General features: G+C 69.2%; 50 protein-coding genes and 1 tRNA gene (1 of these 51 cut by a window edge). 23 read left to right on the forward strand and 28 right to left on the reverse strand.

Annotation, left to right across the window (positions count from 1 at the left end; genetic code table 11):
* The 3 genes from ACFQ4H_RS23920 to ACFQ4H_RS23930 form a co-directional block, all read right to left on the reverse strand.
* Positions 1–2,197: hypothetical protein (locus ACFQ4H_RS23920; RefSeq protein WP_377574274.1), on the reverse strand; the 2,197-nt coding region annotated here is incomplete at its 3' end.
* A complete protein-coding gene (locus ACFQ4H_RS23925; RefSeq protein WP_377574277.1) occupies positions 2,194–4,341 on the reverse strand; it encodes a hypothetical protein in 2,148 nt (715 codons plus the stop codon). The genes ACFQ4H_RS23920 and ACFQ4H_RS23925, both read right to left, overlap by 4 nt.
* A gap of 681 nt (positions 4,342–5,022) precedes the next feature.
* On the reverse strand, positions 5,023–5,916 hold the full coding sequence (locus tag ACFQ4H_RS23930) for a PhzF family phenazine biosynthesis protein (protein WP_377574279.1): 894 nt from the start codon (positions 5,914–5,916) through the stop codon (positions 5,023–5,025).
* 145 nt (positions 5,917–6,061) lie between these two features.
* Between ACFQ4H_RS23930 and ACFQ4H_RS23935 the strand changes: the two genes are divergently transcribed.
* Both ACFQ4H_RS23935 and ACFQ4H_RS23940 read left to right on the forward strand, forming a co-directional pair.
* Positions 6,062–6,124 (forward strand) — tRNA-OTHER (locus tag ACFQ4H_RS23935).
* 682 nt (positions 6,125–6,806) lie between these two features.
* Entirely contained in the window at positions 6,807–8,357 is a 1,551-nt protein-coding gene (locus ACFQ4H_RS23940; RefSeq protein WP_377574282.1) for a TROVE domain-containing protein, read from the forward strand.
* 68 nt (positions 8,358–8,425) lie between these two features.
* On the opposite strand, the gene ACFQ4H_RS23945 is transcribed toward ACFQ4H_RS23940, so the two are convergent.
* Entirely contained in the window at positions 8,426–10,042 is a 1,617-nt protein-coding gene (locus tag ACFQ4H_RS23945; RefSeq protein ID WP_377574285.1) for an ADP-ribosyltransferase domain-containing protein, read from the reverse strand.
* Between the two features lie 317 nt (positions 10,043–10,359).
* On the opposite strand from ACFQ4H_RS23945, the gene ACFQ4H_RS23950 reads away from it, so the two are divergent.
* Positions 10,360–11,028, forward strand: a complete 669-nt coding sequence (locus ACFQ4H_RS23950; RefSeq protein WP_377574288.1) for a macro domain-containing protein — start codon at positions 10,360–10,362, stop codon at positions 11,026–11,028.
* 23 nt (positions 11,029–11,051) lie between these two features.
* Positions 11,052–11,249, forward strand: a complete 198-nt coding sequence (locus tag ACFQ4H_RS23955; RefSeq protein WP_377574291.1) for a hypothetical protein — start codon at positions 11,052–11,054, stop codon at positions 11,247–11,249.
* A gap of 79 nt (positions 11,250–11,328) precedes the next feature.
* Here ACFQ4H_RS23955 and ACFQ4H_RS23960 read toward each other — a convergent pair whose 3' ends face one another.
* Together ACFQ4H_RS23960 and ACFQ4H_RS23965 are read right to left on the reverse strand one after the other, a co-directional pair.
* A complete protein-coding gene (locus ACFQ4H_RS23960) occupies positions 11,329–14,640 on the reverse strand; it encodes a type 2 lanthipeptide synthetase LanM family protein (RefSeq protein WP_377574294.1) in 3,312 nt (1,103 codons plus the stop codon).
* The gene (locus ACFQ4H_RS23965) at positions 14,630–14,842 is read right to left on the reverse strand and encodes a mersacidin/lichenicidin family type 2 lantibiotic (protein WP_377574297.1); all 213 of its coding nucleotides are present in this window, start codon (positions 14,840–14,842) and stop codon (positions 14,630–14,632) included. Before ACFQ4H_RS23965 ends, ACFQ4H_RS23960 begins: the two co-directional genes overlap by 11 nt.
* A gap of 276 nt (positions 14,843–15,118) precedes the next feature.
* On the opposite strand from ACFQ4H_RS23965, the gene ACFQ4H_RS23970 reads away from it, so the two are divergent.
* Positions 15,119–15,985 carry an SDR family oxidoreductase gene (locus ACFQ4H_RS23970; RefSeq protein WP_377574300.1) on the forward strand — a complete coding sequence of 289 codons (867 nt, stop codon included), beginning with the start codon at positions 15,119–15,121 and terminating at the stop codon, positions 15,983–15,985.
* A 40-nt stretch (positions 15,986–16,025) separates the two neighbouring features.
* On the opposite strand, the gene ACFQ4H_RS23975 is transcribed toward ACFQ4H_RS23970, so the two are convergent.
* Positions 16,026–16,436, reverse strand: a complete 411-nt coding sequence (locus ACFQ4H_RS23975; RefSeq protein ID WP_377574302.1) for a LuxR C-terminal-related transcriptional regulator — start codon at positions 16,434–16,436, stop codon at positions 16,026–16,028.
* Here ACFQ4H_RS23975 and ACFQ4H_RS23980 point away from each other — a divergent pair.
* The 5 genes from ACFQ4H_RS23980 (at position 16,423) to ACFQ4H_RS24000 (ending at position 19,020) form a co-directional block, all read left to right on the forward strand.
* On the forward strand, positions 16,423–16,680 hold the full coding sequence (locus ACFQ4H_RS23980) for a putative manganese transporter (protein WP_377574305.1): 258 nt from the start codon (positions 16,423–16,425) through the stop codon (positions 16,678–16,680). The genes ACFQ4H_RS23975 and ACFQ4H_RS23980 overlap by 14 nt on opposite strands.
* Before the next feature lie 252 nt (positions 16,681–16,932).
* A complete protein-coding gene (locus ACFQ4H_RS23985; protein ID WP_377574308.1) occupies positions 16,933–17,499 on the forward strand; it encodes a hypothetical protein in 567 nt (188 codons plus the stop codon).
* Positions 17,496–17,972, forward strand: a complete 477-nt coding sequence (locus tag ACFQ4H_RS23990; RefSeq protein ID WP_377574311.1) for a phage holin family protein — start codon at positions 17,496–17,498, stop codon at positions 17,970–17,972. The genes ACFQ4H_RS23985 and ACFQ4H_RS23990 overlap by 4 nt, the downstream gene beginning before the upstream one ends.
* Complete coding sequence (locus ACFQ4H_RS23995; protein ID WP_377574313.1) at positions 17,969–18,634, forward strand: DUF3618 domain-containing protein; 666 nt, start codon at positions 17,969–17,971, stop codon at positions 18,632–18,634. Before ACFQ4H_RS23990 ends, ACFQ4H_RS23995 begins: the two co-directional genes overlap by 4 nt.
* Positions 18,635–18,744: 110 nt before the next feature.
* Positions 18,745–19,020 carry a CDGSH iron-sulfur domain-containing protein gene (locus ACFQ4H_RS24000; RefSeq protein WP_377574316.1) on the forward strand — a complete coding sequence of 92 codons (276 nt, stop codon included), beginning with the start codon at positions 18,745–18,747 and terminating at the stop codon, positions 19,018–19,020.
* A 54-nt stretch (positions 19,021–19,074) separates the two neighbouring features.
* Here the strand turns inward: ACFQ4H_RS24000 and ACFQ4H_RS24005 are convergent, their stop codons facing one another.
* Positions 19,075–20,100 carry a glycosyltransferase family 2 protein gene (locus ACFQ4H_RS24005; protein WP_377574319.1) on the reverse strand — a complete coding sequence of 342 codons (1,026 nt, stop codon included), beginning with the start codon at positions 20,098–20,100 and terminating at the stop codon, positions 19,075–19,077.
* Complete coding sequence (locus tag ACFQ4H_RS24010; RefSeq protein WP_377574322.1) at positions 20,097–21,125, reverse strand: iron-containing redox enzyme family protein; 1,029 nt, start codon at positions 21,123–21,125, stop codon at positions 20,097–20,099. Before ACFQ4H_RS24010 ends, ACFQ4H_RS24005 begins: the two co-directional genes overlap by 4 nt.
* Before the next feature lie 182 nt (positions 21,126–21,307).
* Between ACFQ4H_RS24010 and ACFQ4H_RS24015 the strand changes: the two genes are divergently transcribed.
* Entirely contained in the window at positions 21,308–21,748 is a 441-nt protein-coding gene (locus ACFQ4H_RS24015) for a DUF6766 family protein (protein WP_377574325.1), read from the forward strand.
* A 12-nt stretch (positions 21,749–21,760) separates the two neighbouring features.
* On the opposite strand, the gene ACFQ4H_RS24020 is transcribed toward ACFQ4H_RS24015, so the two are convergent.
* Positions 21,761–22,933 (reverse strand): zinc-dependent alcohol dehydrogenase, encoded by a 1,173-nt coding sequence (locus ACFQ4H_RS24020; RefSeq protein WP_377574328.1) that lies wholly within the window; start codon positions 22,931–22,933, stop codon positions 21,761–21,763.
* The gene (locus ACFQ4H_RS24025; RefSeq protein WP_377574331.1) at positions 22,930–23,562 is read right to left on the reverse strand and encodes a cyclase; all 633 of its coding nucleotides are present in this window, start codon (positions 23,560–23,562) and stop codon (positions 22,930–22,932) included. The genes ACFQ4H_RS24020 and ACFQ4H_RS24025 overlap by 4 nt, the downstream gene beginning before the upstream one ends.
* Positions 23,563–23,714: 152 nt before the next feature.
* Between ACFQ4H_RS24025 and ACFQ4H_RS24030 the strand changes: the two genes are divergently transcribed.
* A complete protein-coding gene (locus ACFQ4H_RS24030; RefSeq protein ID WP_377574333.1) occupies positions 23,715–24,284 on the forward strand; it encodes a hemerythrin domain-containing protein in 570 nt (189 codons plus the stop codon).
* 16 nt (positions 24,285–24,300) lie between these two features.
* Positions 24,301–25,014, forward strand: a complete 714-nt coding sequence (locus ACFQ4H_RS24035; RefSeq protein ID WP_377574335.1) for a YqjF family protein — start codon at positions 24,301–24,303, stop codon at positions 25,012–25,014.
* 118 nt (positions 25,015–25,132) lie between these two features.
* On the opposite strand, the gene katG is transcribed toward ACFQ4H_RS24035, so the two are convergent.
* Both katG and ACFQ4H_RS24045 read right to left on the reverse strand, forming a co-directional pair.
* Complete coding sequence (gene katG, locus ACFQ4H_RS24040; protein WP_377574338.1) at positions 25,133–27,361, reverse strand: catalase/peroxidase HPI; 2,229 nt, start codon at positions 27,359–27,361, stop codon at positions 25,133–25,135.
* Between the two features lie 34 nt (positions 27,362–27,395).
* Positions 27,396–27,800, reverse strand: a complete 405-nt coding sequence (locus ACFQ4H_RS24045) for a Fur family transcriptional regulator (protein WP_377574424.1) — start codon at positions 27,798–27,800, stop codon at positions 27,396–27,398.
* Positions 27,801–28,105: 305 nt separating this feature from the next.
* On the opposite strand from ACFQ4H_RS24045, the gene ACFQ4H_RS24050 reads away from it, so the two are divergent.
* Complete coding sequence (locus ACFQ4H_RS24050) at positions 28,106–30,010, forward strand: heavy metal translocating P-type ATPase (protein ID WP_377574341.1); 1,905 nt, start codon at positions 28,106–28,108, stop codon at positions 30,008–30,010.
* Between the two features lie 26 nt (positions 30,011–30,036).
* Here the strand turns inward: ACFQ4H_RS24050 and ACFQ4H_RS24055 are convergent, their stop codons facing one another.
* Positions 30,037–30,681, reverse strand: a complete 645-nt coding sequence (locus ACFQ4H_RS24055) for a M23 family metallopeptidase (RefSeq protein WP_377574343.1) — start codon at positions 30,679–30,681, stop codon at positions 30,037–30,039.
* Between the two features lie 81 nt (positions 30,682–30,762).
* Here ACFQ4H_RS24055 and ACFQ4H_RS24060 point away from each other — a divergent pair, with 81 nt between their 5' ends.
* Positions 30,763–31,500 carry a hypothetical protein gene (locus ACFQ4H_RS24060; protein ID WP_377574346.1) on the forward strand — a complete coding sequence of 246 codons (738 nt, stop codon included), beginning with the start codon at positions 30,763–30,765 and terminating at the stop codon, positions 31,498–31,500.
* 103 nt (positions 31,501–31,603) lie between these two features.
* Here ACFQ4H_RS24060 and ACFQ4H_RS24065 read toward each other — a convergent pair whose 3' ends face one another.
* A complete protein-coding gene (locus ACFQ4H_RS24065) occupies positions 31,604–32,551 on the reverse strand; it encodes a helix-turn-helix transcriptional regulator (RefSeq protein ID WP_377574349.1) in 948 nt (315 codons plus the stop codon).
* A gap of 61 nt (positions 32,552–32,612) precedes the next feature.
* Between ACFQ4H_RS24065 and ACFQ4H_RS24070 the strand changes: the two genes are divergently transcribed.
* On the forward strand, positions 32,613–34,844 hold the full coding sequence (locus tag ACFQ4H_RS24070; protein WP_377574352.1) for an ATP-binding cassette domain-containing protein: 2,232 nt from the start codon (positions 32,613–32,615) through the stop codon (positions 34,842–34,844).
* Positions 34,845–34,879: 35 nt separating this feature from the next.
* Here the strand turns inward: ACFQ4H_RS24070 and ACFQ4H_RS24075 are convergent, their stop codons facing one another.
* A complete protein-coding gene (locus ACFQ4H_RS24075) occupies positions 34,880–35,602 on the reverse strand; it encodes a hypothetical protein (protein ID WP_377574355.1) in 723 nt (240 codons plus the stop codon).
* 240 nt (positions 35,603–35,842) lie between these two features.
* On the opposite strand from ACFQ4H_RS24075, the gene ACFQ4H_RS24080 reads away from it, so the two are divergent.
* Positions 35,843–37,057: an RNA ligase RtcB family protein gene (locus ACFQ4H_RS24080; RefSeq protein ID WP_377574358.1), complete on the forward strand. Its 1,215-nt coding sequence runs from the start codon at positions 35,843–35,845 to the stop codon at positions 37,055–37,057.
* Between the two features lie 11 nt (positions 37,058–37,068).
* Positions 37,069–37,683, forward strand: a complete 615-nt coding sequence (prfH, locus tag ACFQ4H_RS24085; protein ID WP_377574426.1) for a peptide chain release factor H — start codon at positions 37,069–37,071, stop codon at positions 37,681–37,683.
* A 33-nt stretch (positions 37,684–37,716) separates the two neighbouring features.
* On the opposite strand, the gene ACFQ4H_RS24090 is transcribed toward prfH, so the two are convergent.
* Entirely contained in the window at positions 37,717–39,081 is a 1,365-nt protein-coding gene (locus tag ACFQ4H_RS24090) for a hypothetical protein (RefSeq protein WP_377574361.1), read from the reverse strand.
* Between the two features lie 145 nt (positions 39,082–39,226).
* On the opposite strand from ACFQ4H_RS24090, the gene ACFQ4H_RS24095 reads away from it, so the two are divergent.
* The gene (locus ACFQ4H_RS24095; RefSeq protein ID WP_377574364.1) at positions 39,227–39,718 is read left to right on the forward strand and encodes a MaoC family dehydratase; all 492 of its coding nucleotides are present in this window, start codon (positions 39,227–39,229) and stop codon (positions 39,716–39,718) included.
* Position 39,719: 1 nt separating this feature from the next.
* On the opposite strand, the gene ACFQ4H_RS24100 is transcribed toward ACFQ4H_RS24095, so the two are convergent.
* The 6 genes from ACFQ4H_RS24100 to ACFQ4H_RS24125 form a co-directional block, all read right to left on the reverse strand.
* A complete protein-coding gene (locus ACFQ4H_RS24100; protein WP_377574429.1) occupies positions 39,720–40,673 on the reverse strand; it encodes an ornithine cyclodeaminase family protein in 954 nt (317 codons plus the stop codon).
* A 5-nt stretch (positions 40,674–40,678) separates the two neighbouring features.
* Positions 40,679–41,536 carry an HpcH/HpaI aldolase/citrate lyase family protein gene (locus ACFQ4H_RS24105; protein ID WP_377574366.1) on the reverse strand — a complete coding sequence of 286 codons (858 nt, stop codon included), beginning with the start codon at positions 41,534–41,536 and terminating at the stop codon, positions 40,679–40,681.
* A gap of 70 nt (positions 41,537–41,606) precedes the next feature.
* Positions 41,607–42,860, reverse strand: coding sequence for an 8-amino-7-oxononanoate synthase family protein (locus ACFQ4H_RS24110; protein ID WP_377574368.1), 1,254 nt, complete (start codon positions 42,858–42,860; stop codon positions 41,607–41,609).
* Positions 42,860–43,666: a cupin-like domain-containing protein gene (locus ACFQ4H_RS24115; protein ID WP_377574371.1), complete on the reverse strand. Its 807-nt coding sequence runs from the start codon at positions 43,664–43,666 to the stop codon at positions 42,860–42,862. The genes ACFQ4H_RS24110 and ACFQ4H_RS24115 overlap by 1 nt, the downstream gene beginning before the upstream one ends.
* 74 nt (positions 43,667–43,740) lie before the next feature.
* Positions 43,741–44,772 carry a 4-hydroxy-2-oxovalerate aldolase gene (dmpG, locus tag ACFQ4H_RS24120; RefSeq protein WP_377574373.1) on the reverse strand — a complete coding sequence of 344 codons (1,032 nt, stop codon included), beginning with the start codon at positions 44,770–44,772 and terminating at the stop codon, positions 43,741–43,743.
* Positions 44,769–45,797 carry an acetaldehyde dehydrogenase (acetylating) gene (locus ACFQ4H_RS24125; RefSeq protein ID WP_377574375.1) on the reverse strand — a complete coding sequence of 343 codons (1,029 nt, stop codon included), beginning with the start codon at positions 45,795–45,797 and terminating at the stop codon, positions 44,769–44,771. Before ACFQ4H_RS24125 ends, dmpG begins: the two co-directional genes overlap by 4 nt.
* A gap of 1,024 nt (positions 45,798–46,821) precedes the next feature.
* Here ACFQ4H_RS24125 and ACFQ4H_RS24130 point away from each other — a divergent pair.
* Both ACFQ4H_RS24130 and ACFQ4H_RS24135 read left to right on the forward strand, forming a co-directional pair.
* On the forward strand, positions 46,822–48,120 hold the full coding sequence (locus ACFQ4H_RS24130) for an MFS transporter (RefSeq protein ID WP_377574377.1): 1,299 nt from the start codon (positions 46,822–46,824) through the stop codon (positions 48,118–48,120).
* A 4-nt stretch (positions 48,121–48,124) separates the two neighbouring features.
* The gene (locus ACFQ4H_RS24135; RefSeq protein WP_377574380.1) at positions 48,125–49,510 is read left to right on the forward strand and encodes a hypothetical protein; all 1,386 of its coding nucleotides are present in this window, start codon (positions 48,125–48,127) and stop codon (positions 49,508–49,510) included.
* A 74-nt stretch (positions 49,511–49,584) separates the two neighbouring features.
* Here ACFQ4H_RS24135 and ACFQ4H_RS24140 read toward each other — a convergent pair whose 3' ends face one another.
* Together ACFQ4H_RS24140 and ACFQ4H_RS24145 are read right to left on the reverse strand one after the other, a co-directional pair.
* Positions 49,585–51,093, reverse strand: a complete 1,509-nt coding sequence (locus tag ACFQ4H_RS24140; RefSeq protein WP_377574382.1) for an aminopeptidase P family protein — start codon at positions 51,091–51,093, stop codon at positions 49,585–49,587.
* Positions 51,094–51,205: 112 nt separating this feature from the next.
* Positions 51,206–51,496 carry a DUF1349 domain-containing protein gene (locus ACFQ4H_RS24145; RefSeq protein ID WP_377574385.1) on the reverse strand — a complete coding sequence of 97 codons (291 nt, stop codon included), beginning with the start codon at positions 51,494–51,496 and terminating at the stop codon, positions 51,206–51,208.
* Positions 51,497–51,814: 318 nt separating this feature from the next.
* Between ACFQ4H_RS24145 and ACFQ4H_RS24150 the strand changes: the two genes are divergently transcribed.
* Together ACFQ4H_RS24150 and fmdA are read left to right on the forward strand one after the other, a co-directional pair.
* A complete protein-coding gene (locus ACFQ4H_RS24150) occupies positions 51,815–52,099 on the forward strand; it encodes an FmdB family zinc ribbon protein (RefSeq protein WP_377574388.1) in 285 nt (94 codons plus the stop codon).
* Positions 52,100–52,193: 94 nt separating this feature from the next.
* Positions 52,194–53,450, forward strand: coding sequence for a formamidase (gene fmdA / locus ACFQ4H_RS24155; RefSeq protein WP_377574391.1), 1,257 nt, complete (start codon positions 52,194–52,196; stop codon positions 53,448–53,450).
* A 129-nt stretch (positions 53,451–53,579) separates the two neighbouring features.
* Here fmdA and ACFQ4H_RS24160 read toward each other — a convergent pair whose 3' ends face one another.
* From ACFQ4H_RS24160 to ACFQ4H_RS24170, 3 genes are all read right to left on the reverse strand, one after another.
* Positions 53,580–54,515 carry a golvesin C-terminal-like domain-containing protein gene (locus ACFQ4H_RS24160; RefSeq protein WP_377574394.1) on the reverse strand — a complete coding sequence of 312 codons (936 nt, stop codon included), beginning with the start codon at positions 54,513–54,515 and terminating at the stop codon, positions 53,580–53,582.
* Between the two features lie 108 nt (positions 54,516–54,623).
* Positions 54,624–56,387 (reverse strand): cytochrome bc1 complex cytochrome b subunit, encoded by a 1,764-nt coding sequence (gene qcrB, locus ACFQ4H_RS24165; RefSeq protein ID WP_377574397.1) that lies wholly within the window; start codon positions 56,385–56,387, stop codon positions 54,624–54,626.
* A protein-coding gene (locus ACFQ4H_RS24170) for a QcrA and Rieske domain-containing protein (protein WP_377574400.1) crosses the window boundary here: on the reverse strand, positions 56,384–56,680 show its 3' portion. The gene runs 558 nt beyond the window's last position; only the last 297 of its 855 coding nucleotides appear in the window; its start codon lies off the right edge, out of view — the gene reads right to left on this strand; the stop codon is at positions 56,384–56,386. The genes qcrB and ACFQ4H_RS24170 overlap by 4 nt, the downstream gene beginning before the upstream one ends.

Here is a 56,680-nt window from a genome sequence, read left to right on the forward strand (position 1 = left end):
TGGTGTCCGGGCCGGCGACGCCGACGAGGGCCAGCAGGTCGCGGGCTGCCGGGCCGCCCCAGGAGTACGCGACGCGGGACACCAGTGCGCGCAGTGCCGCCCACAGCGTGCCGACGGGGATGCCCAGGCCCAGGTCGGGCCGGGTCGGGTCGATCGGTCCGGCGGTGGGCAGCCGTAGGTCCCCGAGGGGGTACGAGGTTTCGTCGACGACGACGGTCAGCCCCCGTACGGTCGCCGTGGCGGTGATCGGGGTGCCCAGTGTCCAGCCGACGTCGACCCGTACCCCGTCGGTGTGGACGGTCACCCCGCCGACGGCCGGTGCGACGGCGGCGAACGCGGCGGCGACGGCCGCCGACCCGAGCCAGGTCGCGGGCCCGCCGTCGGGGGCGAGTGGAACACTGACCAGGGTCAGCCGAGCGTCGGCCCGCCACGGCTGGGCAGGGTCGAGGGCCGACCCGGCGGCGAGGCCGAGGCCGAGGGTGAACACCGGTGCGCCCGGGGTGCCGGAGTCCCACAGCGACAGTCGGACGGCCAGCGCCGTACCGGCGAATACCGGCAGGTCGACCGGCCAGGGCGCGGCGGGGGGGCCGGCCCCGACGACGGTCGGGGTGTCGACACCGGCCAGCCGGGCGAGGTCGGCCAGCAGCGGCGCCCAGCCCGGCGAGGTGGTACGCAGCGCCCGGTAGTAGGCGCTGACGGCGGCGGCCGGTGCGGTGGTCGGCAGTGCGGGGTCAACGCCGGGTGTCGTACCGAGGCCGACGAGCCGGCGGAGCGCGGCGACCGGCCCGGCGGCGGCGCCCAGGCCGGCGTCGATGGCCTCGGTGAGCAGCGACTGCGCGGCAGCGGTCAGGGAACGGGCGTCGGTGAGGTCCACCAGCGGCAGTTCGGTCGGGGTGCCGTCGAGGTCGAGGTGTACGTCACGCAGTTCCAGCAGTGGTCGGACGGCCCGATCGGCGGCGCTGTACCGGACTCCGGCGCGAAGCCGGCCGACCTGGAACGCCCCGACGGCCTCGCCGTCGGCCGGGTACAGCCGACCACCGGTGGCGGGGGCGGTGACCACGAGGTCGAGCCGCTCGAAGAGGGTGACCGGGGTGGCGTCGCCGAGTGGCATGACCAGCAGGACGGCGTCGCCGTCGACCCGGGCGTCCACACCGGTCCCGGCGTAGCCGATCCGGGCACCCCACACCAGGGCCGTGCCCCCGGTCGCCGGGTCGGTACGCACACCGATGGTCAGCGCGACGGCGGGGTCGTCGACCAGTTGGAAGACGATCGGATCGGCTTCGGTGGGCAGCTCGGTACGGCCCGAGACGGGTCGGCCGAGCAGTTGGCCGACCGAGTCGAGCCAGGCCACCAGGCCTGGAACACCGGTGTCGGTACGGGACGTGGCCAGCCTGGCCAGCCAGTCACGGAAGGCGGCCGGGCCTTCGGCCAGGCGGTCCAACGGTAGTGGTGCCAGTCCTGGCATCAGCCCGAGCAGGCCGGGCAGGTGCTCGGCGACCAGCCGTACCGGCTCGGGCACCGTGTCGGACAGTTCGGCGAGGACCAGCCGCAGCAGGGTGGTGACCAGGGTGGCGGCGCCCGCGCTGCCGGCCCCCGGGTCGAGTACCAGGGGCGTGGACATGCCGGGCAGGCCGGTGATGGTGACGATGAGCCGGGTCTGCGCCTCGTGTGGTGGGGCGACCAGCAGGACGCTGGCTTCGGCGGTCGCCCCGGTGTCACCGAGTGGGGTGCGTACCCGCAGCCGCACCGGGTGTTCCGGGGTGGCGGCGACCGGTTGCAGGCCGTCGCCGTCGGCGACGAGCAGGTCGAGCTGTGCGGTGACGCCGGGCCCACCGGCCATCGGTCCGCCCTCGGCGGCCAGGCCGAGGGTCAGCCGCCCCTCCCCCTCCTCGCGGACGATCAGGAAGAGTTGCCCCTTGCCGTCCTGGGCCAGCAGCGGCACGTGCCGGGTGCGTACGCCGAGCGGGTCCCGGCCGATGGTCGGGAAGCGCGGGTCGTCCTGCGGCAGCAGCGCGACAATGGCCCGGACCAGGGCCGCGCGCTGGATGTCGTCGCTGACGAGCTTTCCGATGCGTCCCCACGGGTCGGTGAAGAACGCCTCGTCCAGCCGCAGCTTTCCGCCCGTGCCTGGGACGAGCAGGCCCAGCGCGGTGCCGAGGTCGGTGAGGTCGGCGTCGAGTCCGTCCACGTTGATCATGCGCCCACCCATCCGTGGAAGCTGCCCGGTGCGCCGTCGAGGCCGGTCAGCTCGGTGTCGTTCTTGAACCGGTCCTGCAGGAGCAGGAGATAGTGGTCCCGGATCTGCTTGTCGTAGATGTCCCGCTCGATGAGGTAGTTCAGCTGAAACAGCCGCAGCCAGGCCGGCCGTAGCGGGGCGGTGGCCGGCTCTGGGTCGAACGGCCGTAGTTCGTGCTGCGTCGCCGGGTCGAGCCGGGCGATGGCCCGTTCCGTACGGGTGATGGCGGCGTCGATCGCCGGCGGCACCTTCGCCGGCTTGTTGATGTGCTGGTCGAGGGCCACCGCCGCCAGGAATTCGGAGCTGATGAAGTCGCGGATGCGGAACTGTCGGCCGCGCACCTTCAACGCCGCGCCGGCAAGCGGCTGTCGGGCCAACCGTTCGAACCGCCAGATGCCGGTCCAGATCTGGGTGACCTTGTATTCGGTGGAGCACAGCGAGGCTATCCGGACGCGGGCGCACCAGTGCGGTGCAATGTGGTACTTGTTGCCGGTCTTGGTGACGCCGAAGAACGCCTGCCGGGGCTTGACCGCGTTCTGTGCCCCGGTCGGTGCCGGGAGCCGCCGCCGGGGCTGGCCCGGCGGTACTTCGAACAGCGTCGCATAGACCGGCGCGAAGTCCTTGCCCGCCTTCGGTGTCCCGTCGGCGTTGTATGCCTCGGGGTTGGCAGCCTGTACCTTGACCGGGTCGGGCGTTTCGGCGACGGCCTCCACGCCGGCGGATTTCCACCACAGCTCGACCTGCAGGCCCCACATGCCGAAGTAGAGGTCGTACAGGTCCGGGGCGGCGTTCTTGTAGCGGGCCAGCAGCACGGTGAGTTCCTCGTTGACGTGCGCCGACCATTGCTGGATGCCGGTGGAGAGCAGGCCGGCGTCCGCACTGCGGGAGGCGTCGAGCATGCCCTCCTTCGGGGAGATCAGCCGTACGACCCGCAGCCGGGCCCGTTCAGCGTCGCTGGTCAGCCCGATCAATGCCTCGTTGGCCTCGATGAAGCTGGCGGGTTCGAGACGGCCGCCGTAGGCCGGGCCGTACCAGGTCTTGGTGTTCTCGGTGGTCTGCTGACCGAGGTGCAGGTCACGTCCGTGGATCATGTACCGGATGCCGCCGGCCTTCTCCTGCGTGGGCGCGTCGGTGGCGTTGACCGCGGTGAGGGGTGCGGTGGCGGCGACGGGTGGCAGCGGCAGTTCGTCCGGTACGACGCGGGGGCCCACCAGCTCCGGTGGCTGCCAGACGCCCGCCTCGGTACGGGTGAGCCCGAGAGCGGTGCCCAGCGCTGTCACCGCAGCGGTCGCCTCCGCGCCGGTGGCACGGCTGGCCAGGGTGAACAGGCGGCGCAGCAGGGCGTGCCCGGAGGTGACGCCGGCCAGCAGCTCCAACTCCCAGGCGGCCACCCTTGCGGTGATCTTCACCGCGAGGGTGGCGGCGTCGGCCGGGTTGGTGGTCTCGACCTGGCGCAGGATCTCCACGATCCGGAAGACCGCCTCGAACGGGTTGCCCACGATCCGGCGCTCCACGAACGCGGCCATGTCGTCCAGGCTCAGGCCGGTACGCCAGGTCGCGACGACCTGGCGCAGCAGGTTCGGCTCCGGCAGGCGCAGTGACGCGGCGGGCAACTCCAGCACCGTGGCGGCGATCTCCGGGTGGGCGAGGCCCAACAGCCGCACCGCCTCCCAGTCGGTGTTCCACGAGTCACCGGCCTCGGTGACTTCCACCGGCAGCGGAAACCACAGGCCGGCCCGCCACGGTTCGCTGCTGTGCCAGGTGAGGTAGCTCTGGTTCCACGCCCACAGTCCACGGGCGATCTGGAGCCGGCCCTCGTCGGTGGGGGCGGTCATTCCGGCGGGCCAGAGGCGCTTGGTAATCCAGTGGGCAAGTCCGTGCACCGTGGCACCTGGACCGAGGAAGACCGACAGCGTGGGCCGTTGGTCTCCGGTGCGCCGGCCACCAGCCGTGTTGGTCAGCGGCCAGTCGACGACCGTCGGTGTCAGGGGCCCGGGCAGCGGCACCGGGTTGCGCAGTAGGGCGTTGTACGTCGACGGGGGCACGGCGCCGGGTTGGGCGGCGGCCAGGGTCGCGGTAGCGAGCGTCTGGGCCAGGGTGTTCACGTGGTTCTCTCCAGGTAGGACGGCCGCAGCGGCGCGCGGACGGTCAGCGGGACGGACTGGTCAGCGGGCTTTGATCTCCGCTTTCTCCGCGCGGAGCACCCGCGGGCGGGGGCGAGTCGTGCCGCCACGTCACTCCTCCTCGTCCATGCGCGGCGCGCCGATCAGGCTCTCCGGGTCGTCGCCGTCGGCGGCGACCACGGCGTACCCGACGCTGCCGTGGTCGGTGTCCATGGGTGTTCCTCTCCGGCCGTGGACCCGCGGGCAGGCGGATCCCGGCCACTGCGACAGGGATCGCGACGGGCCCGGACCTGCATGCGGCGGCCGGGACGGGCGAACCCGTCCGGCCAATGTGGACAGTCAGGTCGCGCTTCCGTCGCTGCACACACGATGAGGGTGGGACGGGGGGTTCCGGAAGGAAGAGTCGTGTTCCTGGCAGGAACCCTGCCGCTGCGGTTGGCGGGTGACGCCGATCGGCTGGGCACGGCAGCAGGAGTGCCGATGGTTGGCAAACACAACGACAGAAGATGGATGACGCTCGGGTGATCGGTTCGACCCTCGGGTGCGCGCCGACTCCGTCGGACGGGCGGCAGGGCCCGACAGCGTCCCGACCACCGGATCCTCGACCGTCAGCGACGACGATCCGGCCGGACCGCAGCTGCCCGGACCGCCTGTTACCGGTGGCTACCGGTTCCAGTCCAGCCGGCGGGTGTGGCTGATCGCCGCGTGCCCGCCGACATGAACCACCAGCCCGGTTGGCCGGGACTCCGCCACCGCAGTGATGGTGGATGGGGCACCGAGGGAGTCGCCCATGTCGACGGCGATGTCGGTCCTGCCCCGGCCGGCGAATTGGGCGGCGAGGCAGGCGGCGCTGTTGGCGTTGGCGATGTCCTCGGGCACCCCGATGGACGGCGCGAACATCCGGGCCGCGATTCGACCACCCGTCGGCATGGTGTGGACGCAGCAGCCCAGTAGGCCGAGGCGGTCGCAGACCTCACGGAGCCGAACGAGGTCCGGGGCGAGGTTGGTAAGGGCGTCCCCGGCCGCCACCGGCACCAGCAGCCGCGCTCGCCCCAACGAGGCGACACGGGGATCCGACGCGAGCGTATCCGGGGCGAGGCCGAGGGGCGCAAGGACGAGGTCGAGTTCGGCGCCGGTGGCGTCACGCAGGTCGACGCCTCCGGTTCGGAAGACGGCCCGGATCTGCTGGCCGTCCCGGACGGCCCGGCCGGTGAAGGTACGACCGGACGTACTCAGGGTGGCCTCGTACTCCCGACCTGCGGTACGCGCGGCGAGATGGGCCAGCGCGGCAACCGTCCCGTGGCCACAGGCGGGCAACTCCCCTCCGCTGGTGAAGAAGCGCAGCGAGGCCAGCACGCGCCCCTCCCCCGCGCCACTCGGTACGTCTTCGCCGACGGAGACGAAGACCGCATGCGAGGTCCCCATGAGGCGGGGCACACTCGCCCGCTGCTCGTCAGTCAGGGGCAGGTCGTCGAGGACGGCGGTCGGGCTGCCGCCATCTCCCTCGCGCAGGCACGCATTTACGATCGTAACGAGCGGGCTGCCACCACTGTTCATGAATCCGACCGCTCGTCGAGTGAAGGCATGTGAGGAACGTACCGGCAGGCGGGCAGAGGGGCAGAGGATGACCTGCCTCGTACGGACCGTACGGATTCGGCTTGCTGGCATGCGTCCGGTCGCATATCGTGCGTTGGCACCTCCCGGTGCGCAGGCAACGGCTACTTCCGCTTCCAACGGGGAGACGCGGGTTCGAATCCTGCCGCCGCCTCGGCGGTGTCGACCAGCGGCCGAGGTCACCTTGGCCCGCAAGGGCCGGTCGCCGTCGCCGCTCCGGTCTCGGGAGGTGTGTTCACGCCGCATACCCGGTGCGAAGGCGACGGTTCCTTCCTCCGGCAGATCAAGCCCGTCGCCACCGTTTGCCCTCGGGGAGCGTTCAAGCCGCATGCCCGGTGCGCAGACAACGGATACTTCTAATCTATGGGTCGGGGGTTCGAGTCCCCTCCAGCCTGACGGCCGGTAGCTCAGATGGCAGAGCAATAGGCACTTCCGTTCCGTTGTCGTCCCTCGATCTCGGGTATGCGGCTTGTTCTCCCTCGTCCGTCTCCACGGGGCAGCAAAACCCTTTGCCCGGCTGACGTTGCCACAGCTAGCCTCGTGCACGCACTTCCCGGTGCGAAGGCAACGGTTACATCTTGGCGGGCCCATGGCACGCTGCAAAGTACGTCCGTCGCCAACTTCCGATCTCGGGAGGCGCCGCTACACCGCATACCCGGTGCGCAGGCAACGGTTACTTCATCGGATCCGCAGGTTGAGGGTTCGAATCCCTCGAACACCTTCGGGTTGATAGCTCAATCGGACAGAGCAGCGGACGCAGTCCGTTGCCGACTTCCGGTCTCGGGTGTGTGGTGTGGTGACGTCTCCCTATCCCGCAGGCATAGGGGAACAGGATGGCCAAGTTCAACGTCAAGCTGCGCCAGAACAACCACGGGGCGGACCTCGGGGCCGACAGGATCGTGACCGCCGAGGGCGCACCGGGTTTCGCCCGCGATCCGCGTACCGCCCTCTTCCTACTGGGTGTGTCGAACATGGTCGGTGAGGACACCTTCTACGAGGGTGCCGCTGGCCGGGATACCCGGTTCCGGGAACTGGTCGCCGACGTTGCGGTCACCGACCCCGAGTGGTTCGCACGTTTCGTGCCGTGGCTGCGTACCGGCGCGATGCTGCGTTCGGCGTCGGTGGTGGCGGCCCTTGAGGGGGCGCGTGCACAGGTCACGGCGGGCATTCCCGGCTCGCGGGCGATCGTCGACGCCGCGTTGCAGCGGGCCGACGAGCCGGGCGAGGCGCTGGCCTACTGGCTGGGGCGATACGGCCGGGCGGTGCCGAAGCCGGTCAAGCGGGGCATCGCGGATGCGGCCGTACGGCTGTACCACGAGCGCAGCCTTCTCAAGTACGACTCCGACAGCAGCGCGGTGCGGTTCGGTGACGTCGTCGACCTGACCCATCCGACGGCGAAGAACGGGCGACAGGGTGATCTGTTCCGGCATGCTCTGGATCGGCGTCACCAGCGCGACAACCCGATTCCGGCTTCGTTGGAGCTGCTGACGGCCCGGGCGGAGCTGATGGCGTTGCCGGTGGAGCAGCGTCGGGAGATCACCGATCCGGCGGTGCTCGGCGCGGCTGGTATGACCTGGGAGGCGCTCGCCGGATGGCGACAGACCGCGATGGACGCGACCGCGTGGGAGGCGATCATCCCGAGCATGGGCTACCTGGCGCTGTTGCGTAACCTTCGCAACTTCGACCAGGCCGGTGTGAGCGACGCGGTGGCGGAGTCGGTAGCCGCCAGGCTGGCCGATCCGACGCAGGTGACAGCGTCGCGCGTGCTGCCGATGCGGTTCCTGTCGGCGTACAACGCGGCACCGAGCCTGCGGTGGGCGTACCCGCTCGAAAGGGCGTTGCAGCACGCGCTGGCGAACGTGCCCGCTCTGGACGGCCGGACCCTGGTCCTGATCGACACGTCAGGGTCGATGAACAGCGGGTTCAGTAAGGACGGCACGCTGCGCTGCTGGGACGCGGCAACCGTGTTCGGACTCGCACTGGCGGCTCGCGCCCGGGATGCGACGGTGGTCTCGTTCTCCAACGCCACCCGGGTGTTTCCAGCGGTGGCGGGTGAGTCGGTGCTGGCGGCGGTACGACGGTTCAAGGACGGCGGCTACTTCTACGGCGGCGGGACCGAGACCGAGAAGGCCGTCCGGGCACACTACGACCGCCACGACCGGGTGGTCATCCTCACCGACGAGCAGGCGCACTGGCACGGCTCGACGGATGTGGCGGCGGCGGTGCCGGAGCAGGTTCCGGTGTACACCTGGAACCTGGCCGGCTACCGGGTCGGGCACACGCCGACCACCGGAAACCGGCACACCTTCGGCGGCCTGTCCGACGCCGCGTTCCGGATGATCCCACTCATCGAGGCGGGGTCCCGCGAGCAGTGGCCGTTCTGACGTAGATCTCTCGGGCGCCGGCCGGGCGCACCACCGCGATCGCGGTGGTGCGCCCGGATTCGGGCTGCCTAAGCCACCATGCGCTGCTCGGCCAGTTCGGTCAGGCGGACGGTACAGAGTCCACCACGTTCGGCCTTCACCTCGGTCACCTTGAGCTGGGTACCGGGAGCGAGGATGAACTCCTCCTCACCGGTGAAAGCGGAGAAACTGCGGATGCCGACGGCCCGGGCGGGCGACACCTCGAAGAGGGTCCGCTTGCCGCGGTGGCCGAGGAACGCCTGGGCCACGCTGAGCTTCGAGGTACACGAGGAAACCCCCCACCACGTCACGGTCTGGCCGAGCGGGTACTGCGCCCGCAGGTCCAGCGCCACCCCGCGCCACAGCAGCTCCCTGCGGACCGGCAGCCGTGACACGGCCGAGAACAGAAGGCGGAGGTACGGCAGGTACGGCAGGATCTGCGTACGGTCCGGGTTGCGCAGGGTGGCGTTGATCTGCCGGTAGAACGCCGACTCGCAGGTGTAGAGGTAGACAGCGGCGACCTCGTCGGCGGACAGGCCGTCGGCTCCGCCGTCCACCTGTCGCATACCGAACTGGTGTGACTGCTCCACGTGCCAGTCGAGACCGGACAGCCGTTTGGCGACCGGTGCGACAGCCTCGCGGAAGTCCATGAGCGGGGTGTCGAACACGCCGGTGATCTCGGGCAGCGCCAGCCCCTCGTCCTTGACGCTGGCAAGCCGCTCGAGGTAGAGCTTGTGCAGCTCCATGGTGGAGGCGATGAACGCACCCATCCGGTCGGCGGTGTCCGCGTCCGTACCACCGCCCTGCGCCGTGACCGCGTTCCACCCCTTGCTGGGCAGCCAGTCGATCTCGTCGGCCCCGAGTGTCCTGAGCGCCGCGTTCACCGCACCGAAGTGGTCTCCGTCACAGAAGATGTCGCCCTGTGCCGCGGGGTTGGGATGGTCGATGTGCCGGACCTCCACCCCGGGGTACTTCTGCTGGAGCCGGAGTACGACGTTCTTCAGGCTCCGGGCATGAGCCCCCCACCACGCGAACACCACACCCCGGTCCTCCTCGTCGGCATCCTGCTTGGCCCGCAGGATCTCCTCGACGAGCTTCTCGACGACCGGTCGCCAGAACGTGGTGTGCTGATCGGTGGCCATCGCGCCGTCGCTGCTGGCGGTGAGGGCCGCGTTCAACAGCAGCACGCCCTGCGTCAGCATCGCCTGGAACCACTCCGGCGGCTGTACGGTGTCTTGCTTCTTCAGGAGTGCGCGGATGTCGGCGATCGGGGTCTTCTTGGGTATGCCGTGTTTCCACATCGCCGCCGCCTTGATGATGCAGCGGATGCTGACGACCCGACCGAACTGGCTGTCCGCCCAGTCGTGGAAGGTGTTGTCGAACATGGCGATGCCGGTGGCGCTCTCCGGCCGCGGATACGGGTTCTGTCCGAAGACGACCACCTTCCACTTCTGCGGCGGGTTCGGCTTCAGCGCCTGGAAGGTCAGTTCCCGGACCGGCACAACCTGCGGGCTGCGGCCCGGGCCGATGAAGGTGGCTGCGCCCGGCCGCGCCTCGATGACCGGCTTCAGCAGCGGCAGCCACGGCTCGCCACCGCCGGAGAAGAGTTCGGCGAGGCCCAGCGGGTCATCCGGGGTGGACGGCGTCGGGGCGTTGCTGTCGCTCATCGTGGGCTCCCGGAATGGCGAGCCGTACCGGTGACGGCACGGGCGGTCGAAGTGGGAAGTTGCGCCACGCGGACCCCGGATGCGGCATCACAGAACCAGCTAACCCGCTCTCTGGTACGGGTGAGCTTGGCTTTTCTGTCGTGGACGGCCGCGTATCGGGGCTTGGCCGGCGCAAGGCGTACGGCAGATTAGCACCGGGCCGGCGCGTCCGTCATCGCGGAGATCGGCTACCGGTCTCCGCCGGAATCCTGTTTGTCAGTGGGTTCCGCTACCTTTCGTCGCGCTGGAAACAACCCCTCCCACGACCGGAGTGAGCCATGACCGTCGACCACGTGAAGCCCCGACTCAGGGTGGTGCTGAGGGATGTCAACGCCAAGGTGGTGCAGGCATGGCGCTCGGCGTTCGCCGACACCCCCGAGGTCGAAATCGCCAAGGGGTCGATCATCAACCAGCACGTCGACGCCTGGGTCAGCCCGACCAACTCGCGCGGACGGATGGACGGCGGGGTCGACGCGGTCATCAAACGGCACCTCGGGGCGGGGATCCAGCTACGTGTCCAGCGTGCGATCCGTGACCAGTTCGGCGGGTCGCTACCGATCGGAAGTGCCGTGTGTGTACCGTCCGGGGCGACCAGTCCGAAGTTCCTGATCTCGACGCCGACGATGACGGAGTCGGCGGAGAACGTACGCGAGACGCTGAACGTCGCTCTGGCCTGCGCCGCCGCGTTCCAGGCCATCCATATGCAGAACGAGCGGGAGCCGGGCAGTATCGGGTCGGTTGCGCTGGTCGGCATGGGCGCGGCAACGGGTCGGGTGCCGGCGCAGGTCTGCGCCAACCTGATGTGGGCCGGCTACACCCTGTTCAACGACTACTCCTTCCGGGACTACGACGACCTGCGAGAGACGGTCTGTGAACAGCTCGCCGACATCGAGGCCCGTCCCGAGCAGGAGCGGGTCCGGATCACTGCCCCGGCCTCCCGGCGCTGACCAACCCGTGGAGGTGCCCCCCAGTGGGCGATCGTTCGTTCATGCTCGCCACCCGGATGCCGATGTCGCGCGACGGGTTCCACGAATGGCTCCGTACTCCCCTGCCCGGCCTCGACATCATCGACAATCCGGCGGCGATGTGGACCGGCTGGGATCCATCCGGTGTGCTGGGCCCTGCCGTACGGGAGCATGTCGCCGATACGAACTCTGCACCCCGCTGACGTGGGAACGTGCCGGGACGGCAGATTCTCGGTCCGTTCCCACGTCAGCACGCTTCGGAACGGATGCCGGCAGCGATGGTCAGAGCCGGGGCGGTTCCTGCGCCGTTACCGACGGAAACCGCTCCGGGTCGGCGGCGCGTAGCAGGCCGTACCCGACACCGGCGATCCCGGAGAAGAACCCGGCAATCTCGACGTTTCGCGGTAGGCCGCAGAGCCAGCCCCGCTCGTCGATGGCGTCCATGATGCCGCTGGCATGCCGCTGGGCCGTCTCGGCGAGTACGGAGTCGTCGAGCTGCCGTGCGGCCAGGAGCAACAGTTCCAGGCTGCCGAAGTCACCGTGGCACATGGACAGTCCGTACCCGAATCCCCGGTCGACCGTGGTGCGGATCGCGACGTCCAGTTCCGTCCGCGCCGTCGGGTCGTCCAGCACCGGCATGGTCAGCAGCTTGGCGATACCGATCCCGGGTGCACCGTGACACCACGCCACCCGGTCGGTCGTCACGTCGCGCTCCGACTCGATCCGTACCGCAGCGGTGGGCTCGACCGCGTGCCGGACATCCCGCCAGTTACCGGTGGCCGGCTCGAACAACTCCCGTTCGTAGCCGACCGCCCGCGCTGCGGCATCCCGGTACCGCTCGTCCCCGAGTACTCGGGTGGCGGTCACCAGGGCGGCGGAGATCCCCGCTGTGCCGTGGGCGAAGCCAGCCAGGGGTTGGCTGGCCAGACCGTTCTCCGCCATCAGCCGGGGCAGCCAACTGGCGCCCGCGCCGTACGGCTGCTGGTGGGCGACCAGGTGGTCGGCGGCCGACCGGATCAGGTCCAGGGTGCTGCCGGCACCGTCCACCTGATGGAGCCCGGCCAGGGCGAGCAGCGAACCGGCCGCCCCGTCGGCCACCGCGAACTCGGTGTCCTGCCCGAGGGTCCGGCCGATCCGGGCCGCCAGTGCGTGCGCCTCGGCAAGCAGTTCCCGATCCGCCCACAGCGTGCCCAGGTGGGTGAGCGCGTACACCATGCCACCGAGGCCGCACAGGCCGCCGAAGTCGGCATTCGCAGTGGGGTGTACCCGGCGAAGCGCCCGACGGCGGATCTGCCGAACGGCCGCAGCCGCAGCCTCCCTGGCGAGCCCGCGTAGTTGTCGGTCGCCACTGACCTCGGCGTAGTAACCGAGGAAGAACGCGATGCTGAGCACGCCGTCGTACATGCTCGGGCTGAGCGCCCCCACCGACCAGGTGCGCGGACGGGTACGGTGCGGACCCAGCCACAACGCCTCGCCGTCGGCACGAACCGCGATCTCGGCCAGCCGATGCGCCACGTCGGCCGCGCCCGCCAGGAACCGCTCCGGACCGGTCGGCCGATCGGCGGGGCGGAAGTCGTAGTACGTGTAGATCTGTGTCTCGCCACGCTGGAGCGCGTTGGTGGCGATGCAGGAGCGGACCAGCCACAGCTGCCGGGCCAGGTCGGTCTCGCTCAACTCGGCCAGCGTGGCCAACGCGCGGTCGAGCCCGGGTTCCAACGGTACGTCGGGCAGCGGGGCACCGGTACTGTCGTACAGCACCGCACCGCCCGGGGTCGCCGCGAACATCGGGACGTCGTTACGCCACAGGTCACGCCGCTCGGCCTCGATGACACCGGCCAGCCCGGGACGGTACACCGCGTCCCGCCAGAGCCAGTCGAAGTGTCGTTCCCGGTCCAGGCCACGCCGAAGCACGTCCGGGTGGAACGACGTGTCGAGCAGCATCGCGTACGTCACCGTGTCCCGGATCAGCACCCGGATCTCGTCGTCGGCGAACGCGCGCAGCAGCCCGGCCACCTCGTCGCGGTGCCGCAGCAGGGCGCGGTACACCTGCGCGAAGCCGGCCGAGACGTCGTCGCTGTAGTCCAACAGGCGCAGTTCCTCGTCACCGGCCACCGGCCGGTGCGCGGGCGCGCCAAGGTCCTGCCGTTCGATCCGCATCCGCATCGCGTCGGTGCCCTCGGCGTGTACGTAGGGCAGCCGGATCGGCGAACGCTGGCCCGGACTCCACCCCAGGCCGCTCAGGTCCACGTTGCCCTGTGCGGTCTGCCAGGTACCGGTGGGCAGCAGCCCGGCCTGCAACACCGAACCACTGGTCAACTCGGCGATCGCCCGTTCGGCGCCGGACTCGCCGACCATGACCAGGGTCGAGAGGCCGGGCTCGAACAGCGTCTCCAGGTCCACCAACACGGGCTGGTCACCGTCGGCGATGATGTTCTCGCCGTGGAAGTCGGCGGCCCGCACCAGGTAGAGCAGCGCCAGGAGACCGCCCTGACGACGGTAGAAGCGGTGGAGTTCGACGGTGTCCCGGCACGGGCGGGCGGTGACGAACTCGACCCAGCCGTAGGCACCACGGTCCAGACAGTGCAGGGTCCGCAGGGCCATCCCCTCGGTGCGGTCGTTGACCCATTCGAGTAGGCGCTGGAAGTGCCGGTCCACACCGACCGGGCGCGGCTTGTAGACCACCCGCAGGCCACCGGTGAAGTGCACCGTGGCCACCGACTGCCCATCCCGGTGGTTGTCGCCGAGGCCGGTGGCCACCTCCGTCACCCGGCCCGGGTCGGCCCCGTCCGCGAACTGCTCGGACAGGGCGGGCAGGTCTGCCGCCAGCCGGTCGAGCAACCGGGCCGTCTGAGCCAGCCAGGCCTGACTGACCTGTACGAGCTGCCGGGCCAGCACCGGGTAGCGGCACAGCAGGGACCAGCGTCGTGCGGGGGTACGCAGCTGGTTCAGGAAATCGTGCAGCCGTTCGGTGGGCGTGGCACCGGACAGCTGGCCGGTGACCCGGGCCACGCCGAGTTCCAGCAGGGTGGTGCGGCACAGCATCGCGTTGAGCCGGGGCAGCAGCCCGCCGGCCAGCAGGGCACCCGGCAGACCGGCGGGATCGTGGAACATCGTCTCCCGTCCGGCCAGGTGTTCGCCGAGCTGGCGGAGCATCACCATGGCGATCGGCTCGGCGACGGCCAGGAACGGGAAGTCGTCCGTACGCCACGGCGGAACGTCCGCCGGTTCGTTACGCGGGTCCGCGTACCAGCCGACCAGTTCCCGCACCCACGGCAGGGCCGTCCCCCCGGCATCCGGATCATCGGCGGTCGCGCCGGCCGCCGGTTCTGGCGCTGAGGTCCCCTCCGCCGCGAGTAGCAGGGTCAACGTGGGCTCGTCCAGCCCGGCTGCGGCCAGCCGGCTGGCCCACAGCCGCCCGGCTCCGGCGGATTCCGCTCCGGTCTGCTCGAAGGAGACCGCCGAGCGCCAGTCCCGTAGCCGCTGCCCTGCCCCGGCGAGTTCGTCCCGGCCGGTGTGCACCGGCCGGCTCAGCCACTCGGGCAGTGTCTGTGCCCTGGCGGAGGGGAAGCCCGTCAGCAGGAGGTCAACAGGCACAGCACGCGGGACCGGTGCTGGCCGGGCCGGTGTTGCAGGGGGTCATGTAGGTACTGCATGCCTCGTACATCTCCACCAGTTCGGCCAGTTCGGCGTTCAGGTCCCCGGCAGGGTGTGCCGGTAGCTGCGCGAGCTGCTCCGCGCTGAGGGTCGCGCGGTAGTCCGTGTCGGTCCAGGCCCGGACCGCATCCATCGTGGGCATCGTCGTCCTCTCGGTCGGTGGATCGGTGTCCCGCGCCGGGCGGAGCACACTTCGACGGACGTGATTGTCTCATCATCGTCGGAACGACGCCTTTCGATCATTCGCGAATGATGAAAGAAAAGCGCCGAGGACGGTCTCGGCCCGGCCGGATTCCGACGCCGAGCGGCGCCGGAACCAGAGCCGCCACCGTCGCCAGTCGGGTCCGTCCGACGCGCGAGGACGGCCGACAAGGTCGGCTTTGGGGATTATCGGCCAAGCTTTGGGTATCGGAGTGAGATGACCTCTTTTGACGATCTGCCTGCCCCGAGCCCTCAGGAACAGCCCTATCCCGGCGAATCAGCCGGCATGGACCCGCGCCCCCGTGACCAGATGACCGGGTACGTCGGCCGTGACCTGTTACATGGACGTCGAGCACTGGTGACCGGCGGCGACTCCGGCATCGGTCGCGCGGTTGCGATCGCCTTCGCCAAGGAGGGCGCGGACGTCGCCGTGGCCTATCTGAACGAGGACGAGGACGCCCGCAAGACGGCCGAGTTGGTCGAGGCGAGCGGCCGTCGATGCGTACTACTGCCCGGCGACCTGGCCGACGCCCAGCACTGTGCCGATGTGGTGTCCCGCAGCGCACAGGAACTCGGCGGCCTGGATCTCCTGGTCAACAACGTCGCCTATCAACAGAACGCCGACTCGCTGACAGAGATCTCCGAGGAACAGTGGCAGCACACCTTCGCCACCAACATCCACAGTTACTACCGGGTGACCAGGGCCGCGTTGGACCACCTGCCCGAGAACTCCGCGATCATCAACACCGCTTCGATCAACGGCCTCAAGGGCAACGGCCACCTGATCGACTACTCGGCCACGAAGGGTGCCATCATCGCGCTCACCTATTCCCTCGCCCAGTCGCTGATCAAGAAGCGGATCCGGGTCAACTGCGTCGCACCCGGGCCGGTCTGGACGCCCCTGATCCCGGCCACGTTCCCCGCCGACAAGGTGCAGGAGTTCGGCCACCAGGTGCCGATGGGACGGGCCGCCCAACCCGACGAGATCGCTCCGTCGTACGTCTTCTTCGCCAGCAACGAGCTGTCGTCCTACTACACCGGTGAGGTGCTGGCTCCGATCGGCGGCGTCACCCTGCCCGGATGACACCGCGGACTCCTCGAACCGGCAGCAGACCGCACGGGGCCTAAAGCAGGCCGGCATTGCCGGCCACGGCGGCGGCCTCCGTCCGGCTCGACACCCGGAGTTTGCGCAGCAACGATGCGGTCAGCCGCTTCACCGTACGTTCAGACAGGCGCAGTTCCTCGGCGATCTCCACCGTCCGACAGCCCTTGGCGATGAGCTGCAGGAGCCGCCGTTCCTCGTCGTCGAGCACGGCCGTCACGGGTGGGCCGTTGTGCGCCGGCCGGACCAGGGCTGCCAGCAGTTCGGCGGGTAGCACCGCCCACCCGCCCAAAAGTGCCAGGCGGGGCGGCATCAGTTCCTCGGGTTCGCTGCTCTTCGGTAGGTAGCCCTCCGCGCCGGCCCGCAGGGCCTGCACCATGAGGTCGGTCTCGTCGAGACCGGAGATCGCGACGACCCTGGTGGCCAACGCCATCAGCCAGGACGGTGACGCGCTGATCCTGCTGGCGGCCCTGCGCCGCCGGGCCGCAGCGACGGCCACGGTAATCGCCACGATTCCGGTGATTCTGGTCGGACTGGCGCTCCTGGCGTTCATGGGAGGAGAGGGCATCATGCGAATTCAGCCGCCGACCGAAACAGCCGCCCCCTTTCCAGCCAGACGCGCGATTTCCTCGCACTACACCGGGTACGGGGGAAACTCGCCGCACTCGCCGCCCTGAGCACCGTGACAGTTTCCATCGGCGGGTCGCCCTGGCTGTCCGTCGGCCTGCTGGCCGCAACCGCCCTGGTTCCGATCGCTCTGGTCGGCTATGGCGGATGGCCGGCACTGTTCGCCCTGCTCCCAGACAGGCGGACACCTCAGCTGATGGATCCAGCCCGGTATCCGGGCCCGGACGGGAATGACCCACATCCCAACGGGTATCCGGCGCACCAGCCGACGGATGCTCCCCGGCGGACAGAAAGGCAACCAGATGAGTCAGCAGCAGAGCGTGGACCGGTCCACCGGGCAACACAAGCTCCAGACCGCCCGGGACGAGACCTCACAGGTCGCCCAGCACACGACGCAGGCCGGGCGGCAGGTCGCCCAGACCGCAGCGGGTCAGGGCCGGGAGACGGTCGACGAAGCCCGTCGGCAGGCCCACAACCTGATGGAGCGGACCTCCGCGCAGCTGATGGAGCAGGCTGACGTGCAGCAGAAGCGGGCTGCGGCACGTCTGCGTACGCTCGGTGACGAACTCGCGTCGATGTCGAGCCGGGACGAGCAGCACGGAATGGCCGGTGACCTCGCCCAACAGGCCGCAGACCAGGCCCACCGCGCCGCCGACTGGCTCGACCAACGCCAACCGGGCGCGCTACTGGCGGAGGTACGCGAGTTCGCCCGTCGCAGCCCCGGTGTCTTCCTCGCCGGGGCGGTGGTGGCCGGCCTGGTCGCTGGTCGACTCACCAGGAACCTCGCCAGCGACGGCGCAGGCCCCACCGGCGGCGCGCACATGGCCAATCCGCCCGGGTCGGAGCCGAAGCGTGAGGCGCAGCAGTGAGCGCCGGTTCTCGTGGCAGGGTGGTGGCGGACGACAAGTCACACCAGTCGATCGGCGACCTGCTCGGCGACGTAACCCGCGACATGTCGATGCTGGTCCGCCAGGAGGTACAGCTCGCCAAGGCGGAGGTACGCCAGGAGGCAAAGACCGCGGGCAAGGCCGCCGGCATGTTCGCCGGAGCGGCTCTGGCCGGTGTCATGGTGCTGCTCTTCCTGTCGTACGCCGCTTGGTGGGGCCTGGCGAACGTCATCGACGAGGGCTGGGCCGCCCTCGCCGTCGCCATCGTGTGGGCGGTGGCCGCGGCGGTGCTGTTCGTCGTGGCACGATCCCGGCTACGTCAGGTCCGGCCAGGTGTACCACGCACCGTCGAGACCGCCCGACAGATCCCCGGCGCCGCCCTGGGCCGCCCAACCGGTGCCGATCATCGGACCGACGGCGATGGCCGCCGGCCGGAGAGCAAGGAGTGGCGATGACCGACCCGGACGAGATCCGACGTGACATCGAGCGCACCCGCGACGAACTGAGTGGGGATGTGAACGCCCTCACCCACAAGGTGGCGCCCCGGCGCGTGGCAGGGGAGACGATGTCACACGCACGTAGCCGATTGGCCGGTTTCAAGGAGCGGATCATGGGTGCACCTACGGATGGAGACGGCCACGTACGGGCGTCCGAGGCGGCCCAGCGGGTCTCTGCCGCCGGTTCGTCCATGCGGGGGGCGGCGGGAACGGCCCGGGAGAAGGCCGGTGAGGCAGCGGGAACGGCCCGGGAGAAGGTCGGCGAGGTCGGCCATGCGCAGCGGGAGCGGATCGAGGGCAGTCCCCTCGCTGCCGGCCTGATCGCCTTCGGCCTGGGTGTGCTGGTTTCCTCGATGCTGCCGTCCTCGGCGCGTGAGCGGCAACTCGCCGGTCGGGTCAGGGGCGAGGTGACCGAACACTCCGGCGAGATCAAACAGCAACTGGGCGGCATGGCCCATCAGGTGCGGGACAACCTGCGGCAGCCCACGCAGGAGGCCGCCGGTCAGGTCCGGTCTCGCGCCGCCGAGGGCGCCTCGACCGTACGGGAGCAGGGCCGCTCCACCGCCCAGGAGGTACGCGGGCAGGCGAAGGAGTCCGCAGAGGACGTCCGGCACGGCTGATCCTGCCGTCTCGGGTGCCGCCGTTACGTCATTCACCGCCCGCCGTCTCCGTGCGGACTCGACATGGACGACGCACGTTTCGGCGACGACACGATCGGGCAGACGACAGCATGGCGCACACCGGATCCGGCGAGGCTGCGGCCACCATCACCACGTACGAGGACGGGCCGCTGCTCGTCCGGGGAGACTTCGTGCTGCGTACCTCAGCGGGCGAAACGATCGATCCGGGCCGTGCCACCGTCGCCCTGTGCCGGTGCGGGAAGTCGGCGATCCGGCCCTTCTGCGACGGCACCCACCGGGCGATCGGCTTCCGGGCCGGAGCGGAGCCGGACCGGGGCCCAGACGGGCGTGGCGACCGGCGACCGGGCAGCCCTGACCCGGCGTGAGGACCGATGCCGTTTTCCCGGCCGAACAGGCAGGGGACATTGGCACCGAACCGGTCAGCGCCCGGCGCCAGAGCCGGACCGGGTCAACCGACGCTGGCTGTGCGCGGCGGTCCGGATCCGCTGCCCGGCGTAGCTGACCCCACCTCGGCCCCATCGGGTGGCGAGCGCCAGCCAACTGCACACCGCCCGCTCCCCCACCCAGATTGGTGCCAGCAGCACGGTGCTGGCCGGGAATACCGCTGCCCCATTGGCCCGACGCCGGCCCGCCTCGGCCAGCGCCACGACACCCAGGCCGGCGGTGATCGGGACCGCCCGCCACCCGCGGGCAATCGCGACGGCCAGTCCGGGAAGGACCGCGAGGAAGAGCGCCATCCGCGCTGGTTGGGCAAGATCGTCGTACGCCTGGCGGACCCGCTGGGACCAGAACTTCCCAGCCGGCGGCGGACGGCGGCGAACATGGAGCCCAGCAGCGATCAACTCCCGACCGCCATGTCCACGCACGGTCCTGATCAGTTCCAGATTCTCGAACAGCACGTCGCCGTGGTAGCCGCCCATTTCGAGGAATGTCGACCGACGGATGCCGAACGTGCCAGGGTAGTCCGCTCCGAAGGCGCGGTTGAGCAGGGTCCGGCCAGTGTCCCAGCGGGCGTGCCAGGGCAGCGGCCAGAAGTAGTTCTGTGGTCGGACCAACTCCGCCCGGTCGAGGAGCCGACGCATCGTGCGAAGCCCCACGTCGTCGTACCGTACGTCGTCGTCGGCGATGACCACCCGCTCGTGCCGCGCCGTTCGCAACCCCGTCGTAACTCCGTTCACTTTGCCGTTCGCGTACCGCAGCCACGGATCCGGGCGCAGATGCCGGACGTAGCCACCCCAGTGCGCGGCGTGTCGGGCGAAGAGGGCCGGTGGTGAACCGTCGACCACCGTCACCTCCACCCGCTGGGCCAGCCAGCGCAGATATCCGGTCAGGTCGTTCAGATCGGCGTCGTCCGCCCAGCGCAGCGGCAGGACGTACGTCAGGTCCAGCCGGTCGACCGATCCGGCAGCGGGCCGGGCCGGCCGGTGGCCGGGTGCCCGGCTCAAGGAGCGACCAGTGCCGGCACCCGCAGCGAACTGTCCCCGACAGCCCACCGGGTCAGCAGGTGCTCGGCGAAGAGGCGGTCCAGGGCGAGGCAGCATGCGGCACCGAACCACACGTCGGCCACAGCGTCCGGCTCGGCCACGGCGAACGAGCCGCACATGTCGTACGCGGCGATCTGCTCGTGCACGGCGTCCGCCTCGACGTGCTCGTCGAAGAAGCGAGTCGCCGATGGCGGCCCGCCCAGTCGGCGCAGCCCCTCGGCGTACCGCCGGTTCGGCAGCGACGAGGTCATCTCGAAGGCGGCCAGGTGCCCCAGCAGGGCACCCCGCCACCGTCGATGCAGGCCGAACAGTGACATCAGGTTGTTGACCGCCAGGGTCGCCGCAGGTACGTCGTCCACATATGCGCCGTAGCGGGTGTCCAGCCCCAACCAGTCCATCGTGGCGCGAAAGAGTTCCGAGTGCATCCGGGCAAGCTGGCCGCCCCCGTACTCGTCGATCTGGATTTCGACCAGCGCCGCCTTGACCGGGCCACTCAGTCGCGGAATCGCCCAGGTGTGCGAATCCGCCTCCCGCAGGTGGTAGATCGACCGATGCATGACGAACTCACGGAACTGTGTCAGGCTCGCCGACCGCCCCAACTCGGCCGAGAGTGGTGGGCCGTCGTCGGCCGCGACCAGGTCGGCGAGAACGCGGGGAAGCCCGGCCGGGACGATCGACGGGGCAGGCCCGGTCAGCCGCCACAGCGACCGCTCGAACCGCCGTTCGGCGACCGCGCGCAACTCGATCAGCGACGGCTCCCATTCCCACCGATCGTCGATGCCTGCCCACCCCTGGTAGTGCAGTCCGTAACACGTGAAGAGAAAGATCTGCAGGTCCTCGTCGCACAGCGCGTCGTCGGACACGTCGTCGGGGCAGTCCCCATCGCGCCAGTGCGCCACCAGGGAGGCGGGCAGGTCGACCGGGCCGTACGGCAGCGCTGCGGCCACTGCCGCAGAGACCGGACCACGCGGCTCGGGCAGCGTCATCGACAACTCCTCCTGGCCGAAGGTACCCGGCGATGGTGCCCCGTGCCGGTCGGCGTAAACCTCGGACCTTGTTTCGCAGGCTCCCGAATCGGGCAAGGTACGCCCTGGTAGAAGGGGTCAGGGCACCCCGACGGGTCCGGGTTGGCCCGGCACGACGGGCACGAAGGAGAGGGGTGGTTGCGATGCGACGTGTACGGGCGGCGCCAGAACCGTCGTCACCGACGGCGGATGCCATGGGCGGCGAAGGTCAGCGCCGCGCCACCGAGTCCGAGGCAGCGCCCTTCGGTAAGCCACGCTGGCCCAAGGCGTACGCATTTGCGCTGGTGACCGGGGCCCTGTTCCTGTTCTCGTGGGCTGGCCAGTTCGTCTTCCAACTGATCACCGCCAGCAACGAGGCGAGCCAGCATGGTCGGTCGTTCGCCTGGGGCGACTTCCTCCCCCAGTTCCTCTCCTCCACCTTCGAGAACTGGCAGTCCGAGTTCCTCCAACTCGTCTGGCAGGCCGCCGGGCTCGCGCTCTTCTACTTCTGGGGCTCCTCGCAGTCACGGGAGTCGGACGAACGGATCGAGGCCAAGCTCGACGCCCTGCTGCGTGACCGTGGCCTCGACCCTGATCGTCCCTGACCGGTGGCTCGTTCACGCCGGGTGCAGGACAGCACGCAGGCACCCGTCCTGCTTCTTCTCGAAGATCTCGTATCCGCGTGGACCGTCCGCCAGTGACATCGGATGGGTGGTGAGATAGCCGGGATCGATCTGGCCGTCGACCAGCCGCTGTAGCAGCATCGGGATGTAACGCTGGGCGTGCATCTGCCCCATCCGCAACACCAGGGCCTTGTTCATCGCGGCCCCGAGCGGGAACTTGTCCACAAACCCGCTGAACACGCCGACGATACTCACCGTGCCCCCCTTCCGGCAGGCCAGGATGGCCTGGCGGACCGCCGTCGGCCGATCGCTCTGGAGCCGTACGGCCTGCTTGACGCGGTCGTAACCGTACGTCGGGCCGGCACCATGGGCCTCCATGCCGACCGCTTCGATGCAGGCGTCCGGGCCGCGTCCGCCGGTCATCTCGCGCAGTGCCTCCAGCGCGTCGACCTGGCTGTAGTCGATGGTCTCCACGCCGAGGCGTGCGGCGGCGGCCGCTAGCCGCTCCGGCAGCCGGTCTATCACGATCACCCGCTCCGCATCGAGCAGTTGGGCCGACCGGGCGGCCATCTGCCCCACCGCCCCGGCACCCCAGACCGCAACCACCTCGCCCCCAGAGAGCGCACAGAAGTCCGCCGCCATCCACCCGGTGGGCATGGCGTCGGACGCGAAGACCACCGCGTCGTCGGGCACCCCGTCCGGCACCGGAAACACTCCCACATCCGCGTACGGCACCCGCACGTACTCGGCATGGCTACCGGCAAACCCGCCGCTGGCCTGCGAGTAACCGATGATCCCGGCCGGGGCGTGGCCCCACAGCTTCTCGGTCAGGTCGGGCTGCGGATTGGAGTTGTCGCAGAGCGAGTACTGCTCGGTGCGGCAGTACCAACAGCCACCACAGGCCAGCCCCGAGCCCACCACCACCCGGTCGCCGATCCGCGAATTCCGCACCGCTGGACCCACTTCGACCACCTCGCCCATGAACTCGTGGCCGAGAATGTCCCCCTCGCGCATCGCGGGCAGGTAGCCATTGATCAGGTGCAGGTCGGAACCGCAGACGCTGCTCGCCCGGACCCGTATGATCGCGTCACCGTCCTTCTGGATCGTCGGCTCCGGCACGTCGCGGACCGCCAACTTCCCGACGCCCTCCCAGCACAGGGCCTTCACGGTCGCCCTCCCGTCGCCAGCTTCGCCCGGACCACCCTGGTGAGCCGTTCCGTGGCCCCGGTCCGACCGGAGGGCTCGTTCATGGTCGACACCACCTGGCCCGACTCGATCACCGACTTGATCCGGCGGAGCACCGTCCGCAGCCGTTGATCCGGATCGTGGCCGCGCACCGTGTCGACCCGGTGCCGCAGACGGCCCTGCGGATAGGTCAGCTCCACCTGCAGTTCCGTCCCCCGGTCACCCGGGGCAGGGACCAGCTTCAGCCGACCGTCGTGCGCCCGTGGTCCTGACTCGATCCACCAGTGTGCGGACCGGCCTGCGGCCTGGACGATGACCTCGATCGGGTGAGCCGTTCCGCCGAAGGGGGCAGCCAGAACCCGCCAGCGACCGTCGCCCATGTCCTGCGCCGTGACGGGCTGGTCGAGGGCCACCGACAACCGCCCGGGATCACAGATCATCTCCCAGGTGGCATCCACCGGTCGGTCGACCGTGACAGCCCGGCACGTGACGTACCCGCCATCGTGATGCGCGGGCGAGGATCTGTCGGGGCGCCGCCAGACGGCGACGGCCGCCCCGGCTCCGACCATTGCGACGGCCGCAACCAACATCCGTCGCAGCTTTCTGTTCACTCTGGTCTCTCCTGACCGTTCCGGATGGCGTCATCATGCGCCGCCGTACCGGACCCGCTGACCAGCTCCGTCCGGTACCACTCAACCGGGTGGCATAACCGCTCCTGCTACGGGAAGGCGCGGTCGGCAACCAGACGGGAAGGGTGGGGCCGATGACGGCGAGCCGGGAACAAGATGTTCTGGATCTCCTGGTCGACCAGCACAACGAGATCAAGACCCTGTTCGGCCAGTTACCCCGGGCGCAGGGCGTCGAGAAACGGGAGCTGTTCCAGAGCCTGGTCCGGCTGCTGGCCGTACATGAGAGCGCCGAGGAGATCGTCGTCCACCCGACCGCTCGACGGGAGATCGACCACGGTGACGCGGTGGTGGAACCGCGCAAGCGCGAGGAGGACCGGGCCAAGCGTGAGCTGGCCGCCCTGTACGACCTCGGCACCGAGCACCCCGACTTCGACGCGAAGTTGGCACAGTTCGCGAACGCCGTCATCGAGCACGCCAGTCATGAGGAGACGGAGGAGTTCCCGGCACTACGCCGCAGTTCCTCCCCGGAACAGCTGCGTCGGATGGCGGGGGCGGTACGGGCAGCCGAGGCTACGGCACCGACCCGGCCGCATCCCCACAGCGGCGAGTCCGCCACCGCGAACCTGATCGCCGGACCACCGATGGCTGTGTTCGACCGCATGCGGGACGCCGTACGCGACTGGCGGGAGTCGCATCGGGAGTAGACATGGGGGAAGACGAATGCGGGCACCACCACCTCGGGTGGCGTGGCCGGTCATGCACCACCACTGGAGTTGGATCACCTTCCTGCACTGGCGGTACCCCGTGGGGACGGTGCAGTCGATGCTCCCGCCCGGGCTGGCCGTGGACACCTACGACGGTTCGGCCTGGCTCGGGCTGACCCCGTTCCTCATGGAACGGGTCCGTCCACCGGTGGGTCCCGTCCTGCCATGGTTGTCGCGGTTCCCCGAGACCAACGTCCGGACGTACGTCCGGGACCGGGACGGTCGCCGGGGAATCTGGTTCTTCTCGCTGGACGCGGCACGACTTCCCGCCGTTCTCGCGGCCAGGGTGAGCTACTCGCTGCCGTACTTCTGGTCGGAGATGGCCGTACGGGTCGACGGTGAGCGGCTCGAATACCGCTGCACCCGGCGTCGTCCCTCGCTCCGCGGGCCGCACTGCCATGCCGAGGTACGCCTCGGCCCCGCCCTGGACCACCGTGCACATGACGAACTCGCCCGCTTCCTCACCGCCCGCTACCGCCTGTTCACGGTCGTCCTCGGTCGCCTGGTGGCCGCCGAGGTGGAACACCCGGTATGGCCGCTGCATCACGCCGAGCTGCTCCGGCTGGACGAGACCCTCCTCACTGCGGCGGGTCTGCCGCCACCGCACGGGCCGCCCCTGGTGCATGCCTCTCCCGGAGTGCCGGTACGGGTGGGTCGGTGGCACCGGTAGGCCCGGAGCAACGCCGGCCACGATCCGGCCCCCGCGCGTGGACACCAGCCTCCATCCGCAGGGAGTGCGCCGGACCTGATGTCCGGGCCGGCCACGGGGACCGGCCCGGACATCAGGATCACACGAGGTCGAACCGGTCGAGGTTCATCACCTTGACCCATGCCGCGACGAAGTCGTGCACGAACTTCTCCCGTGCGTCGTCGCTGGCGTACACCTCGGCCACCGCGCGCAGTTCCGAGTTCGAACCGAACACGAGGTCGGCACGGCTACCGGTCCACTTGACCTCGCCCGTGGCGGGGTCAAGTGCCTCGAAGGTGTTCGCGTCCTCGGACGTCGCCTTCCACGTCGTGCCCAGGTCGAGCAGGTTGACGAAGAAGTCGTTGGTCAACGTCCCGGGCGTCTCGGTGAGGACGCCCAGGGGCGACTGCTGGTAGTTCGCGCCCAGGACACGCAGACCGCCGACGAGGACCGTCATCTCGGGCGCGCTCAGGGTCAGCAGGTTCGCCTTGTCGACGAGGAGGAACTCAGCCGGCAGACGGTGACCCTTGCCGAGGTAGTTACGGAACCCGTCCACGGTCGGCTCGAGCGCGGCGAAGGACTCCACATCGGTCTGCTCCTGGGATGCGTCCGTACGTCCCGGTGTGAAGGCGACCTCGACGGTGTGACCGGCGTTCCTGGCGGCCAACTCGACGGCCGCCGAGCCACCGAGCACGATCAGGTCGGCCAGCGAGACCCTCTTCCCTCCGGTCTGGGAGGCGTTGAATGCCTCCTGGATCCCCTCCAGGGTGTGCAGGACACTCGCCAACTCGTCGGGGTTGTTGACCTCCCAGCCGTTCTGCGGCTCGAGGCGGATGCGTGCCCCGTTGGCACCGCCGCGCTTGTCGCTGCCGCGGAAGGTCGATGCCGATGCCCACGCCGTGGAGACCAACTGGGACACCGTCAGGCCCGAGGCGAGGATCTGGCCCTTGAGGACCGCGATGTCCTCGGCGTCGACGAGTTCGTGCGTCACCGGCGGGATCGGGTCCTGCCACAGCAGCGTCTCGGTCGGAACCTCCGGCCCGAGGTAGCGAGCGACCGGTCCCATGTCGCGGTGGGTCAGCTTGAACCACGCCCGGGCGAAGGCGTCCGCGAAATCGTCCGGGTTCTCGAGGAAGCGCCGCGAGATCTGCTCGTAGACCGGGTCGAACCGGAGCGCGAGGTCGGTCGTCAGCATGCTCGGCGCGATGCGCTTCGACGTGTCGTGCGCATGCGGCACCGTGCCCTCGCCCATGCCGTGCTTCGGCTTCCACTGGTGCGCACCGGCGGGGCTCTTCGTGAGTTCCCACTCGAAGCTGAAGAGGTTCCAGAAGAAGTTGTTGCTCCACTTGGTCGGCGTCGACGTCCACGTCACCTCGAGGCCGCTGGTGATGGTGTCGGCGCCCTTGCCGGTGCCGAAGCTGCTCTTCCAGCCCAGCCCCTGCTCCTCGATCGAAGCGGCCTCGGGCTCGGGTCCGACGTGGTCCGCAGGGCCCGCACCGTGGGTCTTTCCGAAGGTGTGACCGCCAGCGATCAGCGCGACCGTCTCCTCGTCGTTCATCGCCATCCGGCGGAACGTCTCACGGATGTCCCGCGCCGACGCGATCGGGTCCGGGTTGCCGTTCGGGCCCTCCGGATTGACGTAGATGAGGCCCATCTGGACCGCGGCCAGCGGGTTCTCCAACTCCCGTTCGCCGGTGTAGCGAGCGTCACCGAGCCACGTGGTCTCGGGGCCCCAGTAGACGTCCTCGTCGGGCTCCCAGACGTCCACCCGGCCGCCGGCGAAGCCGAAGGTCTTGAAGCCCATCGTCTCCAGGGCGACGTTGCCAGCGAGGATCATGAGGTCGGCCCACGAGATCTTCTGGCCGTACTTCTTCTTGACCGGCCACAGCAGGCGGCGAGCCTTGTCGAGGTTCGCGTTGTCCGGCCAACTGTTGAGCGGCGCGAAGCGCTGCTGCCCGGCACCGGCGCCGCCACGTCCGTCGCTGATGCGGTAGGTGCCCGCGCTGTGCCACGCCATCCGGACGATGAACGGGCCGTAGTGGCCGAAGTCGGCCGGCCACCAGTCCTGCGAGGTGGTCAGGACCTGCGCGATGTCCTGTTTCACGGCGGCGAGGTCGAGGGTCTTGAAGGCCTCGGCGTAGTCGAACTCACCGAGGGGGTTGGCCACGGCGGGGTTCTTGGCGAGGATCTTCAAGTTGAGCTGGTTCGGCCACCAGCCGCGGTTACCGCCGCCCTGGGTCGGGTGGGGGGCGCGTCCGTGTGCGACCGGGCAGCGAGACTCGCTCCCCGCGTCCGCGTCGTGGACAACGGCATCGTGGTTCTCGGACATCAGGTTCCTTCCGTGACTTGGCGAATCAGGGGAATCAGGAATTGCCTGTGGTGGAACATTCGGGGCAGAGACCCCAGTAGATGACCTCGGCCTCGTCGATCGAGAAGCCGTTGTCGTCCGACGCGGTCAGGCAGGGCGCCGCGCCGATGGCGCAGTCGACATCGGCGATGAGACCGCATGACCGGCACACCACGTGGTGGTGGTTGTCCCCGATCCGTGACTCGTAGCGGGCCACGGAGCCGGATGGCTGGATGCGCCGTACCAGACCTGCGGCCGTCAACGCATGTAGCGAGTCGTACACGGTCTGGTGGGACACCTCGGGAAGATCCCTGCGTACGGCACCGATGATCGATTCCGTGTCGGCGTGCGGATGCGCGTGCACCGCGTTCAGCACTGCCACCCGAGGTCGGGTCACACGCAACGCGGCCGCGCGCAGCATCTGCTGGAGTTCCGGGGTCGTGGCCACGTCCCACAGTCTGGCCGCTTTTCTGGAATGAGTCAAGAAAATGGACCCGACGTTACGCGACCCCGACGTCACGCCGGCCGGAGCTCGATGCATCCCGTCACTACGTTCGGACATTTTCCCCAAACAGCGCAGATGTAGTTGAGACGCTGATTACACCGTCCTCAGGCGGTGACATCTTCCGGGGCAGCCATCGCACCGTGCTGCCGTCCTGTCGAACCGCCCGGACCACCTGCGAAGGCAGGTCCGGGGTACGACCCAACCGGCCGGAGGTGACGGAAGTGGGTGGCGAGTCCAGAACCGACCACGGGCGCAGGTGGCGGGCTTTCGTCCCGCTGGCCGGGCTGACGGCGGTGGTGGTGCTGGGTGCCGCCCTGTGGTTTGCCGATCGGCGACAGGGTGCCGACATCTGCTGGACGGCGGCCACCCTGATCACACTGGCGGTGACGCTGCGTTGGTTGATCCAATCGCTCCTACGGCGGCGGATCGGCGTGGACGTGATCGCGACCCTGGCCATGCTCACCTCCCTGCTGGTAGGGGAATATCTGGCCGGGGCGGTGGTGGCGTTGATGCTGGCCACCGGACACACGCTGGAGGTGTACGCCCAGGGCAGGGCGACCCGGGACCTGCACAAGCTGCTGGCGCGGGTACCCCGCACAGCGCGACGCCGTAGCCCGGACGGCGGGATCCGGACCGTCGACGTCAACCAGATTCGCGAGGGTGACCGACTGCTGGTCGGGCCGGGAGATGTCGTGGCCGTGGACGGCGTCGCCGAGGAGGCGGCGACGGTGGACGAGTCGGTGGTGACCGGCGAGTCCCAGTTGGTGGAGCATCGGGCCGGGGACCGGTTGGCCAGCGGTGTGGTCAACGCGGGTGCTGCCTTCGGACTGCGGGCCGCCGCGACGGCGGCCGAGAGCACGTATGCGGGGATCGTCCGCCTCGCCGAGCAGGCGAACGCGGCGAAGGCTCCGATGGTACGGCTGGCGGACCGGTACGCCGCCGCGTTCGTGCCGTTCACCCTGGCCCTGGCCGTGATCGCGTGGGCGGTCTCCGGACAGTTCGTGCGTGCGGTGGCGGTGCTGGTGGTGGCCACACCGTGTCCACTGCTGCTGGCGACCCCGATAGCGATCGTGTCTGGGCTGTCCCGCGCGGCGCGACGTGGTGTGCTGGTCCGGGACGGCGCTTCGTTGGAGTCGCTGGGCCGCGCACAAACCCTACTGGTGGACAAGACCGGGACGTTGACCACCGGCCACCCCCAGGTGGCGGAGGTGGTGACCGCGCCAGGTGGCGACCGTGACGAACTGCTGCGGCTGGCCGCATCGGTCGAACAGCTGTCCTCCCATGTGTTGGCCGCAGCGGTCGTGCAAGCGGCCGAGGATCGGGGCCTGCGGTTGGCGGTGCCGGCGGAGGTGACCGAACAGGCCGGGCAGGGGGTCGGTGGCCGGGTCGAGGGCCGACTCGTGCGGGTCGGCCAACACGGCGCCGATCTGCCGGGCTGGGCCGTACTGGAGCAGCAGCGGGCGGAGGCGGACGGCCTGTCGACGGTGTGGGTGAGCCTCGACGGCGTGCTCGGCGGGGCGGTGTTCCTGCGGGACCCGGTACGACCGGACGCTGGTGACACCGTACGGCGGCTACGGCAGACCGGCTTCTCCCGGATGGTGATGCTGACCGGTGACCGGCCGGAGGTCGCCGAACGGGTGGCCCGGGCCGTGGGCGTGGACGACGTGGTGGCGCGCTGTTCGCCTCAGGAGAAGGTCGCCCGGGTGCGGGCCGAGTCCGAACATGCGGTGACGGTGATGGTCGGCGACGGGATCAACGACGCACCCGCCCTGGCGACCGCCGGAGTGGGGGTGGCACTGGGAGCGACGGGGGCCACCGCGTCGGCGGACGTAGCCGATGCCGTGCTGTCGGTCGATCGGCTGGACCGGTTGGCCGATGCGGTGGAGATCGCCCGCCGCTCCCGGGCGATCGCGGTGCAGAGCGCCGTCGCCGGGATGGGGTTGGCGGTGATCGCCATGGTTGCCGCAGCGTTCGGACTACTTCCGCCGGTGGCCGGCGCATTCCTACAGGAAGGCATCGATGTCGCCGTCATACTCAACGCGCTACGTGCCCTCGGCGGTGGTCCACGCGGGCTACGCGCCAACAGGCGACGCGGGGACTTGCTCGAAACCCGTCGGCGCCACTGATCCCCGGTGGGTGGCAGCGGCTATCGTTACCCGTCGACGCAGTTCCTACTCGTACGTTTGACGGTGTATTCGGTGTCGTCGTGGGTGATGCCGGAGGGTGCGCCGTCGAAGTGGGTTTCCACCTTCTGCCAGCCCCGTCGCTGCTCATAGTGCAGGTGGGGGGCACCGGAGTTACCGGTGCTGCCGACCCGCCCGACCTGGTCGCCCTGGGCGACCCGCTGACCGACCCGGACCAGCGGCGGTTCGAGCAGGTGGAGATACTGGGTCTCCCATCTGCCACCGTGATCGATCTTCACCCAGTAGCCGCCGCCCCGGCCACGCGGCCCGTCCGGATTCTCCGGGGTGCGGCCACCCAGCGACCCGTTGACGCCTGCCTCGGTGACCGTGCCGCTGTAGGAGGCGAGCACCGGCCGCCCCCATGCCTCCCCCTTGGTGGGGAACAGATCGACGTCGTAGTCGTCGTGGCCGGGGTAGGTACCGAGCTGCCAGGTCTCGCCGCAGGGAACGGGTAGTTGGAACAGCGGGCGGGGACCCGGCGGCCACAGAAACACCACCACGACAGCGGCAACAGCGAGGACGACCATGGCCGTACCGAGCGCCAGGACGATACGGAGCGTACGGCTCCGGGCGCGGCGGCGGTTGCGGCGTCTGGTGGGGTGGCCGGTCGTCACCTTCCGATCATGGCAGACGCCGCCAAGGAACCGGCTCCCACCGGCGCGTGCTTGTCGTACTCCTGGTGCAGGCTGCGTGGCGTGGACCTGACGTTTGCGTTCGCCGTCCTGCTCGGGCGGTCCGACTTCCCTGCCGGCTCCTACGATGCCTACTACGGCGGCGACACCCTCGACGAGTTCCTGCTCCCGGCCCGCTGGCTCACCCCGGCCGCCCTCGCGTCGTCCGCCCCGGTCGCGTTACCAGCCGTCGACGCCTGCTACCTCGACGATGACCATCAGGCCCTCGCCTGGGAGTTCGACCTGGCCAATTCGCTGTTCGCGGTCGAGTGGGCCGACGACGTACTGCCGGCGGCGTTCCTCTCCGACGTACGGGCGGCCGATGCCGACATGCTCGTATGCGGCACCGACCTGGGCGTGCTGCTCGCCCGCCACGGCCTCGACCTGACGGCCCGGTCGGCGAAGCAGCTGAACTATCGCATCTCGGCACTGCTGTGTCTGGCCACGGACGGCACCCTGCACGACGCCATGCGCATGGCGACGTTCACGCACCGCCTGCCGGCACTGGCCTCGTTCGGCTCGGGAGGCCTGCGGCGGGTCGAGGAGGACTGGGAGGCGGCGCTGGCCGCAGTCGAGCCGCCGGAACTGCGTGACCATCTGCGCCTGCACTGCCTGGAGCCGTTCTGGTCGCGGGGCGCGGGTGCCTGCTACCTGGGCACGGACAACTGGCCGACCGGCACCTCGGCCCTCGACGGCCGACGCAAGCTGCTGGCGGGTTGGGAGTTCGGCGAGTCTCAGTCGGGGGTGGCCGTGGTCGCCTGAGTGAGCGCTGCGACACCTCGACGTGATCTTCGTTGAGCGGGTCTTCGAAGATCACCCGGTGACGCCCTCGCGCGAGATCTCGCTGACCGCCACGCGAGAGGTCTCAACCGAGCAGCCGTGTGCCGAAGGACCGGAGGGCCGTTCGGAAGTCGGACGGTTCGTGGACGGTGAAGTCGGCATCCAGGAAGGCGAGGTTCAGGAGTAGCCACTGCCAGCTGTCCAGTGCGAGGACGACTCTGGTCCGCTGGTCACCCAGAGCCACGATCTCGGCTTCCTGGTACCTGACGGCATCGGCGACGGCGGGCAGCGGCGCGTCCACGGTGAAAACGACCCGCTTGCGGTCCTTGTTGAGCCCCTGACGCAGGTAGTCGAGTGCGGTGTCGGCGGGCAAGGGCCTTGGCGTATAGGTGCTGGTGGACGCATGGAGACGGGCAATGCGGTCGATACGGAAGACCCGCCAGTCCTCCCGGTGGGCGTCCCAGGCGAGGAGGTACCAGCGCAGGTTGTGGTGGACGTGGCGGTAGGGGTCGACGCGTCGGGACGTGACGGCCCCGTCCTTGCCCAGGTAGTCGAAGGTGACGACGTAGCGGTGCTGGATGGCATCGGCCAGGGAGGCCAGTACGTCGGCGCTGACGCTCGGGGCAGGGGCGGTACTGGTTTCCAGGCTTGCCCGGAACTGGGCGACACGGGGACGCAGCCGCTTGGGGAGGTACTGGTCGACCTTGCCGTACGCCCGGGTGGCGGCCTCGTCCACGCTGCCTTCGACGGCACTGCCGGTGGCGGCAAGGGTTGCCAGCCCGAGAAGGGTCGCGATCGCTTCCTCGTCGTCAAGCGCGAGCGGCGGCATGGCGGTGCCCGCAGTGAGCCGGTAGTAGCCACCGGGACCGGGTTGGGTCTGGACGGGGTAGCCGTAGCTACGGAGGCGGTCGATGTCGCGGCGCAGGGTCCGGGGACTGACGTCGAGCCGCGCGACGAGTTCGTCACCGCTGAACGCCCGCCCGGTCTGGAGTGTGGCCAACAGGGCAAGGATGCGTTGGGTGACGTCCGCCATCTGTCCAGTCTCGCCGCTGACGCGGTCAGAATGTGGCCACATCTGTTCGTAGCCTCGCCACATGCCAGAACACGCGATCCGTATCCGGGGTGCCCGGACCAACAACCTGAAGCACTTGGACGTGGACATCCCACGCGGCCGACTGGTCGTGTTCGTCGGCGTATCCGGGTCGGGGAAGTCGTCACTGGTGTTCGAGACAATCGCGGCCGAGGCCGGGTATCAGCTCAACGAGACGTTCCCACCGTTCGTCCGCAATCGGCTGCCGAAGTGGGCGCGCCCCGAGGCCGAGAAGATCGAGGGGCTCTCGCCGGTAGTGGTGATCGACCAGCGCAGAATCGGCGGGAACGCCCGGTCCACGGTGGGTACGATCACCGACACCTGGACCTACCTGCGGCTGTTGTTCTCCCGCATCAGCTCGCCGCACATGGGTGAGTCGAACCACTTCTCGTTCAACGATCCCGCCGGCATGTGCCCGACCTGCTCCGGGCTCGGCGAGGTCGTGGTGAGCGCTGTCGATCGGTTCCTGGACCTGGACAGGTCTCTCGCCCAGGGCGCGATCCTGCTCCCCGGGTTCGGCAACGGCAGCTACTGGTACTCCCAGTACGCCGACATCGGCAGTTTCGAGTGCGACACGCCGCTACGCGACTGGACGGAGGCGGAGCGCGAGGCATTGCTCTACGGCGGCGAGCACGCCGCATGCCTCGGCACCAGACCCCCGAAGGACTACGAGGGCGTCGTGGAACGGTTCGAACGGATCTACCTGCACACAGCCGACAACCTGTCTGATCGCAAGAGGGAGACCATCAGCCGGTTCACCCGCTCCGGGATCTGCCCGGACTGTCACGGTGACCGCCTCAACGAGGCCAGCCGTACCGCTACGGTCCTGGGCCACCCCATCGGCGAGCTGGCCCGCATGGAGGTCACCGAACTCGTCGGCCTGCTGGAGCGGGTAACCGATCCCGCTGTCGCACCGGTCGTGGCCGCCCTCACCGAGAGGCTGCGAGCCATGATCAGCATCGGGCTCGGGTACCTCCACCTCGGCCGCGCCACCACCAGCCTGTCTGGCGGGGAGTCGCAACGGATCAAGACCGTCAAACATCTCGGCAGCAGCCTCATCGAGATGCTCTACGTCTTCGACGAACCCACCGTCGGCCTCCACCCGCACGACATCGCCTCCATGGCCACGTTGCTCCGGCAACTCCGCGACAAGGGCAACAGCGTCCTGGTCGTCGAGCACGACCCCGCCGTCATGGCAATCGCCGACCAGATAGTCGAGATCGGCCCCGACGCCGGCACCAGCGGCGGCGAACTCGTCTTCCAGGGCACCTTCGACGAGCTTCGGACGGCGCGAACAGCTACGTCCACTGCCCTCGGCAGCCGTACGCCGATCACGACCGATCCGCGTACGGCCACCGGTACGATCACGGTGGCGAACGCCACCCGAAACAACCTCAGGAACCTGACCGTCGACATCCCCGGCGGGGTTCTCACCGTCCTCACCGGGGTCGCCGGGTCAGGCAAGTCCAGCCTCGCGGCGGAGTTGATCGCCCAGCACGACGCGGTCGTGATCGACCAGAAACCGGTCAGCACCAATCGCCGCTCCACCCCGGTCACGTACACGGGGATCGCCACCGCCATCCGCAGACTCTTTGCCGAGCGCAGCGGGCTGCCCGCCAGTCGGTTCAGTGCCAACTCCGACGGCGCCTGCCCCGACTGCAAGGGGTTGGGCATCATCTACACCGACCTGGCCTTCATGGACGGCCAGGAAACCATCTGCGAGACCTGCCAGGGGCGACGGTTCACCACCGACGTGCTCCGCCACCGGGTGAACGGGCTGTCGATCGCGGACATCGACAATCTGACGATCACCGACGCCATCGGAAGCCTCCCGAACAAGCAGATCCGCGAGGGACTACTGCAACTCGAACGTGTCGGACTCGGCTACCTCCGCCTCGGCCAGCCGCTCACGACGCTGTCCGGTGGCGAATGCCAGCGTGTCAAGATGGCCAGGGAACTGCACGACACGAGCGAACCGGCCCTCTACGTCCTGGACGAACCCACCACCGGCCTGCACCTGCGCGACGTTGCCGCCCTGCTCGGCATCCTCGACCAGCTTGTCGGGCAGCGGCACACCGTCGTCGTGATCGAACACAACCTGGACGTCATCCGGCATGCGGACTGGCTCATCGACCTTGGCCCTGGCCCCGGCAGACACGGCGGTCAGCTCCTCTATCAGGGACCGGTGGCCCAGATCCACGGCACTCCCACCGCCACCGCCCTTCAGGACGGATAGGAGCCATGCCTGCCGGGACACGACCCGGCAGGAGGTCAGGAACCGTTCCGGGCGAGATAGCGCAGACCGCGCTTGAGAAACGTACGCGGGTTCGTGTCCAGGTGTCCGGCCCACGGTGGGTCCGTCTCACCGCGGAGCCACGCGTAGCGGGCCAGCGCGTAGCCGAACATCGGCTCGGTCAGGTACCCGAGCCGGGTGGTGCGGTAGCGGCTGGTGTCCTGCTCGAAGTCGAACGCGGCATTGGCCCCGAAGATGCCCAGCCCGAAGAAGACCGTCAACAGGTCCGTCAGCGGCTCATGGTCCTCCCGGTCCGCCGAGATCCGACCGTCGCCCAGCAACAGCACGTGCCCCAGTTCGTGGGCGATGGTCGCCACGAGCGCCATCGGCGAGGTCGCCTGGTCGTCGCGGATCGCGATGATCGAACGGCCATCGCGTACCCGGTGATGCCCCGCCGCACCGCTCGACCGTGAGGCGATCGGTACGTGCATCGCCAACTCCGGGTCGACGTCGTCGGCGTAGTGTTCCACTACGACCCGGACCGGCTCGATGTCCATGTGCGCACAGAGCAGGCCGAGTACGGAACCGATGTCCTCGTGGCTGCCCCGGTAGACACCGGGAAAGAAGTCGTCGGTCGGCAGCACGACGCTGCCGCGCAACCGGGCGCTACCGAACTCGGCCAGTAGCCAGTCCAGCGAGCTTTCGATCCAGTCCTGCTCGACCTGTCGTACCGGGCACTCGGCTCGCCTCCACCACACCACGCCACGATTGTGGAGCCGTACCGCAACACCGGTGCGATGCCGGCCGGGCAGCCCAATCCCACGGTCCCCCTGGCCGGAAAACCGGTTGCAGCGCGTGGTGCGGCTCCAGGAAGCTTGGGCCCATGACGTTCTGACGTGCAGCACCCTGTTGAGCCCGAATCCCCGACGGCGCACTGCCCTGCGCCCGGGTGAGTCGTAGCGCCGTCCGTCCGTACCCTTTTCTTGAAGAAATGAGCGTCGTTGTCTCAGCAGACGTCGCGGCCGGAGTCCCTGCCGCGTTCCGTTCCGTCCACGGAATCCGCCACCGTCACTGTTTTCGCCTCTGACCGCAGCTGGATCGAGTCCACCGCCGTCGAGCAGTGCCACCAGGTGGCAGCCCTCGAGGGCATGATCCACGTCGCCGCGATGCCGGACCTGCACCCCGGCAAGGGTGCCCCCGTCGGCGCGGCGATGACGTCAACCGTGCTGTACCCGCATCTGGTGGGATCCGACATCGGCTGTGGCATCGCCGTGTTCCCCGTCAGCCTGAAGCGTGCCGTACCCGAACAGCTCGCCGGCCGGTTCCCCGACCTCGACCAACCTCTGGACCCGGATCAGGATGCGGACGACCCGGCCTGGGCAGCCGTGGGCACCGACGTTCCCGGCGGTCACGTCGAGGGTCTGGGAACGGTCGGCCGGGGCAACCACTTCGTGGAACTGGCGCGGATCCAAACCGTCCTCGACCCGGGCCACGCAGCCCGGCTCGGGCTCGCCGCTCGTGACCTCGTCCTCATCGTCCACAGCGGTTCACGAGGTCTGGGCGAACACATCCTGCGGGCACACACCGAACAGCACGGCGCGGGCCCCGCCGCCGATCCTGCCGCCTACCTGGCCATGCACGACACCGCCGTACGCTGGGGATCGTTCAACCGCCGGCTCATCGCTGCCCGGGTCATGCACGCCCTGGGGGCCAAGCCCACCGAGCCGATCGTCGACCTGAGCCACAACCTCGTCGAGGTCCGCGACGGGGCGTACCTGCATCGCAAGGGCGCCGCCCCGGGCGACGGCCGCGACGTCCTCATCGCCGGCACCCGGGGCACCAACTCCTACCTGGTGGCCGCCCACGCCGGGCCGGAGGCCAACTTTTCCGTGGCCCATGGAGCGGGACGAAAGATGTCCCGCGCCGACGCCCTGGTCCGGGGCCGGGCCAAGCACACGGTCGAGGAACTGCGCCGTACGCCGGTGGGCTCGCTCGTGGTGTGCGGCGACCGCCAACTGCTGTTCGAGGAGGCACCGACGGCGTACAAGCGAATCGAACAGGTGATCTCCGATCTCGCCGATCACGGCCTGGCCACCCCGGTCGTCGCGACGGTACCGCTGGTCACCTACAAGACGTTGGACCAGCCGAAGGGAAGGGCTGGGTCCACCGCCCGACGGGACCGCCAGGAACAACGTCGTACGCGGGGGCGGTCGTGAGCACGGCAGGCATCCGGGGCCACCTCCTCATGTCCGCCGGGCGCGGACCGCAGGAGTGTGCCTGGGCGGTCGCCCAACTGCTGCGGCGTCTGGAGGCTGACGCCGCCAGGCAGGGCCTGGTGGCCCATCGGGTCCAGACCGTACCCGGCGACCGACCCGGTACGTACCGGTCGGTCCTGTTGCAGATCACCGGGGACGGCGCCGAGGAGTTCGTCGGCTCGTGGACCGGGACCCTCTGCTGGCAGGCTCCCAGCCCCTACCGTGCCAGCACCGGCCGTAAAAACTGGTACGTCATCGCCCAGCCGTGCGAGGTCGACACCCCGCGCTCATCTTTTGCCGAGGGGGACATCGACATCGTCGCGTGCCGTACCGGTGGCCCCGGTGGACAGCACCGGAACAAGGCCAGCACAGCCGTACGGGCGACACACCGTCCCTCGGGGATCGTCGTCGTGGTCGACACCGAGCGGCAGTTCAGCCAGAACCGGCGGATCGCCCTGGAACTCATTCGGCAGCGGCTCGAGCACGACGACGACGCCGCAGGCCGGGCCGTCACCACCTCCCGCTGGCGCATCCACGACGAACTCGTACGTGGCAATCCCGCCCGTACCGAACGACCGGCCACGTAGCTGGCAATCCGCCCGCGCACGCCGCCCTGTTGATCAGATCGCCACCATGCAGTTGTCGGAACTGCTGGTGCCAGCTCGGACACTGACGATCCCGGCCGAGCCGTCGCCGTAAAACCGGCAGAAGAGGCCGGCCGGACGGCCACCGAACAGAAGCGGCCCGAGGACCGGGGCGACCTCGACGTCATGGGCCTCGTCAGCGCCGTCGGCGATCAGCGAGACCTGGCACGTCTGGGGTGGCACGAAGTCCTGCACGACGCTGGTGCCGTCGACGACGGCCGCACCGACGGCGGATTCCCACGCTGCCTGGTCGACCTCCCGGCCGATGACCACCTGCTTGCCGCTCTCCCCCAGGCCCGCCTTGAGCACCAACAGGTCCCGGTTCTTCACGACGAACGGGAGCAGCTCGACCTCCTGGCCTTCGCGAGCGGTCCTGCGGTCCGAGAGGATCCGAGTCCATGGCACATATCTGTCGACCAACGCCCGGTCGGCCGTGCTCATCCACGGCCGCCCCTCCGACAGCAGGCCCATGGTCAGTTTGCTGTGCATGAAGGTCGACGTCTGCGTACCCACCAGCAGACAACCGTTGTCCAGCGCCTCCTGCACGGGGGTGGTGTCCAGGCCGACGTCGAGCCAGTCCGGGATGGTGAAGTTGCGCAGCCCGACCGGGTAGCGCAGGTGCGGTGCACGGTCCCACGCCTCGGACAGTTCCTCCGGCTCGAAGAACCGCGCGGTCAGGCCGTGGTTGTTGTAGTAGTCGGCCTCGATCTGGAAGTACCGGTTCTCCACCCCCTCGACCTGGGCACTCCCGACGATGGCCACCCGTGGCGCCAGCGCCAACTCGGCGCAGAGGGACCTGAACATCTCGGCGCGTACGGCGAACGGGCTCGGAGAGCTGAACAGGGTCCGGCCCTCCTCGTCGGCGTGGAGCCTGCGCCACACCTCCAGGCGGGAATGGGTCTCCACCACACCGCCGAGTGCACCACTGACGTTGAACTCCAGGAACCGTGGCCCGGTCGGCCCGATGACGAGGTCTGGCCGGACGACGCAGTCCGGATAGCGTTCCTCGATGACCGCGTCACGCATGAACAGCTGGTTCTCGCTTTCCGGCATCCGGTAGGCCGCCAGTCTGCCCTCGGTGGTTGGTGCGGTTTCGAGGGCGGTACGGCGCAGCAGTTCGACCAGCGCGGCACTCGCCCGGAACACCTCGGCGTACGACGTACGGGGGATCGCCATCGGTGCTGCGGGAAGTACCCGCTGGTACGGCCAGCCGGTGTCGCGGAGTTCGTGGCGCAGCATCTGGCGGATCGTGTCGACCGGCGCGGCCGGCGTCAGGTGGTGCCTGCCGAACCACGGGTGCCCGGACAGCCGGGTGGTGCCGATGTGCTCGAACGTGGCCATCTGAGGCTCCCCGGAGGCTGGCGCCGGGCGACCGGCCCGGCTCGTCGTCGCAGGAAAGTCCAACTAGGACAGTAAGATCCATAGACTAACATCCACGTGGGCCGGAACCATGCCGACGTGTCGACACGACCACGGAGGTGTGTCCATGACGCTGCGTCACGTCCAGGGCAACGAATACCGCGAAGAACACGGCGGGGACTACGAGGACTTCGAGCCCGGCATGGTGATCCGACACTGGCCGGGCCGAACGATCTCCGAAACCGACAACACCTGGCTGACCCTGCTCACCATGAATCAGCATCCACTGCACTTCGACGAGCACTACGGCAGCGGCACCGAGTACGGACGTACGCTGGTCAACAGTGGGATCACCCTCTGCCTGGTCGGCGGAATGACCGTGCAGGCACTGTCAGCACGGGCGGTGGCGAACCTGGGTTGGGACAGGGTCCGCCTACGGGAGCCGGTGTTCGTCGGAGACACGCTGTACGCGACCAGCCGCATTCTCCACAAGCGGTTGAGCCGATCCAGGCCCGGACAGGGAATCGTGACGGTGGAGACCACGGGTACCAAGTCCACCGGCGAGACCGTCATCGTCTTCGAGCGTTCCTTCATGGTCCGCTGCCGGGAAGGCTCTTGAGCTACCGCATGGCGGTGGCGGTCTCGTGCAGCGCCACCGCGGCGGCAGTGTCCTCGACGGCCATTCCGACGCTGCGCAGCACCGAGGTCCGGCCCTCGGTGCGGACCTCGCCGGTGACCAGTACGCCCAACTCGTACAGGTCGTCCACGTCGATCAGGCCGGCGGCCAGGGCGGCCCGCACCTCACCTGCGCCTTCCCGCGCTGCGGTCCGCTCCTCGACGATGACCGTGGCGTCGGCCAGCAGGGCGGGCTCGACCTCGATCGCATCCGGATGAGTTCCGCCGATCACGTTGACGTGCGCCCCGGACGCCACCCACTGTGCCTCCACCAGCGGGACGCCGTCGCTGGTCGAGGTCGCCGTACAGATGATCTCCGCGTCGGTGACCGCGGCCCTGGCGGTGTCGCAGACGGCGGTGTGGATCGGGTACGACGCGCTGTCGCGCGCCCACTCGGCGAACTGCTCGGCCCGTGACCGGGTACGGGAGAACACCCGAACGGTACGGATGCGGCGCACCGCCGAGACCGCGCGGACCAGAGCGCGGGCCTGCACCCCCGCACCGATGACGGCGAGGTCCTCCGCGTCATCGGCGGTGCAGCACCGGGTCGCCAGGGCGGCGACCGCACCGGTGCGGATGGCGGTCAGCTCCGCACCGTCCAGGAGGGCCGTGATCTGCCCGGTGGCCAGGTCCGTGAGGGCGACGACACCGTGGATCAGTGGCAGCCCGCGTCCCGGGTTGTCGGGGGTGAGTGTGGTGACCTTGACGCTGCCCACTCCGCGCTGTTCCCAGAGTGCGGGGCTGACCAGCAGTACCCGTTGGGGACCGTGCTCGAGAACCGTTCGCGCCGGGGAACTTGTCCGACCCGAGGCCAGGTCCACGAACATCTCCCCCAGTACGTCGATCACCCATGTCAGTCGCTGCGTACCCGCCATGTCCGCAGCGCCGATCATCGGCATGCCGGTCACTTGCCACCGCCGTCGGGGCTGAACCGGGCAGCCCAGGCATCGCCACGGGCCACCGTGTCCCGGGCCAGTCGGGCGAACGGCGGTCCGACCATGTTGCCGTCCAGGACGGCGATGCCGCCGTTGGCCTCCTGTACGGCCTGCGCCACGCGGCGAGCCAGTCGCAGGTCGTCGGGGTTGGGCCGCAGGGCCTGGTTGATCACATCGAGTTCACCCGGATGCACCGTCGCCTTGCCGTGGAAGCCGAGCGCCCGTACCCGGGCGGTTTCCTCGGCCAGGACCGCCGGTTCGGCGAGCCGGAAGTTGGCGGTGTCGATGCAGGCGGTGCCGTGCCGCGCGCTGGCCAGTGCCATGGCCTGCCGGGCGGCGAGCATGGCCTCCCAGGTGATCTCGACCCCGATCGTGGCGGCCAGGTCGGCGGAGCCGAGGACCAGGCCGTCCGCCACCCGGGCGATGGCGTCGATGTCCCCGACGGCCTCGACCGTCTCCACCGTCACGTAGATCTCCGGCCGCGCGCCGGCCGAGGCCAGGATCTGCCTCAGCAACGTCACCTCGGCCGCCGTGGTCACCATCGTCATCACGACGATGCCGGGCCCCACCCGACACTCGCTGAGCATCACCAGGTCCTGCACCGCCGCGATGCTGCCCAACTCGTTCACGCGCACGGCGATGTTCCCCGGCCTCGGTGCCTTCTCCAGCGCGTCCCGACACACGATCCGGGCGGCCGGCTTCTCCGCCGGCGGTACGGAGTCCTCCAGGTCGATCAGGTGCACGTCCGCGTCGTAGTTCCATGCCTTCACGACCCGGTCCAGCGACAGTGCCGGGGTGTAAAGGATGCTGCGTGGGATGCCGGTCATGTGAGACCTCGCTCCGCTCGGCCGGCACGTATCCCGCCCCAGAGCCTCCCGACGACCCCACTCCGGTCGGTCATCGGGCCACCGGCTCGGGCAGTGCGGTGGCCGGGCGGGCCCCAGCCTCGATCAGTACGGAACACAGCCGACGGATCTGCTCCTCGGTCTGGCCGGCGCGCAGCATCGCCCGCAGGCCTGCGGTGCCGCGGGAGACGATCGGGAAGAACACCGGCGAGACGTAGAACCCGGCGGCGAACACCCGTTGGGCTGCGCCGACGACCGTCTCGTCGGTCATCGGCACCAGCCGGATCGGGTACGTGCTGCCGGACTGCTCGGTCGCCAGCAGCGAGTCGAACAGCGCGATGTTCGACCGCAGCCGCTCCTGGAGCTGGATGAGCTCGTCGGTGCGGTGGATCTCGGCCGAGGCGAGTGCGGCACCCACCGCTGCGGCGTTCATCTTCTGCGAGTAGCCCAGGGGGCCGGCGAAGCGTTCGATGAGTCGACGTGTCTGCTTCGGGTAGCCGTCGAGCAGGATCGCGGTGCCACCGGCCCCGAATCCCTTGCTCAGGGTCGCGACGGTGATGGTCCGTTCGTCGAGTACCGGGGAGTGCGAGCGGACGTAGCCGATGCCGCGCTCACCGTACGCGGACAGCGAGTGCGAGTCGTCGTAGAAGACCAGCAGGTTGTATCTCTCCTGCAGTTCGGCCAGTTCGTTCACCGGTGCGTAGCCGCCGAGGCTGTCCGAGCCGTCCACCACGTAGCAGACGCGTTCGTAGGTGCGGCACAGGTCCTCGAGATGGTCGAGGTCGTGGTGTCGGCAGGTGACGACCTCGGTCTCGTCGGCGCAGCTCGGCTTGGCGTTGGCCATCGACACGTGGGCGTTCTTGTCGAAGACCATCAGCGGTCGGGTGCCGTTGCCGAGGTGCCCCGAGGCGATCAGTGGCAGGAGGCCGGTGCTGGCCGCAGCCGTGGAGATCGCGCTGATCACCGTCGCGCCGAACAACTCTCCCAGCGACTCCTCCAACTCCAGCAGTACCGGTGTCTGGACGCGGGTGCGCGGGATGCAGTGGTCCAGTACGCCGAAGCGGCGCAGCGCGGCGACCGCGCCGTCGATGACCTTGGGATGGGTGTCCAGGTCCAGGTACGAGCAGACGGTGAAGTTGACGAACTCGTGCCCGTCAGCCATGTGGAACACACCGTCGGTGAGGTCGCCGACGATACCGGCGACCCCGTGCTCCTCGGACATGTTCCAGAAGGTGTTCCCGATGCCGATCAGTTTGTCGTTGTTGCGGTAGCGGTGGGTGGGGGTGATGGACCTGCGCTCGCTCATCAGGAGTTCACCTCGGTGGGCTTGTAGCTGTAGACACCCTTGACCCTCCGGTAGGCGTACGTGTAGAGCGCGACGCCGAGTGCGTGCGGCCGGCGGAGGATCTTCTTCGACTTGAGCCAGAAGTTGACGTTGATGTTCATGTCGTCCAGCGACTCGGCCTGGTGCCACCAGCCGAGCGGCAGGTAGAGCATGTGGCCGGGTTCGAGGACGAAGTCACGGCGCTGGGCCAGCTTGGGTGCCATCCTCGGGTAGCGCGTCAGGTCGACGTTGTCGAGGTCGAACACCTGGGACTTGTCCCCGAAGCCGCGCAGCACCGACCTCGGGTAGTACTCCCGGGAACCGGGCGGTGCGATGATGAACCGCTTGCGGCCCTCCAGCGCGATGTTGAAGTTCTCGAACTCGTCGAAGTGGTTCTTGGTAAACACACCCCGGTGGCTGATCCACAGGTTCGCCGCGTACAGCGAACGGCCGTAGCCGAAGAACTTCTCCGCGTCGAACCCGATGACGGCGTTCACGTCGGCTGGGCTGTTGCGGATGTTCGACACCACCCGGTGCCAGGTGTCCGGGCTGCTCAGGTGGCGCTCGTCGGCGAAGAACTCACGGAGCCGGATGTCGCGGGTCTCCCAGCGTCCCGGATGGTTCTTGTCGCCCGGCTCGGTGAACAGGGTGACGGTCAGGTCAGCCAGGCGGGCCGCCACACCGTCCCGGCCGAGACCCTGCACGCTACCGGGCAGCGCGATCACCACCGGGACGTCGGCCCTGAACAGGCCACCGGGGCCGACGGCCATGAACTCGTCGAACGACATACGGGAAACCGGCACACCAGCGGAGCCGTTCGCAATCGGTGCTGTGTCTGAAACTTCCATGTCGCCTGTCCTCACTAGTGATGGGCTGTCAGGTGCCCGCCGGTGGCGCCACGCGCGCTCAGCTCCGCCACCACGTCCACGATCAGGTCCTCCTGCCCGGCGATGGCCTGCCGCCGGCCCAGTTCGAAGAACACGTCGCGCGGGTCGACGCCGGCACGGGTGGCAAGCTCGAGGACCCGGTGTCTGAATCCCGAGAACACCCCGGCCAACCCACTGACGATCGTCATCGAGTTGGTCACCGGCGGTGCGGGCATGAGTTCCCGCTCGGCGAGGTCGGCGGCGTCGAGAAGCGCGTACAGGTCGATGCCGGTGGCGAATCCGCTGCGTTCCAGCACCGGAACCAGCACCTCGAGGCGGGTGTTGCCGGCTCCGGCGCCGAAGCCGCGTGCGCAGCCGTCGATGATCCGGGCACCGGCCTCCGCCGCCGCCACGGAGTTGGCCACGGCCATGCCGAGGTTGTCGTGTCCGTGGAAGATGACCGGGGTGTCGACCGCCTCACCGATCGCGGTGATCCGTGCGGTGACGTCCGGGGGCAGGAGGTGGCCGGCCGAGTCCATGATCCCCACTGCCTGTGCCCCGTAGCCGACGGCCTGCGCAGCATGTGCGGCCAACTCCTCGGGCGTCGCCATGTGGCTCATCATCAACACGCAGTGGGCCTCGGCACCGGCCTCGCGTAGGACGCCCAGGTGGCGCTCGGCCAGCGAGGTCTCGGTGGCGTGCACTCCGATACGGACGACGTCGGCACCGTGGGCGATCGCTCGCCGCAGGTCGGCCGAGGTGCCCCAGCCGGGCAGCATGAAGACACCCATCATGCTGTTCCGGAGTGCCTCCCGGACCGCCGAAAGCATCTCGTCGTCACTGACCGCAGCCTGACCGACCTGTAGCGACGAGGCCCCGAGGCCGTTGCCGTGGCCGACCTCCACCACCGGAATTCCGGCCGCGTCCGCCGCCTGCGCGTAGCGGCGCAGGGCCACCGTCCCGAGTTGGTGCCGGACCGCGTGCTGCCCATCACGCAGGGTCGGGTCGTAGATCACGATGTTCTTCACCGGTTCGCCTCCGCCCTGGCTGTCCGGCCCATCCGAGCCGCCTGCTGCTCGGCGACCATGACGGCGGCGGAGTTGATGATGTCGAGGTTCCCGGCGTGGCGCGGTAGCACGTCGCTGTGGGCCAGGACCTCCAGCGCGACCGTCACCCGGTCGTCGACCACCGTGCAGGCGGTGACGGCGTACCCGGGGGCGAAGGAGCGTACCTGGCCGGCTGCCTCGTCGACCGCCGCGCGCACCGCCACGGCATCGGCACCGGGGATCCGGGCATGGACGGCGGTACGGAAGGTCGCCGGCGGCACCGCCGGACTGATGTTGAGGATCGCCTTGACCTCGGACACCCCGGAGAACGTCGTGATGGCATGCTCGGTGGTCGCCACGTACTCGTCGAGGTTCAGCCTGGTGGCGCGGCCGGCGATGTCGCTGGCCACCGTCGAGACGGCCTCGATGTAGGTCACGGGGAAGCGGGTCGCGAGCGCCTGTGCGATCGGGACGGACGCCTGGCCGCCGCAACTGATCAGGTTGACGTTGCGGCCGGTGGGCACCTCCACACCGGTCACGGTGGGCACCACCAGCTGCCCCACACCGCTCGGGGTCAGGTCGACCACCAGCGTGCCCAGCGGTTCCAGCAGCTGCCAGTGGTGCCGGTGCGACGCCGCGTTGGTGGCGTCGAAGACGATGTCGAACGGGCGTTCAGCCACCATGATCGCGTCGATCCCGGATGCCGTGGTCGGGTAGCCGAACCGCTCGGCGTGCCGTAGGCCTGCCGAGTCCGGATTGCGTCCGGCGACCAACCGGCAGTCCAGTACGGGCGAGCGGTCGATCTTGCTGACCAGGTCCCGGCCGATGGCCCCGGTGCCGATAACGGCGACCGTGACGGGCTCGGCACCCTCCCGCCGGGATGTGGTCACGTCCGCGGTACGACTCAAGGCACGCCTCGACAGGGCCGTGGTGGGCAGGTCCATGGTGCGGGTCGCGTGGCTACCGGCCGTCGCGTGACTACCGGCATCCGGGTCGGAGGTCTTCATGTGCGTGGTCCTCACCGTTGATGTGCGCACAGCGACGCCGGCAGCGGCCCGTGGCGAGCGGGTACGCCGGCCCAGCGGTGTCTGGATGCGCGGGTGCGTGCCGGAGCCGTTGCCGCCGGGGCTGTTGCCGCCGGGCGGTCCATCCACGGGCGGCGACCCGCCCGGGCCCGCGCACGATGCCCCACTCGGTACGGCTGCCTTCCGGCTGCCTTCCGGCTGCCGCATTCGGTGGGTCACATAGAAACAAACGCCCGTCGGCTGACGGACCACGTTACGGTCGGAAGACCTTCGAAAGGTACATTCGACCGCATGACGCTGTGCCGTCGAGCAGCAATCGGACGTATGGTTTAATCTCAGAAGTCACGACGCAGTAATCGAAAGCGCCCCCGGCGACATTTGTATCCAGCAATGCTGGACGCGGCCACTCCTGCCAGCCACAACGGCTCGCTGCCATTGACCGTACCAGATATTGACGTTGCGCGGACCTGCAAGTTGCGTCGCGCTCGCGACAGTCCACACTGGTGGATTCCGACGCCCGGGACACCTGCGACGAACCTGGACGCCATGGCCATGACCTGCCCCTCTGTCACATCCTCGCAGCTCAGCCCACCTTCCCCTCACCGACGTTTCCCACGGCGCCGGGCCGAGCCAGCCAACTCGAAGCCCCACCGGTCGAGCCGGGAACCCGCCGCACCGCAGACGTGGCACTTTGTCGCCGATGCCGCCACAGCCCCTTTTCGACTATCCTCATCACACTCGCGTGTGCGGGCCTTTTCCAAGGCGGCGAAACAGTCGACCATCGGTCCCGACGAAGGCGGAGACAGCTCTCGAAAGGGGACGCAATGGAACGTCGGCTGCGCCGCCACGGGAATCCGTCAGACGACTGTTCGCCGGACACCTCCGAGACCGACGGAAACGGAGAACCCGCCCTAAGACGGACCCGTGCCCACCGAGGCCGGGTGGCGGCCAGGGCCCCCCGTCCGGCAGGCGGACTGTCCACGCCTGTCCCGTTCGGCACGACGGCATGAACATGGTGGCGACCCTCGCGACGGCCAGCGGACGGCACCGCCTCCTGAGCCGCGACTTCTCCCGGCTGTGGGCGGCGGCTGCCGTGTCCTCGATCGGTGACGGTGTCACCATCGCCGCCGGTCCCCTGCTGGCCGCCCAACTGACCGACGACCCCCGCCTGATCGGCGGAGTCTCGGTCGCCTTCACCGCCCCGTTCGTACTGTTCGGCATCCCCGCCGGGCTGCTGGTCGACCGCCTCGACATCAGGGCGGCGATGATGCGGGTGGACTTCGTACGGGCCGGTCTGCTGGCCGTACTCGCCCTCGGGATCACCGGCGGCTGGGGTGGACTGCCGCTGCTCTACGTGTGCATGTTCCTGCTCGGTGTCGGCGAGGTCTTCTACCGCAACGCCTCACAGGTGCTCGTCCCGTTCATCACCCCGGAGCCCGGACTCTCCACCGCCAACGCCCGGGTCATGGCCGCGCAGGAGGCCGGCACCGGCTTTGTCGGTCCGCTGGTCGGCGCACTGCTGTTCGGCGTGGCGGTCGCGCTGCCGTTCGGACTGGACGCGGCCACCTTCCTGTGCTCGGCCCTGCTCATCAGTCGGATGCGCGGTAGCCGGCCACCCGCCGAGCGACGGGACACTGCCGGGGTACTTCCGGAGATGCTGGCCGGAGCGAAGTGGTTGTGGCGACACCACCTGCTCCGCAGCCTCGCCCTTCTGTCCTGCACGATCAACCTCGCCGGCAGCGCGATGCTCGCCGTACTCGTGGTGCACAGCGAGGAGGTGCTCGACCTGAGCCCGTTCGGATACGGCGTCATGCTCTCCTGCCAGGCGGTGGGAGCGGTCCTCGCCTCACGTATCGCCCCCGTACTGACCGGTCGCCTCGGCCGGGAAGGGGCACTGGTCGCCACCGCCGCCCTGATCGCCTCCAGTGAGGCGGTGCTGGCCACCGTGCCATCGGCGTACGCGGCCGGCAGCGCCCTCGCACTCTTCGCCTGCGGCACGGTGACGTGGAACGTCGTGGTGGTGGTCCTACGGCAGACCCTGGTGCCCCGGCACCTGCTCGGCCGGGCCAACAGCGTGTACCGGCTCATCGCCTGGGGCGGGTTACCGGTCGGCGCGGCCGCTGGCGGCTTCGTCGCTGCCGAAGCTGGCACCCCCGCCGTGTTCGGCGTCGGCGCGGTCGTCATGGCGGTGATCGCGGTGGTGCTCCTGCGTGGTGCCCGCCGGCAGTGGATCACCCGTGCCACGCAGGCCGACGCCGACGGATCCGTCCCGGCCTCTCCCGTGCCAACCGCTTCCGAGAGGTAACGCGATGACGACCAGTCGCCCAATCCAGCTGCGCAGGTCGCCGTTGGGTCGCGCGTATGTCGACCAACTCGCCCAGCACGTGTCCACGGGCCAGCCGGCGGCTGCCGCCCGGGAGTCCGCCACACTCGCGCTGGCGTACCAGGACCGGTTCCTCGACGGCCCCGCCTTTCTGGGTGATGCCGAGTACCGCAGCGTCGTGCGGGACCTGCGCACGGTCTACGACCTGCTGCGATCCCTGCCACAACGGATCTTCGACGGGAGTCTCTCCGCGCTGGCCGAGGCCGTCGGCATGGACCCCTTGCAGACCGCACTCATCACCCGCAGCGCCCGTACCGGCTCGCTCGTTCCCCTGGGCCGTGCCGACCTCTATCACGACGGTACGGGGTTCGGCCTGCTCGAATTCAACATCACGAGTGCGCTCGGCGGCTTCGAGAACGCCGACATCAACCGGGCGATGCTGACCTACCCGCCGCTGCGGGAGTTCGTGGCACGGCACCAGCTGCGGTACCGGGACACGCTGGGTTGCATGGTGCAGACGATGTACGCGGAGTGCGCCGCAGCGGTTCCCCCCGACCGACCGCCGGTCGTGGCGGTGGTGGACACGGTGGAGAACTTCGCCATCGTCGGACCCCGGCTGCGGGTGTTCGCCGCCAAGCTGGCCGACTACGGAGCCGAGGGGATCGCCTGCGACCTCAGCCAGTTGACCTACCCGCAGGGCCGGCCGACCGTCGGGGGCCGGACCATCGACATCGTCTACCGGTACTTCCTCGCCGAGGATCTGACGGACCCGGCGGCTGCGGCCCAACTGGAGCCGCTGCTGACCGCCGTGGAGCAGGAAAAGGTCGGTCTGTTCAGCCGCCTGGACGCCGAGCTCTACGGCAACAAGGGCGCCCTGGCCATCCTCTCCGACGACCGGCACCGGAGCCGGTTCGATGCCGAAGAGCTGGCCTGCGTCGACCGACTTCTACCGTGGACACGGTACGTCCGTCCACGCGGCACGGATCCCGGAGGTAACGAGGTCGACCTGCTCACCTACGCCCTGGCCCACCAGACTGAACTCATCATGAAGCCGACGCTGCTGCACGGCGGTAGCGGGATCGTCGTCGGCTGGGAGGTGGATCCGGCCGAGTGGCGGGCCCGACTCACCGCAGCGGTGGGCGGCCCGTTCGTGCTACAGCACCGAATCCGCCCCGCCGCTGAGCCATTTCCCGACGGCGTCGGCGGCTCGCGGGACCTCTTCCTCAACTGGGGTGTCTACCTGGGCGACCACGAGGTCATCGGCGATGACGGATACGCCGGATGCTTCGTACGCGGCAGCACCGACCCGACAGTCGGGGTGGTCAGCATGGGCGGCGGCGCGAAGGTCGGGTGCGCGTTCCACGGTGGCTGACCGCCGACCGGCCGGGGCAGGCACTGCCGATGCGTGCGGGTCCGCGATGCACCGGCCGGTCGGCGGAGGCGGGATCACTCAGCCGCGCCGGACTGCACCCGCTCGATCCACGCCTCGACCTCGTCGACGGTACGTGGCATCGCCGCCGACAGGTTCTCGTGACCATCCTCCGTCACGAGTACGTTGTCCTCGATACGGACGCCGATGCCACGGAACTCCTCCGGCACCAGCAGGTCGTCGGCCTTGAAGTAGAGGCCGGGTTCGACGGTGAGGATCATTCCGGGCTTCAGTTCGCCGTCCATGTAGTCCTGACGCAGCAACAGTTGGCAGTCGTGTACGTCCATGCCCAGGTGGTGGGACGTGCCGTGGACCATCCACCGCCGGTGCCAGCCGCCGTGTTCCGGGTCCAGCGTCTGGTCGAGGGTCACACCGTCCGGTAGCAGGCCCCACTCGTGCAACCGCTGCGCGATCACCCGGATCGCTGCGGCGTGGATGTCGCTGAACTTGTTGCCCGGCTTCACCGCCGCCATCCCGGCTTCCTGCGCCGCCAGGACCGCCTCGTAGATCTTCCGCTGCACCTCGGTGTAGCGACCGGCCACCGGGAGCGTACGCGTGATGTCGGCGGTGTACAGCGAGTCGACCTCCACCCCGGCGTCGACCAGGATGAGGTCACCATCGCGGACCTGACCGGTGTTCTTCGTCCAGTGGATCGTGTTGGCGTGGTCCCCGGACGCGCTGATCGACTCGTACCCGACCCCGTTGCCCTCGTGCCGGGCGTGCAGGCCGAAGAGGCCCTCGACCCACCGCTCACCACGGGTCTTACGGACCGCCTCCGGCAGCCCGGCGATGATCGCCTCGAACCCTCCGTGGGTGGCAGCGATCGCCCGGCGCATCTCGCCGATCTCCCACTCGTCCTTGACGATCCGCATCCCGGACAGGTAGCGGGCGAACTCCTCGTCCGCCTCGTGCTGTTCCGAAACCGACGCGGACGTCTCCGCCTGGGCCCGAGCCTCGTCGACCAGGTCGGCCACCTGCTCGTCGGCCGCGCGTACCACGCGCAACCGGGTTGCGCCGGCGTCCTTGGCCAGGACGTCGGAGAACGAGTCGATGTGGCGGGCGCCGATGCCCAACTGGGACTCGACATCCTGGACCGTGGGGCGTGGCCCGACCCAGAACTCGCCGAACCGGGCGTCGGCGTAGAACTCCTCGCTGTCGCGTGGGGCGAGCGGCCGGAAGAACAGAACCGCCTCGTGTCCACCTTCGGGTTTCGGATCCATCACCAGGACGCTGTCCGGCTCGCTGTTGGCACCGAGACCCGACAGGTAGGCGAAGGCCGTGTGCGGCCGGAACGGATAGTCCGTGTCGTTGCTGCGTACCTTCAGGCCACCGGCGGGAATGACGAGACGCTCGCCCGGGAACCGCTGGGACACGACCGCCCGGCGACGGGCCGCATAGTCCGCGACCTCTGCACGTGGCACCGGCGTCGCGCTCCGGCCGGCCCAACCAGAGGCGATGAATGCGCGGAACTCTTCGCTCCCCGGAATGTTACGGTGACTGGCCTTCGCCTGCTCATCGCTCGTCATGGTCGATATCCTGCCACGCGGTACGCGACCACCGTGAGCCGCGCCGGGGCCGCCCGCTCCTGCCGCCCGGGTCCACCGGATCGCGGCACCGGGTGGCACCCGAGCTCGCAGGTCACGAACCGTCCCGCAACTCGGTGAGGCGCTCAGCCACGAAGCGGATCCCGTCGAAGGTCACACCGCAACCGTCACCGGTGGACGACTGGGCCACAAAGCCGATCCGGTCGCCCACCGGCCCATCGTCCATGGCGAAGTAGCGGATCATCCGCCAGGTCCTTCCGTCGACGGAGGCGTGGTACGCGTATACCCGGTCGATACGGGAGACACGCAGCCACACCGACCGTCCGGAGACGACGAAGGCGTTCACGTCGTCCGACACACCACGACAGACGACGGACACGATCATCGGCTCATGCGCGGGGGAAGAACTCGAAACACAGCTTGCCCCAGCGCCGCTCATCGCCCCAGAGCATTCTCGGTGGCAGGGCCCCGGCAATTCCCTGGTGGCAGGGCCCCGCAATTCGTAACATCAGCCCCACTTGCCACGGGAATCACTACTTGCCGCATTCGGCTGCGCCGCTCCCCCGGTGCCTCTCATGCTTCCGAAAAGGGACGTGCACACGGCCGGCCCGGACCACGGTCGGGCAATGCTCCGACACCAACGGCCGGGGCGTGCGGTCCGACGGGCTGAGCCAGGTGATTCCGCCGACGACAGGGGGCCAGGATGGCGACGTACGAATATCGGTGCCCGCAGGACGGCCCGTTCCAGGTCACCCTGCCGATCGGGTCGGCCGACTCCCGGAGCCGGTGCACCGTCTGCGGGAAGGAATCGGTGCGGGTCTTCTCGACGCCGATGCTGGCCCGGACACCGCGTTCCCTGGCCCTGGCGATCGACCGTACGGAGAGCAGCTCGGAGACACCCGAGGTGGTGTCACGGATTCCCGCTGGACCATCGCCGGCACGACGTCGGCCGCCCAATCCCGCGCACGCACGCCTTCCCCGGCTCTGAACCCTGCCGCCCATCTCCAAAGTTTCCGTATACCCGTTGCCGTCGGCGAAACCGACGACCGCCGTGACGCCGCCTCGACTGGAGGAATCCGTCAATGCCTGAGCTAATTTTCCGCCTGGACTCAACGAAGAAGTTCACCGACCAGGAGAAAATCGGCCACAACAGATGGCATCCCGACATTCCACCGGTAGCCACCGTCAAACCCGGCCAGTCGTTCCGCGTCGACTGTCGCGAGTGGTTCGACGGGGCGATGCACAACGACGACTCGGCGGAGGACATCCGGGATGCGCCGCTGTCGGTCGTACACGCGCTGAGCGGCCCCTTCCGGGTCGAGGGTGCCGAGCCCGGCGACCTGCTCATGGTCGACATCCTCGACATGGGTCCGATCCCGCAGGAGGACTCCGGACCGTTGGCCGGTCAGGGCTGGGGCTACACCGGGATCTTCGCCAAGAAGAACGGTGGCGGGTTCCTCACCGACCAGTTCCCGGACGCGTACAAGGCGATCTGGGATTTCCAGGGCCAGACGGCGACCTCCCGTCACATCCCGGGTGTGAGTTTCACCGGGATCATGCATCCGGGTCTCGCCGGTACCGCACCGTCGGCCAAGCTGTTGGCCAAGTGGCACGAACGGGAGGGCAGGCTACGGGCCACCGACCCGGACCGGGTCCCGCCGCTGGCCCTGCCCCCCGAGCCGAAGGACGCGATCCTGGGTTCACTGACCGGTACGGAATTCGACCGGGTGGCGGCCGAGGGTGCGCGTACCGCACCACCACGGGAGAACGGCGGAAACCAGGACATCAAGAACTTCACGAAAGGCTCCCGGGTCTTCTACCCGGTCTTCGTACCCGGTGCCAACTTCTCGATCGGAGACCTGCACTTCTCCCAGGGCGATGGTGAGATCACCTTCTGCGGCGCAATCGAGATGAGTGGCTTCGTCGACCTGCACGTCGACGTCATCAAGGGCGGCATGGAGACGTACGGTGTCGCGGAGAACACCATCTTCATGCCCGGTAACGTCGCCCCCCAGTACTCCCAGTGGCTGGCCTTCTCCGGGATGTCCGTGACGCTGGACGGCGAACAGCGCTACCTGGACTCCCAACTGGCATACCAGCGCGCCTGCCTACACGCCATCGACTACCTGACGAAGTTCGGCTATCAACCGGAGCAGGCGTACCTGCTGCTCGGGTCCGCACCGATCGAGGGCCGGCTCTCCGGGGTGGTGGACATCCCCAACTCCTGCGCGACCGTCTATCTGCCTACCGAGATCTTCGACTTCGACGTACGGCCATCGGCCCGCGGACCGGTCCGCATCGACCCGGGTATGGGTGCACCGAAGGCAAGTTTCGGGTAGACCCGAGATTCGTTCGTCGGGACGGGCCCCTTCCCGTGCAGAAGACGATGGGAAGGGGCCCGTCCCGACCTCACATCCCCGGCCCGGGCCGGAGGTGTCCCGGACCGGGGATGCGGGCAGAGGCGGAGGTCAGTACGAGCATCCGCTGGTCGGCAGGCTGGTCGCAGCCGGCGGGGTGACCCCGTCGTAGAGCGCCAGCAGGTAGTTCTGTGGGCAGCGGCGGACGCTGTCGGTCCGGATGCCGAAGTGCAGGTGCGGCCCGGTGGAGTTACCCGTGTTACCGGTGGACCCGATCCGCTGGCCCGCCACGACGGTGGCGCCGGTGGCCACCGACCAGGCCGAGAAGTGGCAGTACGTGTAGATGGCGCCGTCGGTCCCGGTGAGGTTGATACCCAGTCCGCACGAGGTGTCATTGATCCTGGTCACGGTACCGGCGCGGACCGCGTACGCGGCGGTGCCGGTGGGAACCGGAAGGTCGATCGCGGGGTAGTCGTGGTGCGGATCGTCGTACTCGCTGCGGGGCAGGGCGGTACGCGGCAGGGGCAGGGAGAAGGCGCTGCCCCCGGACGTCGAGGTGACCCGTACGGCGTCGGCGACGACGTAACCGGTGCCGTTGGTCCAGCGGCTGACCCCGACGACGTTGCGGTCACCCGCAGCCAGCGAGAAGACTCCGAGGCTCACCCACCGACCGCCGTTCACCTGCTGATTGACGTGGATGGTCTGGTTTCCGCCGGTGGCCGCGACCACGAACGGGGTCGAGTTGTTGTAGCCGGGGTCGGCCGGGTACCACACCTCGACCTGGTAGCTGCCCGCGCTCGGAATGTTGATTTTGTACCAGGCAGCGTCGCTGGCCGTGGTGTCCGGCGTGGCGAACTTGTAGTCGGCCCCGTACCGCTGGCCGGAGTAGGCGGAGGTACCCCAGTTGCCGCTGGCGGCGAACCGGCCGGCGGTGTCGTTGTCCACGATCGTCGACGCCGCGGCAGCCGGGGCACCCGGCACCAGGACCGCCGCCACGACCACACCCAACGCGACAGACACACCCCGACGTAGGGATCGGATTCTCATGGGACCCACTTCCAACTCGACCGACGATGGTGAAACTATCCAACCAAGATCGTCGAGATTTGGAAATACTTCTACATAGATCACCGTAAGATTTGAGCCGTGTCTGCCCTACCGCCGACGGCGACGGCGACGCAGCGCACCGATCACCAGCAGCGCGACGTACCCCACGATCCTTCCCGCCCAGCCAGCCGAGGAGCGCGCCATGCGTCGCAACTCCGCTTGCCGCCGCCCCGGTGACGGCACCACGACCGGCACGACCCCGGGATACGCCGTGCCGGCGGCGTCCGCCGCCGCTGCCTGGGACAGGAACCCCCGGTTACCGGCGAGCCGCAGTCCCGTACCAGGCTCGTGGTAACACCACCACCACGTTCCATCGACGTCCGCCCACAGCTCGACTCGCCCCGGATCGACGTGATCGTCTTCGGTGGGCCGGGCATTCCCCGGGTGCGGTACCCCGTCCGACGTCTCGCCGACTGTCTGCCCGGCTCCTCGCGGGGCAGTTCGCGCAACTCGCCGTCCGGTGGTCCGCCCCAGGGCCGCACGCAGGTCGTCGCCGGTCAGACCGGTCAGGTCCGAACCACCGCTGGCCCGCAGCGCCCGAGCCAGGAGGAAGGCGACCAGACCCCCGAGGGGCGGAAGGACGAGCACCAGCACCCGCAGCACCGACAGCACGTCCAGCAGCGACAGGCCCAGCAGCCGCGCCACGATGTCGTCCCCGGCGGCGACAGTGAGCAGGCCGAAGAAGAGCAACACGGCGACGCCGATCCCGATCCGGACCGGATGCTCACGCGGTCGGTCCAGCAGTTGGTGCGCGCTGCGGTCACGCCGGAACCGCCGCTCAAGGAACGGCCAGACATAGAGCCCGGCGAAGGTCGCCCCGCCGAGCACCACACCGGGTAGGAACGGAGCCGGCACCAGGTAACCGAAGATGCGCCACTCCCACGGCGGAAACAGCCGCAACGCACCGTCGCCCCAGGCCACGTACCAGTCGGGCTGCGCGGGTGCGGTCACCTGTGCCGGGTCGAACGGACCGTAGATCCAGACCGGATTGATCTGGGCCAGCCCGCCGAGAGCGAACAGCACGGCGAACACCCAGGCCAGGAGGGCGAGCGTACGGAGGGTGTAGGCCGGCCAGAGGCGCGACCCGACGACGTTGTGCTCGGTACGCCCCGGTCCCGGAAACTGGCTGTGCTTCTGCCGTACCACGATCGCCAGATGTGCGGTGACCAGGCCGATGAGGGCCGCCGGGACGATGAGCACGTGGGTCACGAACATCCGCGGGATCATCGGGTCCGCCGGGAACTCGCCACCGAAGGCGAGGAACGCCAGCCAGGCACCGACCAGTGGAATCGACTCCACCACCGAATAGATGATCCGCAGACCGGTGCCCGACAACAGGTCGTCCGGTAGGGAGTAGCCGGTGAAGCCGTTGAGCAGGGCCAACGTCAGCATCGTCACGCCGATCAGCCAGTTGATCTCCCGCGGCTTCCGGAACGCACCGGTGAAGAAGATCCGTACCAGGTGCAGCACGATCGCCCCGACGAAGACCAGGGCCGCCCAGTGGTGGGTCTGGCGGATCAGCAGACCGGCCCGTACGTCGTAGCTGAGCGCCACGGTGGAGGCGTACGCCGCCGAAACGCTCGAACCATCCAACGGTTCGTAAGCGCCGGAGTAGGCCCGCTGCGCTGTGCTCGGCTCGAAGAACAGCGTCAGGAAGACGCCGGTCAGTACGAGCGCTACCAGCGAGTAGAGGGCGATCTCGCCCAGCATGAACGACCAGTGGTCGGGAAACACCTTCGCCATGGCCCGACGGGCCAGGGGTGCCGTACGCAGCCGGTCGTCGAGGGCACGCACCATCCGGTCGGTAATCACTGCCGACTCCAGAATCCCGGACCTGGCGCAGCGGTGAAGTCCCCCGTGGCCCGCAGGAATCCGTCCGGCCCGACCTCGATCGGCAGGCCCGGCAGCGGACGGGCCGCCGGACCGGCGATCGGTCGGGCTGCGGCCAGCAGGTCGAACGCCGACTGGTGGCACGGGCAGAGCACCTGTGCCGTGCCCTTGAGATAGAGCCGGACCGGGCAACCGGCGTGGGTGCAGAGGAGCGAGTAGACCACCAGACCGGACAGTTCACCGGCCGGTGGCCGATCCCGCAACCGTTCGGGGTC

Source organism: Micromonospora sonneratiae, assembly GCF_042679305.1.
Lineage (GTDB): Bacteria > Actinomycetota > Actinomycetes > Mycobacteriales > Micromonosporaceae > Micromonospora_H > Micromonospora_H sonneratiae.

Bases quoted from the DNA above. Each gene is read 5' to 3' on its own strand.
- fmdA (WP_377574391.1), top strand. From the start codon at position 52,194: ATGCCTGAGCTAATTTTCCGCCTGGACTCAACGAAGAAGTTCACCGAC.
- ACFQ4H_RS24110 (WP_377574368.1), bottom strand. From the start codon at position 42,860: ATGAGCGAGCGCAGGTCCATCACCCCCACCCACCGCTACCGCAACAAC.
- ACFQ4H_RS24100 (WP_377574429.1), bottom strand. From the start codon at position 40,673: ATGCCGATGATCGGCGCTGCGGACATGGCGGGTACGCAGCGACTGACA.
- ACFQ4H_RS24070 (WP_377574352.1), top strand. From the start codon at position 32,613: ATGCCAGAACACGCGATCCGTATCCGGGGTGCCCGGACCAACAACCTG.
- ACFQ4H_RS23930 (WP_377574279.1), bottom strand. From the start codon at position 5,916: ATGAACAGTGGTGGCAGCCCGCTCGTTACGATCGTAAATGCGTGCCTG.
- ACFQ4H_RS24015 (WP_377574325.1), top strand. From the start codon at position 21,308: ATGCGACGTGTACGGGCGGCGCCAGAACCGTCGTCACCGACGGCGGAT.
- katG (WP_377574338.1), bottom strand. From the start codon at position 27,361: ATGTCCGAGAACCACGATGCCGTTGTCCACGACGCGGACGCGGGGAGC.
- ACFQ4H_RS23970 (WP_377574300.1), top strand. From the start codon at position 15,119: ATGACCTCTTTTGACGATCTGCCTGCCCCGAGCCCTCAGGAACAGCCC.
- ACFQ4H_RS24095 (WP_377574364.1), top strand. From the start codon at position 39,227: ATGACGCTGCGTCACGTCCAGGGCAACGAATACCGCGAAGAACACGGC.
- ACFQ4H_RS23965 (WP_377574297.1), bottom strand. From the start codon at position 14,842: ATGCCCACGATGGATGCGGTCCGGGCCTGGACCGACACGGACTACCGC.
- ACFQ4H_RS24115 (WP_377574371.1), bottom strand. From the start codon at position 43,666: ATGTCGTTCGACGAGTTCATGGCCGTCGGCCCCGGTGGCCTGTTCAGG.
- ACFQ4H_RS24090 (WP_377574361.1), bottom strand. From the start codon at position 39,081: ATGGCCACGTTCGAGCACATCGGCACCACCCGGCTGTCCGGGCACCCG.
- ACFQ4H_RS23995 (WP_377574313.1), top strand. From the start codon at position 17,969: ATGACCGACCCGGACGAGATCCGACGTGACATCGAGCGCACCCGCGAC.
- ACFQ4H_RS23985 (WP_377574308.1), top strand. From the start codon at position 16,933: ATGAGTCAGCAGCAGAGCGTGGACCGGTCCACCGGGCAACACAAGCTC.
- ACFQ4H_RS24105 (WP_377574366.1), bottom strand. From the start codon at position 41,536: ATGACCGGCATCCCACGCAGCATCCTTTACACCCCGGCACTGTCGCTG.
- ACFQ4H_RS24150 (WP_377574388.1), top strand. From the start codon at position 51,815: ATGGCGACGTACGAATATCGGTGCCCGCAGGACGGCCCGTTCCAGGTC.
- ACFQ4H_RS24030 (WP_377574333.1), top strand. From the start codon at position 23,715: ATGACGGCGAGCCGGGAACAAGATGTTCTGGATCTCCTGGTCGACCAG.
- ACFQ4H_RS24000 (WP_377574316.1), top strand. From the start codon at position 18,745: ATGGCGCACACCGGATCCGGCGAGGCTGCGGCCACCATCACCACGTAC.
- ACFQ4H_RS24035 (WP_377574335.1), top strand. From the start codon at position 24,301: ATGCGGGCACCACCACCTCGGGTGGCGTGGCCGGTCATGCACCACCAC.
- ACFQ4H_RS24160 (WP_377574394.1), bottom strand. From the start codon at position 54,515: ATGAGAATCCGATCCCTACGTCGGGGTGTGTCTGTCGCGTTGGGTGTG.
- ACFQ4H_RS24140 (WP_377574382.1), bottom strand. From the start codon at position 51,093: ATGACGAGCGATGAGCAGGCGAAGGCCAGTCACCGTAACATTCCGGGG.
- ACFQ4H_RS24010 (WP_377574322.1), bottom strand. From the start codon at position 21,125: ATGACGCTGCCCGAGCCGCGTGGTCCGGTCTCTGCGGCAGTGGCCGCA.
- ACFQ4H_RS24135 (WP_377574380.1), top strand. From the start codon at position 48,125: ATGACGACCAGTCGCCCAATCCAGCTGCGCAGGTCGCCGTTGGGTCGC.
- ACFQ4H_RS23975 (WP_377574302.1), bottom strand. From the start codon at position 16,436: ATGGCGTTGGCCACCAGGGTCGTCGCGATCTCCGGTCTCGACGAGACC.
- ACFQ4H_RS23950 (WP_377574288.1), top strand. From the start codon at position 10,360: ATGACCGTCGACCACGTGAAGCCCCGACTCAGGGTGGTGCTGAGGGAT.
- ACFQ4H_RS24065 (WP_377574349.1), bottom strand. From the start codon at position 32,551: ATGGCGGACGTCACCCAACGCATCCTTGCCCTGTTGGCCACACTCCAG.
- ACFQ4H_RS24125 (WP_377574375.1), bottom strand. From the start codon at position 45,797: ATGAAGACCTCCGACCCGGATGCCGGTAGTCACGCGACGGCCGGTAGC.
- ACFQ4H_RS24130 (WP_377574377.1), top strand. From the start codon at position 46,822: ATGAACATGGTGGCGACCCTCGCGACGGCCAGCGGACGGCACCGCCTC.
- ACFQ4H_RS24145 (WP_377574385.1), bottom strand. From the start codon at position 51,496: ATGATCGTGTCCGTCGTCTGTCGTGGTGTGTCGGACGACGTGAACGCC.
- ACFQ4H_RS24045 (WP_377574424.1), bottom strand. From the start codon at position 27,800: ATGCTGCGCGCGGCCGCGTTGCGTGTGACCCGACCTCGGGTGGCAGTG.
- ACFQ4H_RS23945 (WP_377574285.1), bottom strand. From the start codon at position 10,042: ATGAGCGACAGCAACGCCCCGACGCCGTCCACCCCGGATGACCCGCTG.
- ACFQ4H_RS23940 (WP_377574282.1), top strand. From the start codon at position 6,807: ATGGCCAAGTTCAACGTCAAGCTGCGCCAGAACAACCACGGGGCGGAC.